At 60.7% G+C, this 56,546-nt stretch carries 54 protein-coding genes and 1 tRNA gene; 15 read left to right on the top strand and 40 right to left on the bottom strand.

What is annotated here, in order from left to right; genetic code table 11:
• Positions 1 to 15: 15 nt before the first annotated feature.
• The 10 genes from M2360_RS18570 to M2360_RS18525 form a co-directional block, all read right to left on the bottom strand.
• Positions 16 to 1,128 (bottom strand): pyridoxal phosphate-dependent aminotransferase, encoded by a 1,113-nt coding sequence (locus tag M2360_RS18570; RefSeq protein ID WP_280776744.1) that lies wholly within the window; start codon positions 1,126 to 1,128, stop codon positions 16 to 18.
• A 36-nt stretch (positions 1,129 to 1,164) separates the two neighbouring features.
• On the bottom strand, positions 1,165 to 1,557 hold the full coding sequence (locus M2360_RS18565; RefSeq protein ID WP_280776743.1) for a PilZ domain-containing protein: 393 nt from the start codon (positions 1,555 to 1,557) through the stop codon (positions 1,165 to 1,167).
• Positions 1,558 to 1,764: 207 nt separating this feature from the next.
• Positions 1,765 to 2,136, bottom strand: coding sequence for a hypothetical protein (locus tag M2360_RS18560; RefSeq protein WP_280776742.1), 372 nt, complete (start codon positions 2,134 to 2,136; stop codon positions 1,765 to 1,767).
• A 151-nt stretch (positions 2,137 to 2,287) separates the two neighbouring features.
• Positions 2,288 to 2,689, bottom strand: coding sequence for a type II toxin-antitoxin system VapC family toxin (locus M2360_RS18555; protein ID WP_280776741.1), 402 nt, complete (start codon positions 2,687 to 2,689; stop codon positions 2,288 to 2,290).
• Positions 2,689 to 2,925 carry a type II toxin-antitoxin system prevent-host-death family antitoxin gene (locus M2360_RS18550; RefSeq protein ID WP_280776740.1) on the bottom strand — a complete coding sequence of 79 codons (237 nt, stop codon included), beginning with the start codon at positions 2,923 to 2,925 and terminating at the stop codon, positions 2,689 to 2,691. The genes M2360_RS18555 and M2360_RS18550 overlap by 1 nt, the downstream gene beginning before the upstream one ends.
• 49 nt (positions 2,926 to 2,974) lie before the next feature.
• The gene (gene iolB, locus M2360_RS18545; protein WP_280776739.1) at positions 2,975 to 3,772 is read right to left on the bottom strand and encodes a 5-deoxy-glucuronate isomerase; all 798 of its coding nucleotides are present in this window, start codon (positions 3,770 to 3,772) and stop codon (positions 2,975 to 2,977) included.
• 36 nt (positions 3,773 to 3,808) lie between these two features.
• Positions 3,809 to 4,726 carry a myo-inosose-2 dehydratase gene (gene iolE, locus M2360_RS18540; RefSeq protein ID WP_280776738.1) on the bottom strand — a complete coding sequence of 306 codons (918 nt, stop codon included), beginning with the start codon at positions 4,724 to 4,726 and terminating at the stop codon, positions 3,809 to 3,811.
• Positions 4,727 to 4,817: 91 nt separating this feature from the next.
• Positions 4,818 to 6,665 carry a 3D-(3,5/4)-trihydroxycyclohexane-1,2-dione acylhydrolase (decyclizing) gene (gene iolD / locus M2360_RS18535; protein ID WP_280776737.1) on the bottom strand — a complete coding sequence of 616 codons (1,848 nt, stop codon included), beginning with the start codon at positions 6,663 to 6,665 and terminating at the stop codon, positions 4,818 to 4,820.
• Positions 6,666 to 6,744: 79 nt separating this feature from the next.
• Positions 6,745 to 8,661, bottom strand: a complete 1,917-nt coding sequence (gene iolC, locus M2360_RS18530; protein WP_280776736.1) for a 5-dehydro-2-deoxygluconokinase — start codon at positions 8,659 to 8,661, stop codon at positions 6,745 to 6,747.
• Positions 8,662 to 8,736: 75 nt separating this feature from the next.
• Positions 8,737 to 9,606 carry a MurR/RpiR family transcriptional regulator gene (locus M2360_RS18525; RefSeq protein WP_280776735.1) on the bottom strand — a complete coding sequence of 290 codons (870 nt, stop codon included), beginning with the start codon at positions 9,604 to 9,606 and terminating at the stop codon, positions 8,737 to 8,739.
• Between the two features lie 167 nt (positions 9,607 to 9,773).
• Between M2360_RS18525 and M2360_RS18520 the strand changes: the two genes are divergently transcribed.
• Positions 9,774 to 13,217 carry a caspase family protein gene (locus tag M2360_RS18520; RefSeq protein WP_280776734.1) on the top strand — a complete coding sequence of 1,148 codons (3,444 nt, stop codon included), beginning with the start codon at positions 9,774 to 9,776 and terminating at the stop codon, positions 13,215 to 13,217.
• 84 nt (positions 13,218 to 13,301) lie between these two features.
• On the opposite strand, the gene M2360_RS18515 is transcribed toward M2360_RS18520, so the two are convergent.
• Positions 13,302 to 14,297: a calcium-binding protein gene (locus M2360_RS18515; protein WP_280776733.1), complete on the bottom strand. Its 996-nt coding sequence runs from the start codon at positions 14,295 to 14,297 to the stop codon at positions 13,302 to 13,304.
• Positions 14,298 to 14,619: 322 nt separating this feature from the next.
• Here M2360_RS18515 and M2360_RS18510 point away from each other — a divergent pair, with 322 nt between their 5' ends.
• The 6 genes from M2360_RS18510 to M2360_RS18485 all read left to right on the top strand — a co-directional run bounded on the left by M2360_RS18510 (position 14,620) and on the right by M2360_RS18485 (position 21,818).
• On the top strand, positions 14,620 to 15,123 hold the full coding sequence (locus M2360_RS18510; RefSeq protein ID WP_280776872.1) for an MgtC/SapB family protein: 504 nt from the start codon (positions 14,620 to 14,622) through the stop codon (positions 15,121 to 15,123).
• A gap of 65 nt (positions 15,124 to 15,188) precedes the next feature.
• Positions 15,189 to 15,473, top strand: a complete 285-nt coding sequence (locus tag M2360_RS18505) for a DUF1778 domain-containing protein (RefSeq protein WP_280776732.1) — start codon at positions 15,189 to 15,191, stop codon at positions 15,471 to 15,473.
• Entirely contained in the window at positions 15,470 to 15,973 is a 504-nt protein-coding gene (locus M2360_RS18500; RefSeq protein ID WP_280776731.1) for a GNAT family N-acetyltransferase, read from the top strand. The genes M2360_RS18505 and M2360_RS18500 overlap by 4 nt, the downstream gene beginning before the upstream one ends.
• 142 nt (positions 15,974 to 16,115) lie before the next feature.
• Positions 16,116 to 17,039, top strand: a complete 924-nt coding sequence (locus M2360_RS18495; protein ID WP_280776730.1) for a hypothetical protein — start codon at positions 16,116 to 16,118, stop codon at positions 17,037 to 17,039.
• Complete coding sequence (locus M2360_RS18490; RefSeq protein WP_280776871.1) at positions 16,924 to 18,486, top strand: DNA polymerase Y family protein; 1,563 nt, start codon at positions 16,924 to 16,926, stop codon at positions 18,484 to 18,486. The genes M2360_RS18495 and M2360_RS18490 overlap by 116 nt, the downstream gene beginning before the upstream one ends.
• Complete coding sequence (locus M2360_RS18485) at positions 18,486 to 21,818, top strand: error-prone DNA polymerase (RefSeq protein WP_280776729.1); 3,333 nt, start codon at positions 18,486 to 18,488, stop codon at positions 21,816 to 21,818. Before M2360_RS18490 ends, M2360_RS18485 begins: the two co-directional genes overlap by 1 nt.
• Positions 21,819 to 21,896: 78 nt before the next feature.
• Here M2360_RS18485 and M2360_RS18480 read toward each other — a convergent pair whose 3' ends face one another.
• Complete coding sequence (locus M2360_RS18480; RefSeq protein WP_280776728.1) at positions 21,897 to 23,123, bottom strand: hypothetical protein; 1,227 nt, start codon at positions 23,121 to 23,123, stop codon at positions 21,897 to 21,899.
• Positions 23,124 to 23,379: 256 nt separating this feature from the next.
• Here M2360_RS18480 and M2360_RS18475 point away from each other — a divergent pair, with 256 nt between their 5' ends.
• Positions 23,380 to 24,459 (top strand): GlxA family transcriptional regulator, encoded by a 1,080-nt coding sequence (locus M2360_RS18475; RefSeq protein ID WP_280776727.1) that lies wholly within the window; start codon positions 23,380 to 23,382, stop codon positions 24,457 to 24,459.
• Between the two features lie 19 nt (positions 24,460 to 24,478).
• Positions 24,479 to 24,901, top strand: coding sequence for an OB-fold nucleic acid binding domain-containing protein (locus M2360_RS18470; protein WP_280776726.1), 423 nt, complete (start codon positions 24,479 to 24,481; stop codon positions 24,899 to 24,901).
• Positions 24,902 to 25,098: 197 nt separating this feature from the next.
• On the opposite strand, the gene M2360_RS18465 is transcribed toward M2360_RS18470, so the two are convergent.
• Positions 25,099 to 26,796, bottom strand: a complete 1,698-nt coding sequence (locus M2360_RS18465) for an ATP-binding protein (RefSeq protein ID WP_280776725.1) — start codon at positions 26,794 to 26,796, stop codon at positions 25,099 to 25,101.
• Between the two features lie 438 nt (positions 26,797 to 27,234).
• Here M2360_RS18465 and M2360_RS18460 point away from each other — a divergent pair, with 438 nt between their 5' ends.
• Genes M2360_RS18460 through M2360_RS18450 form a run of 3 tightly spaced genes read left to right on the top strand, consistent with a single transcriptional unit; the run spans position 27,235 to position 29,772 of the window.
• Positions 27,235 to 28,644, top strand: coding sequence for a cytochrome ubiquinol oxidase subunit I (locus tag M2360_RS18460; protein WP_280776724.1), 1,410 nt, complete (start codon positions 27,235 to 27,237; stop codon positions 28,642 to 28,644).
• Positions 28,634 to 29,638 carry a cytochrome d ubiquinol oxidase subunit II gene (gene cydB, locus M2360_RS18455; protein WP_280776723.1) on the top strand — a complete coding sequence of 335 codons (1,005 nt, stop codon included), beginning with the start codon at positions 28,634 to 28,636 and terminating at the stop codon, positions 29,636 to 29,638. Before M2360_RS18460 ends, cydB begins: the two co-directional genes overlap by 11 nt.
• On the top strand, positions 29,638 to 29,772 hold the full coding sequence (locus tag M2360_RS18450; RefSeq protein WP_280776722.1) for a hypothetical protein: 135 nt from the start codon (positions 29,638 to 29,640) through the stop codon (positions 29,770 to 29,772). The genes cydB and M2360_RS18450 overlap by 1 nt, the downstream gene beginning before the upstream one ends.
• Here the strand turns inward: M2360_RS18450 and M2360_RS18445 are convergent, their stop codons facing one another.
• The 5 genes from M2360_RS18445 to M2360_RS18425 form a co-directional block, all read right to left on the bottom strand.
• On the bottom strand, positions 29,773 to 30,147 hold the full coding sequence (locus M2360_RS18445; RefSeq protein ID WP_280776721.1) for a hypothetical protein: 375 nt from the start codon (positions 30,145 to 30,147) through the stop codon (positions 29,773 to 29,775). It lies immediately after the preceding gene.
• A 63-nt stretch (positions 30,148 to 30,210) separates the two neighbouring features.
• Positions 30,211 to 31,677: a protein adenylyltransferase SelO family protein gene (locus tag M2360_RS18440; RefSeq protein WP_280776720.1), complete on the bottom strand. Its 1,467-nt coding sequence runs from the start codon at positions 31,675 to 31,677 to the stop codon at positions 30,211 to 30,213.
• Between the two features lie 79 nt (positions 31,678 to 31,756).
• Complete coding sequence (locus M2360_RS18435; protein WP_280776870.1) at positions 31,757 to 32,863, bottom strand: calcium:proton antiporter; 1,107 nt, start codon at positions 32,861 to 32,863, stop codon at positions 31,757 to 31,759.
• A gap of 107 nt (positions 32,864 to 32,970) precedes the next feature.
• On the bottom strand, positions 32,971 to 34,779 hold the full coding sequence (locus tag M2360_RS18430; protein WP_280776719.1) for an EAL domain-containing protein: 1,809 nt from the start codon (positions 34,777 to 34,779) through the stop codon (positions 32,971 to 32,973).
• 266 nt (positions 34,780 to 35,045) lie between these two features.
• A complete protein-coding gene (locus M2360_RS18425; protein WP_280776718.1) occupies positions 35,046 to 36,125 on the bottom strand; it encodes an AI-2E family transporter in 1,080 nt (359 codons plus the stop codon).
• 474 nt (positions 36,126 to 36,599) lie between these two features.
• On the opposite strand from M2360_RS18425, the gene M2360_RS18420 reads away from it, so the two are divergent.
• Positions 36,600 to 37,775 carry an AIPR family protein gene (locus tag M2360_RS18420; protein ID WP_280776717.1) on the top strand — a complete coding sequence of 392 codons (1,176 nt, stop codon included), beginning with the start codon at positions 36,600 to 36,602 and terminating at the stop codon, positions 37,773 to 37,775.
• 78 nt (positions 37,776 to 37,853) lie between these two features.
• Here M2360_RS18420 and M2360_RS18415 read toward each other — a convergent pair whose 3' ends face one another.
• The 6 genes from M2360_RS18415 to M2360_RS18390 form a co-directional block, all read right to left on the bottom strand.
• On the bottom strand, positions 37,854 to 38,069 hold the full coding sequence (locus M2360_RS18415; protein WP_280776716.1) for a hypothetical protein: 216 nt from the start codon (positions 38,067 to 38,069) through the stop codon (positions 37,854 to 37,856).
• A 13-nt stretch (positions 38,070 to 38,082) separates the two neighbouring features.
• Positions 38,083 to 38,331 (bottom strand): hypothetical protein, encoded by a 249-nt coding sequence (locus tag M2360_RS18410; RefSeq protein WP_280776715.1) that lies wholly within the window; start codon positions 38,329 to 38,331, stop codon positions 38,083 to 38,085.
• Between the two features lies 1 nt (position 38,332).
• A complete protein-coding gene (locus tag M2360_RS18405; protein ID WP_280776714.1) occupies positions 38,333 to 38,566 on the bottom strand; it encodes a hypothetical protein in 234 nt (77 codons plus the stop codon).
• Complete coding sequence (locus M2360_RS18400; RefSeq protein WP_280776713.1) at positions 38,566 to 38,859, bottom strand: hypothetical protein; 294 nt, start codon at positions 38,857 to 38,859, stop codon at positions 38,566 to 38,568. The genes M2360_RS18405 and M2360_RS18400 overlap by 1 nt, the downstream gene beginning before the upstream one ends.
• Positions 38,860 to 38,967: 108 nt before the next feature.
• The gene (locus tag M2360_RS18395) at positions 38,968 to 39,477 is read right to left on the bottom strand and encodes a hypothetical protein (RefSeq protein ID WP_280776712.1); all 510 of its coding nucleotides are present in this window, start codon (positions 39,475 to 39,477) and stop codon (positions 38,968 to 38,970) included.
• A gap of 125 nt (positions 39,478 to 39,602) precedes the next feature.
• Positions 39,603 to 39,773, bottom strand: a complete 171-nt coding sequence (locus M2360_RS18390; RefSeq protein ID WP_280776711.1) for a hypothetical protein — start codon at positions 39,771 to 39,773, stop codon at positions 39,603 to 39,605.
• A gap of 518 nt (positions 39,774 to 40,291) precedes the next feature.
• Between M2360_RS18390 and M2360_RS18385 the strand changes: the two genes are divergently transcribed.
• On the top strand, positions 40,292 to 40,582 hold the full coding sequence (locus M2360_RS18385; RefSeq protein WP_280776710.1) for a hypothetical protein: 291 nt from the start codon (positions 40,292 to 40,294) through the stop codon (positions 40,580 to 40,582).
• A gap of 894 nt (positions 40,583 to 41,476) precedes the next feature.
• On the opposite strand, the gene M2360_RS18380 is transcribed toward M2360_RS18385, so the two are convergent.
• The 16 genes from M2360_RS18380 to M2360_RS18305 all read right to left on the bottom strand — a co-directional run bounded on the left by M2360_RS18380 (position 41,477) and on the right by M2360_RS18305 (position 54,663).
• Positions 41,477 to 44,176, bottom strand: coding sequence for a hypothetical protein (locus tag M2360_RS18380; RefSeq protein ID WP_280776709.1), 2,700 nt, complete (start codon positions 44,174 to 44,176; stop codon positions 41,477 to 41,479).
• Positions 44,177 to 44,185: 9 nt separating this feature from the next.
• The gene (locus M2360_RS18375) at positions 44,186 to 45,805 is read right to left on the bottom strand and encodes a terminase TerL endonuclease subunit (protein ID WP_280776708.1); all 1,620 of its coding nucleotides are present in this window, start codon (positions 45,803 to 45,805) and stop codon (positions 44,186 to 44,188) included.
• Positions 45,805 to 46,194: a P27 family phage terminase small subunit gene (locus M2360_RS18370; protein WP_280776707.1), complete on the bottom strand. Its 390-nt coding sequence runs from the start codon at positions 46,192 to 46,194 to the stop codon at positions 45,805 to 45,807. The genes M2360_RS18375 and M2360_RS18370 overlap by 1 nt, the downstream gene beginning before the upstream one ends.
• Positions 46,191 to 46,505: a head-tail adaptor protein gene (locus M2360_RS18365; protein WP_280776706.1), complete on the bottom strand. Its 315-nt coding sequence runs from the start codon at positions 46,503 to 46,505 to the stop codon at positions 46,191 to 46,193. Before M2360_RS18365 ends, M2360_RS18370 begins: the two co-directional genes overlap by 4 nt.
• Positions 46,505 to 46,918 (bottom strand): DUF3168 domain-containing protein, encoded by a 414-nt coding sequence (locus tag M2360_RS18360; protein WP_280776705.1) that lies wholly within the window; start codon positions 46,916 to 46,918, stop codon positions 46,505 to 46,507. The genes M2360_RS18365 and M2360_RS18360 overlap by 1 nt, the downstream gene beginning before the upstream one ends.
• On the bottom strand, positions 46,911 to 47,342 hold the full coding sequence (locus M2360_RS18355; RefSeq protein WP_280776704.1) for an HK97-gp10 family putative phage morphogenesis protein: 432 nt from the start codon (positions 47,340 to 47,342) through the stop codon (positions 46,911 to 46,913). The genes M2360_RS18360 and M2360_RS18355 overlap by 8 nt, the downstream gene beginning before the upstream one ends.
• On the bottom strand, positions 47,329 to 47,670 hold the full coding sequence (locus M2360_RS18350; RefSeq protein WP_280776703.1) for a head-tail connector protein: 342 nt from the start codon (positions 47,668 to 47,670) through the stop codon (positions 47,329 to 47,331). Before M2360_RS18350 ends, M2360_RS18355 begins: the two co-directional genes overlap by 14 nt.
• Complete coding sequence (locus M2360_RS18345; RefSeq protein ID WP_280776702.1) at positions 47,667 to 48,518, bottom strand: hypothetical protein; 852 nt, start codon at positions 48,516 to 48,518, stop codon at positions 47,667 to 47,669. The genes M2360_RS18350 and M2360_RS18345 overlap by 4 nt, the downstream gene beginning before the upstream one ends.
• Positions 48,515 to 48,865 carry an HNH endonuclease signature motif containing protein gene (locus M2360_RS18340; protein WP_348529566.1) on the bottom strand — a complete coding sequence of 117 codons (351 nt, stop codon included), beginning with the start codon at positions 48,863 to 48,865 and terminating at the stop codon, positions 48,515 to 48,517. Before M2360_RS18340 ends, M2360_RS18345 begins: the two co-directional genes overlap by 4 nt.
• Positions 48,865 to 49,344: a phage tail assembly chaperone gene (locus tag M2360_RS18335; protein WP_280776701.1), complete on the bottom strand. Its 480-nt coding sequence runs from the start codon at positions 49,342 to 49,344 to the stop codon at positions 48,865 to 48,867. Before M2360_RS18335 ends, M2360_RS18340 begins: the two co-directional genes overlap by 1 nt.
• An 83-nt stretch (positions 49,345 to 49,427) precedes the next feature.
• On the bottom strand, positions 49,428 to 50,987 hold the full coding sequence (locus tag M2360_RS18330) for a phage major capsid protein (protein WP_280776700.1): 1,560 nt from the start codon (positions 50,985 to 50,987) through the stop codon (positions 49,428 to 49,430).
• A complete protein-coding gene (locus tag M2360_RS18325) occupies positions 50,984 to 51,379 on the bottom strand; it encodes a gene transfer agent family protein (RefSeq protein WP_280776699.1) in 396 nt (131 codons plus the stop codon). Before M2360_RS18325 ends, M2360_RS18330 begins: the two co-directional genes overlap by 4 nt.
• Complete coding sequence (locus M2360_RS18320) at positions 51,376 to 51,522, bottom strand: hypothetical protein (RefSeq protein WP_280776698.1); 147 nt, start codon at positions 51,520 to 51,522, stop codon at positions 51,376 to 51,378. The genes M2360_RS18325 and M2360_RS18320 overlap by 4 nt, the downstream gene beginning before the upstream one ends.
• Positions 51,519 to 52,739, bottom strand: a complete 1,221-nt coding sequence (locus M2360_RS18315; protein WP_280776866.1) for a phage portal protein — start codon at positions 52,737 to 52,739, stop codon at positions 51,519 to 51,521. The genes M2360_RS18320 and M2360_RS18315 overlap by 4 nt, the downstream gene beginning before the upstream one ends.
• 101 nt (positions 52,740 to 52,840) lie before the next feature.
• Positions 52,841 to 54,472 (bottom strand): site-specific integrase, encoded by a 1,632-nt coding sequence (locus M2360_RS18310; RefSeq protein ID WP_280776697.1) that lies wholly within the window; start codon positions 54,470 to 54,472, stop codon positions 52,841 to 52,843.
• A gap of 101 nt (positions 54,473 to 54,573) precedes the next feature.
• Positions 54,574 to 54,663: transfer RNA gene (locus tag M2360_RS18305), tRNA-Ser, on the bottom strand.
• A gap of 595 nt (positions 54,664 to 55,258) precedes the next feature.
• Here M2360_RS18305 and M2360_RS18300 point away from each other — a divergent pair.
• Positions 55,259 to 56,377, top strand: coding sequence for a porin (locus M2360_RS18300; protein WP_280776696.1), 1,119 nt, complete (start codon positions 55,259 to 55,261; stop codon positions 56,375 to 56,377).
• Positions 56,378 to 56,546 lie beyond the last annotated feature (169 nt).

Raw genomic sequence — 56,546 nt, 5'->3', positions numbered from 1 at the left:
TCTTTGCCTTTCTTATCAGCCGATTTTCTTGAGCACTTTCGGCAGCGCCTGTTCAAAGAGATCGAGATCGGCATCAGGTCCGACGCTGACGCGGATGCAACGGTTGAGCGGGGCGACACCGGGCATGCGGATGAACACGCCTTCTTCCATCAAACCATCGACAATAGCGCGGGCATAGGCGCCGTCGCTCAGGCAGTCGATCGCAACGAAATTGGTCGCGGAGGGCAGGGGAGAAAGCCCATTGGCCCGGGCGATCGCGCCGATCCGCGCTCTTGCCCCGGCGATCTTCGCCAGCGTTTCGGCGAGATAGTCCCGATCCGCGAGCGCGGCGATCGCGCCTGACACGCCAACCCTGTTCATGCCGAAGTGATTGCGGATCTTGTCGAAGGCTTGCGCCGTGCCGCGCGCGGCGATGACATAGCCGATGCGGGCGCCTGCCAATCCATAGGCTTTGGAAAATGTGCGCGTGCGGATCACGTTCTGACGGTCGAGCAGGGCGTTGTTGGCCGGCATCACGCCGTCGGGCGCGGTTTCGCCATAGGCCTCGTCGAGGATCAGCAGCGTCTGCTCGGGAATGGCGCGGGCGAAGGCGAGGACGGCCTCGGCATCGTGCCAGCTGCCCATGGGATTGTCGGGATTGGCGAAATAGACCAGCGACGCTTTCTCGCGCTTCACCGCCTCGAGAAGACCGTCGAGATCCTCCTTGTCGTCTTTGTAGGGCGCCGTGACCAACCGGCCGCCATAACCGTTCACATGATAGTTGAAGGTCGGATAGCCGCCGAGCGAGGTGACGACGGGCATGCCCTTTTCGATGGTCATCCGCACGATCTCGCCGAGCAGCCCGTCAATGCCTTCTCCGACATTGATCTCGTGACGGTCCACCCCGAGATGGTTGGCGAGTGCGTCGCGCAGCGCGAAGTTTTCGGGGTCCGAATATTTCCAGCTTTCTTCGATCGCCGCCGCCATCGCCGCCTTGACGCGCGGCGAGGGCCCAAATCCGTTTTCATTGGCGCCGATCCGCGCCTTGACGAGGAGATTTCGGTTTCGTTCGATCGCCTCCGGCCCCACAAATGGAATGGAGGCCGGAAGGTCGCGAACAAGCGGCGTGAAATGTTCGAAGGTCGACATGCGTTTAGGGTTCCCGATTCAGTCTCGGGAGGCACCCTATTGAAAACGGACGCGTCCGGGAAGATTGTCGCCGGCCATGAAGTCGCCGCGCACGATCTTCGACAGCAGGCCTTCCGGCAGGAGCTTGATGAAGCGCACGCCGACGCGTCCGTCGAGCCGATGGATTTCGGCGCAACCAATGCGGACCGCCAGTCCGGCGAATGAGAGATAGTAATGATCGGGAAGGCCGATCGTCGTGAACATCTGCAGGCAAGCGCCGCCGCGTGAAATGTCCACCACCTGACAGGATCGCGGGGATAGCCCCGCCAGTCCGGGAAGGACCGAATAGACCACGCCGGGTCTGTTGACGACAAACCGTTCGAATTTCTTAGCTTCCAGGCCCTGCTCTACATGAACAGTGCTGATCGTCGCTTCTGCGCCTACAGCCATGGACACACTCCTTGTTTCCATGACCCACAATCCCCTTCAAATGTTTAATCCGCCTCAAGGGGGGTATTAGAATTTTAACGATTCCAGCTTTTGGCGATGGCTGCTGTACGGTTTCGGGAGCGTTGGGCGAAAATGCAACGAATTTACGTCGTCCAGAACGACAAAGGGCCGCACGAGGCGGCCCAGCGAAAAGCATGTCGGAATCGCTCAGATTGCTTCGAGTTCTTCGAGCGAGGCTGCCCCGACGAGCGTCTGCAGATAGCCGGCGTCGAGGAACATGTTGAACTTGATCATCATGCGATCTTTTTCGCGGCGCACCAACGTCGAGCCGATTTCCTCCGACGATCCCATGATCACCAGGAAGAAGTTGCGCGGCAGGTCGATATAGGGGCTGAAATTCAAAAGCGCGCCGCCGCAGGAGATGCTCTCGATCAAGGTGTTGTATTTCTTCTTGATCTGCAGATGCGGCGCTACGGGAATAATGGTGCCCGGCCGGTCGATCTTATGCATCTTGAAGCTGCGCTTCGGATTCTGGATCATCAGCACATCATTGAAATTCTTGAATTCCCGGAGCTGCATGGTCATCCTCCTTTCTGGTTGAAGACGACACTAGCACCGGCAGGTTGACCGAGGTTCAAACGGATCGCTACAATTTTACCGAAACGCGTGATTTTCAAGACAACTGGGCCATTGCGGGACAGGTTCCAAGTCCATGATGGTTGACAAGACTTTACCACACCCGCCCCGGCCAGGCTGGCCGCCCAGAAAGTCCGTCGAATGCGCTGTCGGCGGACAGGATGGGCAGTCCCATCTCCAGCGCCGTCGCGGCGAGCATGCGATCGAACGGGTCGCGGTGATCCCAATCGAGCAGACCGGCGCTTCGAGCAATGCTGGGATTGAGGTCAATAATCCGTCCGCCCTGATTGACGGCAAGCTCCGAGAGACGGTCGGTGAACGGCTCCATCTCAGGCCATTTTCCGATTCGAACTTTCTGGCAGATTTCGTAGACGGAAATCGCGCTGACATAAATAATATCAGCGTCCAGAATAATAGCTGCGATATTGCCCGGTAACCGCCGATCCAGATTGATGGTCCATGCCCACACATGGGTATCCAGCAGGTAAGACGCCATCAACCGCCTTCCCAGAGCCTCAACTCTTCTTCGCTCATTGGCTCAAGAAAGTCCGGCGCGTCGCCTTTGAGCTGATCTTTGAGAATGCCCAGCTGGAACTTCCGCTTCTTCGGCCAAGGCACGATCGTCGCGACCGGCCTGTCGCCGTCCGCGATGGTCACATCCTGTCCCGTCTCTGCCGCCTCTTCGATGAGGCGGGCGAGGTCGGTCTGCGCCTGTTCGATCGTCACCTTCATGTCCGGTCTCCTTGCCCATAAAGATGAGCCAAGGAGGCGGAATGTCAAGTCAGGTGGCGAGCAGCCATTCATGCTCCTTGGCGTTGTGGAGTTTCCACACCCGCTTCGGACCCGCCATGACGTTGAGATAATAGAGGTCATAGCCGTGGATGGTGGCGCAGGGGTGATACCCTTTCGGCACCAGCGTCACATCGCCATTTTCCACCGCCATGGCTTCGTCAAGCGAGCGGTCGTCGGTATAGACGCGCTGGAAAGCGAAGCCCTGGGGCGGGTTGAGGCGGTGGTAATAGGTTTCCTCGAGAAAGCTCTCGTTTGGCAGGTCGTCCTGGTCGTGCTTGTGCGACGGATAGGACGAGGTGTTGCCCGAGGGCGTGATCACTTCCACCACCAGAAGCGAGGCGGCTGCACCGTCGTCCTCCGGCATGATATTGGTGACATGGCGGACATTGGAGCCCTTGCCTCGGGTGAATTGCGAATGCACGCCCGGGGCGATGAGTTTGGTCTTGAACCCTTCGCCGCCCGGCGCCGTGCAGACGGCAAGCTCGAGATCGGTGGTGGCCGTCACTGACCAGGAGGAGTCCTTCTGCACATAAAGCGCATGCGGCGCGCCGTCGAATACGCTCATGCGTTCGCCGATCTCGCCGAACTCTTCGCCCGAGGCGGACGCCTTGCCCTTGCCGGTCAACCAGACGAGGCAGGCCTCGCGGTCGCCGGTTTGCTCTGTGACGGTTTCGCCCGCCTTCAGCCGGTAGACCGAAAAGCCGACATAGGTCCAGCCCGCGCTTTCGGGCGTCACATCATGGATGAGGCCGTGGCTTGCCTTGGGTTTCACCAGCAGTTTAGGCATGGTCATAACTCCTGTCTGTCAGATCGGGCGAGGGGCTCAGCCTTTTGGAAAGCCTTCGGTTTCCACCGTATAGCCGGCCGCCGTCATCACGCGCATCAGTTCCGCATGACCAATCTCGGCCATTTTCTGCGGCGGCGCGTTCTTCGGATCCTGCTCGGCTTCGACCACGAACCAGCCCTCATAGCCATAATCGGCAAAGCGCTGGACGATCGCACCGAAATCGAGCGAGCCGTCGCCCGGCACGGTGAAGGCGCCGAGCGCCACCGCGTCAAGAAAGGACTGCTTCGAACGGTCAAGGCTGTCGACGACAGAGCGGCGGATATCCTTCACATGCACATGGGTGATGCGGGCATGGTGATGGTCGATGGCGCGCAGCACGTCGCCGCCGGCAAAGGCCAGATGGCCGGCGTCGAGCAGCAGCGGAATGCCTTCGCCCGAATTCTTCATGAAGGCGTCGAGTTCCGGCTCCGTCTCGACCACGGCCGCCATATGGTGATGGTAGGACAGAGGCATACCCTGTTCCGCGCACCATTCGCCGAATTCGGTCACCTTGCGGGCATAGACCTTCATCTCGTCATCAGATAGGCGCGGCTTGGTCGCCAGCGGCTTGGAGCGGTCGCCTTGGATCGACAGGCCGACTTCGCCATAGACGATGCAAGGCGCGTTGACGGCCTTGAATAGCTCGATCATCGGCGCGATGCGGTCCTTGTTCGCCGAGAGATCCTCGATGGTCAGCGTGCCGGAAAACCAGCCGCCGCACAGCGTGACGTCCGCGGCGCGCAGGATCGGCAGCATGACATCGGGATCATCCGGGAAACGGCGGCCCTTTTCCATGCCGGTGAAGCCGGCGGTGCGCGACTGGCGCAGGCATTCCTCAAGCGACACGTCGTCGCTGAGATCCGGAAGGTCGTCATTCCACCAGGCGATGGGCGACATGCCGAGTTTGGCTTTCATCATGGTCTCCTCAGAGTATCCAGGAAGTCTGGCTTCCGGGAAAACATTGACATGCAGCGAGGCGCTCATCGCGCCTCGTCAATTTATCCGGTCAGCCGATCTGCTGGGCGGCGAGCGCCTTGACATAGGCCTCATGCGCTGCGTTGACGCTTTCGCGCGGGCTGACTTCCGGCACGGCGACATCCCACCAGTGGCCGCCTTCCTGCGTGGTGATCAATGGATCGGTGTCGATCACGATCAGCGTGGTGCGGTCATTGGCCTTGGTCTGTTCAAGCGCCTGTTCAAGCTCGGCGATCGAGGCGACCTTCAGCGCAATGGCGCCCATGGCCTCGGCATGCTTGGCGAAATCGATCTCCGGCATCACCTCGTGATAGGAGTCCTTGAGCAGATTGTTGAAGTTCGCGCCGCCTGTGCCCATCTGCAGCCGGTTGATACAGCCATAGCCCCGGTTGTCGAGCAAAACGACGGTGATCTTCTTGCCGATCATCACCGAGGTCGCCAGTTCCTGGTTGAGCATCATATAGGAGCCGTCGCCGACCATGACCACGACATCGGCGTCGGGCCGCGCCATCTTCACGCCCAGACCGCCGGCGATCTCATAGCCCATGCAGGAGAAGCCATATTCCATATGGTAGCTGCCGGGGCTGGTGGCGGGCCACAGTTTGTGCAATTCGCCGGGCAGGCCGCCCGCAGCGCAGAGCAGCACCGAGTTGTCATTGGCGCGATTGCGCGCAACGGCGCCGATCACTTGGGCATCCGAGGGCAGGGCGTTGGTGGGCGCCATGGCCTTGTTCGCCGCCTGCATCCACTCTGCCTTCAGGCTTTCAGCCTTTGTCTTGACATCAGCCGGCGCAGACCAGCCGGAAAGTGCGGCGGTGATGGCTGTGAGCGCAACCTTGGCGTCGGCCACCAGCGGCAGCGCATTGTGCTTGGCGGCGTCGAAGCTGGCTGTGTTGATGCCAAGGAAACGCACGCCGTCACCCTTGAACAGCGCCCAGGAGCCGGTGGTGAAATCCTGCATGCGCGTGCCCACCGCAATCACCAGATCGGCGGCTTCGGCCAGCGCGTTGGAGGCGGACGTACCGGTCACGCCAACAGAGCCCATCGACAGAGGATGGCGCTCATCGATCGATGACTTGCCGGCCTGGGTGACGGTCACGGGAATGCCGGTCTTCTCGGCGAAAGCCTTGAGCTCTTCTGTGGCGCGCGAATAGAGCACGCCGCCGCCGGCGATGATCACCGGAGACCTGGCGGATTTGATCGCAGCGATGGCGGCGGCCAGTTCATCCGTGTCCGGCTGCGGCCGGCGGAAGCTCCAGACCTTCTCGGCAAAGAAGCTTTCGGGATAATCGAAGGCTTCAGCCTGCACATCCTGGCAGAGCGAGAGCGTCACCGGGCCGCAATCGACCGGATCGGTCAGCACCTGCATGGCGCGCTTCAGCGCCGGCATGATCTGTTCCGGGCGGGTAATCCGGTCGAAATAGCGCGACAGCGGGCGGAAGGCGTCATTGGCCGTCAGCGTGCCGTCGCCGAAATTCTCGATCTGCTGCAGCACAGGATCGGGCGCGCGATTGGCGAACACGTCGCCGGGCAGGAACAGAACCGGCAGGCGGTTGACATGGGCCACGCCGGCGGCGGTTACCATATTGAGCGCGCCGGGGCCGATCGAGGTGGTGCAGGCCATGAAGCGCTGGCGGAAGCTTGCCTTGGCATAGGCGACGGCGGCATGCGCCATGCCCTGTTCATTATGGGCTCGATAGGTCGGAAGCGCTTCGCGCACCTGGTAGAGCGCTTCGCCCATGCCCGCGACATTGCCATGGCCGAAAATCGCCCAGACGCCGCCGAAGATCGGCAGGGTCTCGCCGTCGATGACGGTCTTTTGCGCCTTCATGAAATGCACGAGGGCCTGCGCCATCGTCAGCCGGATCGTCTTGCCCATATCTTCCTCCCGCAGTCCTTGTCGTTCTATCGGTGTTAAGCCTCAAGCCCAAGCCATGTTGGCAATGTGCGACAACAGGTCAGAGCCCGCGCGTGCGCAGCCAGGCCTTGGTGAGTTCGCCAAAGCGCGCCGCCATATCGGCAATCGCCTCTTCGTCCGTCATGCGTCCGCCCAGCCACTGGTTGGCGGCATGGGCGAAAATGGTGCGGCCGACGGCAAAGCCCTTGACCATCGGGGCCACCCGCGTCGCTGCGAAAGCCTTTTCGAGATCGGCGGCCGGAGCCTCTAGGCCGAGCAGCACGATGCCCCGGCAATAGGCGTCATTTTCGGCAATCACCGCCTCGATATTCTTCCAGGCCGTCGCCGAATGCTGCGGCTCGAGCTTCCACCAGTCTGGGCGGATACCGAGCGCATAAAGCTCGGTCATGGCGCGGGAAATCGTCGTGTCGTCGAGCGGGCCATGCTTGCCGGCGATGATTTCCACCAGAAGCTCGCGGCCCACTTTGCGGGCGGCGTCATAGAGCGCGCGCAGCTTCTGCTGCTGCTCCTTCTTCAAAGCCTCGGGATCATCGGGATGATAGAAGCACAGGCATTTGATGCAATGGTCGACAGGCCATTCCACCAGCTGCGAGCCGATGTCTTGGGAGAATTCAAACCGCAGGGGACGCGAGCCCGGCAGTTCCACCGGCCGGCCGATCCAGGAGAAATCCTTCTTGGCGGCGTCGAAGAAAGCCTCGCGGCCGAAACGCTCGTCGATCAGCATGCCGTACCCTTCGCGGCCCTGGCTGACGCGCGCGGCGGCAGCGACGGCGAGGCGCTTGAAGGCGTTGATCTTGGCATGCGGCGCATTATGCTGGTCGGCAATGTCGGTGAGCTGCGAGCGATGGTCGATGGCGAGCGCCATCAAAAGCGGGATCTCCTTGCGCCGCGTCGTGGCCCAATGGATATGGCTGATATCTTCGTCCTTGCGCAGCGCCTTGAATTTTGAGCCGTTCTTGAGGAAATAGCTGAGTTCTTCCCAGGTGGGATATTCGGGCGCGCAGAGCAGGCGCGACACGGCGAAAGCGCCGCAGGCATTGGCCCAGGTGGCCGAGGTCTTGTGGCTCTCGCCCTTCAGCCAGCCGCGCAAGAAGCCCGACATGAAGGCGTCGCCGGCGCCGAGCACATTATAGACCTCGATCGGGAAACCCTGGCCGACAATGCCGTCTTCGAGATCGTCGCTGATCGGGCCATCATAGACTACGCAACCCATGGCGCCGCGCTTGAGCACGATGGTGGCGGGGCTGAGCGCGCGGATTGCTTTGAGCGAGGCGAGCACGCTGTCGGCGCCCGAGGCGATCATGATTTCTTCTTCCGTGCCGACGATCAGGTCGCAATCCGGCAGCACCGATTTCATCAGCGATGACACGCGGTCGGATTTCACATAGCGCTCGAAACCTTCGGCATGGCCGGCAAGACCCCAGAGATTGGGGCGGTAGTCGATGTCGAAAATCACCTTGCCGCCATTGGCCTTGGCGATGCGGATCGCCTTGCGCTGCGCGGCCTCGGTGTTGGGCTTGGAGAAATGCGTGCCGGAGACGAGAACAGCGCGCGAGGAGGCGACGAAAGCTTCGTCGATATCGTCTTCGCAAAGCGCCATATCGGCGCAATCGGTGCGCACGAAGATCATCGGCGACACGCCTTCGGATTCCACCGACAGCAGCACCAGCGCCGTCAGCCGATCCTTGTCGGCCACGATGCCGTCGGTCGCCACGCCTTCGCGCTCAAGCTGTTCACGGATGAAGCGCCCCATCTGCTCGTCGCCGACCCGGGTGATCAGCGCCGATTTCAGCCCGAGACGGGCGGAGCCGACGGAAATATTGGTCGGGCAGCCGCCGACCGATTTGGCGAAGGAGGCGATATCCTCCAGCCGCGAGCCGGATTGCTGGCCGTAGAGATCGACGGAAGACCGCCCAATGGTGATCACGTCCAACGTCTTGGCATCCGTAGCAGCCATGTCTCTCTCCCGCTTCCATGGTCCAATTTCGCTGCATTTGAAACAACGATTTCAAATGAAAGTCAAATGGAATTTCTATTCCGTTTTGGAATATCCATCCCTTTCGCGTTCCATCCGCCGCCTCTTCTCCGCCACCGCCACCGGCAGCGCCATGGCCAGCGCCATCGAGGCAGACAGCGAGCGAAAACCGGCGAAATCCGATTCCACCACTTCAAACCAGCAGGCGGAAAAGGCCGCCAGCGGAGAAAACACCGAGTCGGTGACGGAAATGATGGGGGTCCCGCGCTCGGCGAACGATTGCGCTTGGGCGATCGTATCGGCGGCATAGGGCGAGAAACTCACGGCGAACGCCGCGTCGCGCGGTCCGGCGAAACGCGCCATCTCGGCCTCGACGCCATTGGGCGTGGCGACCATCACATAGCGGATGCCGAGCTTGCCGAAGGCATAGGCCATATGCGCAGTGAGCGGATAGGAGCGGCGTTTGGCGATGAGATAGATGGTTTCGGCCCGCGCCAGTATGTCGGTGGCCAGCGCCAGCCGGTCGGGTTCGACGCTTGCGGCAAAACGGTTGATCGATTGACTTGCGGCGTTGAGAAAGCCGCCCAGCACTTCGGCTTCGGCCACCTGGGCATTGTTCTGCTCGAGAATGTTGAGCCGCTCCTCATAGGACAGCGTCTTTTCCTTGAGCCGCTCGCGAAAGATCCGCTGCAGATCGGAGAAGCCGCCATAGCCGAGATGATGGGCGAGCCGCACCAGCGTCGAGGGCTGCACGATGGCTGCGGCTGCAATGCTCGCGGCCGTGCCGAAGGCGATCTCGTCGGGATTGGCAAGGCAATAGGCGGCGATCTGCGCAAGCCGCTTGGGCATGTCGCCCTTGCGCTCGATCATCACATTGCGCAGCGCTTCGAAATCCCGTGGGGGCGGAGCCTTGCCTGCCTCGTCCATACATCATCCTGTCGTTTCACCAAATGCGAATAATGGAATGAATATTCTGTTTCAGCGATGGCGTCGATGACGGCTGCCGCGAAATGAAGAGAAAAAACCAAACTTGGTGCATTGAAAGCGGGCCGCTCATTCGTAATAGTCCCGGCGGCGGTTGCAAGGGGACGAAAATGGCGGGGTTTCGGGCGAGGGGCTGGTGGTTTTACGGGCTGTGTCTGGCCGTCTTTCTGATTGCGACAGAAGGACCGGCGGAAGCCGCCCGGCGCGTCGCGCTTCTGATCGGCAACCAGAATTATGAGCAGACGACGCCGCTGCGCAATCCCGCCAATGACGTCGAGCTGATGCGCAACACGCTGACAGAAGCCGGTTTCGACGATGTCATGGTGGTCAAGGACGTTGATCTCGCCGCCATGCGCAAGGCGCTCAGGACTTTCGAGAACAAGGCTGAAGGGGCTGAGGTCGCAGTCCTCTATTATTCCGGCCACGGCATGGAGATGAACGGCGAGAACTATCTCATCCCCATCGACGCCGTGCTCGCCTCCGACAAGGATGTCGAAGATGAGGCGCTGTCGCTGTCGCGCGCCGAACGCTCGCTCAACGGCGCGACGCGGCTGAAGCTGATGATCCTCGACGCCTGCCGCAACAATCCCTTTCTTGAGACGATGACGCGCTCGGTCGGTTCGCGTGCTGTGTCGCGCGGTCTTGCCCGCGTCGAGCCGCAAAGCGTCGACACGCTGGTCGCCTACGCCTCGCGCGCCGGCACCGTGGCGCTGGATGGCGCGGGCGGCAACAGTCCGTTCGCCGAAGCCCTGGCGCGCTACATCACCCAGCCCGGCGTCGATATTCGCATTGCGCTTGGCCAGGTGCGTGACGCGGTGATGAAAGCCACCGATCGCCAGCAGGAGCCCTTCGTTTATGGCTCGCTCGGCGGCGCGCAGATCTTCCTGTCGATCAAACAGATCGACATCACCATCAATACCGGTCCGGTTCAGGACACGGAGAGCATCGAGACGGCCTCGGCCGCCGCCGACTGGCAGAACATCAAGGATCTCGCCGACAAGGAATTGCTGGAGGCCTTCATCTCCAAGCATGGCGGCGATCCCGTCTATCGCATGCTGGCGGAGAAGAAGATCAAGCAATTGCAGGCGACCCAGGCCAAGACCGAGGCCGCCGCCGATCAGATCGCCTGGGAGGCGCTGAAAGGATCGACCGATCCCGCAGCGCTCAAGCGCTTTGTCGAACGCTATCCTCAAAGCCCGTTCCGGCGCGAGGCGGAAGCCGCGCTTGCCGCGCTCTCACCGTCTGCGGTTGCCTCGGCTGCCGACACGCTGTCGGCGTCGGAGCGTGATTGCCAATTGCTGGCCGGCGAGTTGCAGGGCGTCAGCGGTTTTGCCGGCGTCTATCTCGACCGCATCGACGCCAAGCGGGCGCTGACGGCCTGCGCTCAAGCCGTCAATGAAAAACCGTCGTCAGGCCTTTATATCAATCTGCTCGGCCGCGCTTATGAAGCCGACAAGAATTTCGTCGAAGCGGCGAAGCGTTATCGCGAGGCGGCCGATCTCGGCGACATGTTCGGCCTCGCCAATCTCGGCTGGCTCGAGATCAACGGCTCCGTCGCCGACGCCGATCCGGCCAAGGGCCTCGAAGCCTTCGAGACCGCTGCCCGCGCCGGCAATCATTTCGCCCAGGCCTCGCTCGGCCAAGTCTATCGCGACGGGATTGCCGGGCAGGCGCAGGATTACGCCAAATCCTTCGACTGGTATCGCCAGGCGGCCGACAAGGGCAACGCCTATGCGCTTGGCAATCTCGGCTGGTTCTATCGCGAAGGCGTGACGGTGTCGCAGGATTACGCTCGTTCTGTCGATTACTACCGGCGTGGCGCGGAAGCAGGCGACATGGCCTCGATCGCCGCCCTGGGTTACGCGGCGCAAAACGGTATCGGCATGGCTCGCGATGATGAGGAAGCGCGCTTATGGTATGAGAAGGGCGCCAATGCCGGCGACGCCTATTCCATGGCCTCGCTCGGTTTTCTCTATGACACCGGCGCCGGCGTGAAGCAGGATTATGTCGAGGCGCGCTACTGGTATGAAAAGGCCGCCAATGAAGGCAGCGCCTATGCCATGGGGAATCTCGCCCGTCTCTATGACCAGGGGCTTGGCACGGCGGTGGATCCCGACGAGGCGGTGCGCTGGGCGATCGCCGCCGTCTCGCGCGGCGACAGCGCCAAGATCGGCGAACTCAAGACCTCGCCCGACAGTTTTTCTCCGCTGTTCCGAAAAGGCTTTCAGGAGGCCTTGAAAGAGCAGGGCGTGTTCACGGGCGCAGCGGACGGCGAGTTCGGCGAAGACACGTTGAAGGCGATCGATGACCTCGCCGCCGGCAAAACCGCAGCGGACACACAGGAGGCTGCGAGCGAAGAGACCAAGCAAGACGTGAGCCCCAACGCCAGCGAGCAGCAGAACAGCGCAACGGGCAAGCTCGGCAATCTGATGCAGAGCGCGCGTGCGGAAACCGACGCCGAGGCCTCAGGCGACCCATCGGCCGAGGCTGCGTCTCTCTCCGCCAAATGTTATGACCTTGCGGGAGAGCCGGGATCCAAGCCGAATTTCGGCGGCGTCGACTTGGCCGAAATCGATGTCGACGCCGCGACCGACGCCTGCAGCCGCGCCGTCGCCACGTCGCCCGACGATTCCATGCTGCTCAACATGCTTGGTCGCGCCCATGACGCGGGCGAGGATTACGCCGCCGCCCGTGAGGCCTATGACAAGGCCGCCGGCATGGGCAACGCCTTCGCCGCCGTCAACCGCGCCGAATTGTCTATTTTGGGCAAGGGGGAGGATCAGGACGTCGACAAGGGACTGGAGATGTTGAAGGCCGCCGCCGCCGAAGGCAATTCCGCCGCCCAGGCCTCGCTCGGCTGGCTCTATCGCGAGGGCTATGGCTCGGTGGCGCAGAACTACCGAACCGCTGTCGAATGGTACCGTAAAGCCGCCGCGCAGGACAATCCCGACGCGCTCTCCGCCATGGGCTGGCTTTATCGCGAAGGATTGGGTGTGGCGCGCAACGAGAAGGAATCGCTGCGCGCCTATCGCCGCGCCGCCGAACTGGGCGAAATCAATGCGATCGGTTCGCTCGGTTATGCGCTTCAGAATGGCGTCGGAACCGACGCCGATATCGCGGAAGCCAAGCGCTGGTACGAAGCCGGCGCCGAGCGTGGCGACGCCTATTGCATGGGTTCGCTCGCCTGGCTTTATGAAGCGGGCGAGGGCGTCGAACAGGATTATAAGCTTGCGGCTGAGTGGTATGAAAAGGCCGCCGAGGCCGGCAGCTCCTACGCCCAGGGCAATCTCTCGCGTCTCTACGACCAGGGTCTCGGCGTCGACAAGGACGCTGACCGGGCGGTCGAACTCGCCGTCGCCAGTATTTCGGCGGGCGAAGCGGATTTCATTCGCGACGTGAAGGCCGGCGCCACTGATTTTTCCGTCGATTTTCGGCGCGGCCTGCAGAAAGAGCTGAAGTCGCGCGGGCTTTATTCCGGTCCCGTCGACGGCGTGTTCGGCGGCACGACTGCGCGGGCGGTGGACAAATTGGCGGCCAGCGCACCGGAGCAGTGACGTTTTCCTAGAGTCTTTCGACACGAAAACGCCCGCCGATGTGGCGGGCGTCTCTTGTTGGCGATGGCGCCAAGTCGACTGAGGTCAGAGAATGAAGTCGCTGGCGCGCAGCGACGCCATGTTTTCGACTTCGATCGAGAAATCGGCGCGGCCATCGCCATTGACGTCGCCGCGGATGATGCCGCCGGAATAACGCAACTCGCCGGCCGTGTCGGAGAAGGCGGAATTGCCGATGAAATCAAAGGCGTTGTCCGCACTGCTGGACTTGACGGCGTCGATATCTGCGAGGTCGATCTGGTCCTCCTGCGAGCGGCTGAAATCGGTGATCACGTCGCGGCTGGAGCTGTTGGGGCTTTCGGACGTCGACTGGAAGATGAAAAAGTCCGAGCCGTCATTGCCTGTCAGCCGGTCGAGGCCCTTGCCGCCATAGAGATCGTCATTGCCCGAGCCGCCATAGAGCTTGTCATTGCCGTCAAGACCCTTGAGGATGTCGTCGCCATTCTGGCCCCACAGGTTGTTGACGCCGGAATCGCCGATCAGCGTGTCCTTGTAATTGGTGCCCTTGGCGTTTTCGATCGAATACAGAACCTCTTCCGTGCCGTCGCCCGAGGTGGCGTATTCCTGGGAAAGGTCGACCAGGATGCCGGCGCCGGCCAGATCGGGATCATCGTTCTGGCGGGAATAGTCGACCGTATCGGTTCCCGAGCCGCCGGAAATCAGATTGTAGAAGCCGATCGAATAGAAAGTGTCGTTGCCGGTCTCGCCATAATAGTCGGAACGCCAGGTCGAAATCCTGAAAGTGTCGGCGCCATTGCCGCCCCAGACGCGGTCATAAAGGTCGCTGTCGCTCGAAAAGCCAATGCCGACATAAGTGTCGTTTCCATCGCCGAGGTCAACGTCATTGCCCCATTCGATGGTGCTGTGGACATAATCGTTGCCGGCGCCGGCTTCGACATCGGTGTTGTTGGCCTTCAGGTGGATGCTGTCATTGCCTGCATATGTGTAGATCGCGTCATAGGGACGATTGGCGCTCTGGCTGACGTCGTCGCGACCGTTGTCGCCGTAATAAATATAGGCCATATTTCTGTCCTTCCTTGTAATCCCGTCTCCGTTTCCATGCTGGAAGCGTGAGAAATTTCATCTGGAGATCCGGATTTCTCCCTTTATCCCCGTATGAGGGTTTTGTAATGGCGCCGGACTGAACCGCCTCTGAAAAGCGTGTTAATCCGGCGTTCATCTTGGCGAGGCCCTGCCGTCGCCTATAAGTCACGGTGGCGGTGGTTGTTCCATCGAGCTTGCGATGGTCCCCCACGAGCACCAATAGGCGACACGGAACGGTTTGAAGGCGAATTTGGACCTGGGCGTGACGGAACGAAATCCGTTTTCGGGTTTTTTATGGGCCATGGACCAGATCGTCGCCGACATGTTTCCGCCCACCCAGATCGCCTATCCGGTGATCTTCGCCCGTTTTCTCGGCGCCATCGTCTTTGGCGCGGTGATCGGGTTGGAGCGCGAGCGTAAGGAGCGGCCGGCCGGCTTGAAGACCCATATCATGGTGTCTCTCGCCGCCTCGCTCTTCGCCATCATCTCCATCGAAAGCGTGCATATGCCTGGCCTCGACCAGGAGGCGGTGCGCATCGATCCCTTGCGCGTGGTCGAGGCGGTGACCGCCGGCGTCGCCTTTCTCGCCGCCGGCACGATCGTGCTCAGCAAGGGCGAGGTGAAGGGGCTGACGACCGGCGCCAGCCTCTGGCTCTCGGGCGCCATCGGGCTCGCGCTCGGCTTCGGCCATTGGATGATCGGCCTGTTTGTCACTCTCGCCGCCTTCTTCGTGCTCTATGTCATTGGCCGGCTGGAGCATGGCCATCGGCAGATTGAGGCCGAAGGCGGGGACGGGCGATCGTAACGAGACCCGCGTCTTGATGTGTCCGGCAAAACGCCGTACACTCTGAGTCAACTGAAAGGTGCGCCATGACCTCTTCCACCAAACGCGCCCGACGCATCGAAGCCCGGCTTCATCCCGATACATTGACGTTGGTGAAACGGGCAGCTGAAATTCAAGGCCGCTCCCTCAGCGATTTCGTTGTTGCCGCAGCCGAGACGGCGGCCATGCGCGTCATCGAAGACCAGCATCTTCTCGTGTTGGCCGTGGAAGACCAGATGCGTTTCGCCGAACTGCTGATCAATCCTCCCGAACCGTCTGCAACGCTTGATCGGGCGCGGGCGGCGCATGAGCGTCTGATCGTCTCCTCATGACAGAGCCGCGCTTCTCCATCGAGGCGCTGGCGCTATCGGAGGAGAGAGCGTCCTTCTCATGCGGCGTTGAGGTTCTCGACCGCTATTTTCGCTCTTATGTCACGCAGGACATAAAACGCCGGGTCACGGCTTGCTTCGTCGCCAAAGATCTGGCGGAGGGGCGCACCGCAGGTTTTTACACGCTCGCCGCCTCCAGCGTGCCGCTTCCCGATTTGCCTGACCATCTTGCGAGAAAATTGCCACGCTATCCTCTGGTTCCCGTAGCAAGGATCGGCAGGCTGGCCGTCGACCTACACTATCGTGGCCAGCAATTGGGCGCGGCCTTGCTCTGGGACGCGATCATGCGGGCAAGCCGTTCGGAACTGATGGTCTATGGTCTGGTGGTTGACGCCAAGGATGAACGGGCGGAAGCCTTTTATCGTCATTTCGGCTTTGCGAGCCTGCCCACGCTTCGGCGCTGTCTGGTTCTGCCTTTGGCGCGATCCATTCCAACGGTCTGACCGGTCTTGATCGTTTCTTCCAAATATCAATTTAGTCTAGGAAAATAATCTCTCCTTGTCTGAAGCCTAGGACCGTTGACTCTCGTCCCATTTTCTGGATTCAATAGGAACATAACAAGAACAAAAACGAGGATGCAACGCCATGGCGGAGCCGGCTTTGGCGCGCGAGGACCTGTGCGCCCTGCGAAGCGAGATCGAACGACTGGAAAGCGCCGATGTCTCGACTCTGGGACGGATGGCGCGCGGCCAGGCTTGGGATCGGGCGGCCACAGCCGCCGTTCACGAGAGAGTGGAAACCGGTGCCGAACCCTTCGACACAGCGCTCGGCGGCGGGCTGGCGCGGGCGGCGCTGCATGAGATCCGCACCGAGGCGACCGCCGACAATGGCGCGGCCAGCGGCTTTGCGCTGGCGCTGTCGCGGCTGGCGCTGGGGCGCGGGCCGGGCCTCATTCTCTGGATCGCCGATCCCATGGGCGCGCGCGAAAGCGGAAGGCTCTATGCGCCCGGCCTTATGTCGCATGGCCTGCCGTCCGCAGGCCTGCTGCATGCCGCGCCGCGCAAGCTCAAGGATGCGCTGATGGTGGCCGAAGCCGCGCTCACCGTCTCCTCCTTCGCCGCCGTCGTCTTCGAAGTCTATGGCAATCCCGCCCGCTTCGGCCTCACCGAAAGCCGCCGCATCAGCCTGCGCGCCAAGGCGCACAAAAAGCCGGTCTTCCTGCTGCGCGAGCGGGGCGGGGAGGAGGCCTCCAGCGCCGAAAGCCGGCTGCTCGTGCGCCCCGCGCCGTCTTCGCCTGTGCGCATGCCCAGTGGCCGGACCTATGAGGCCGGGCTCGGCCGGCCCGTTTTCCATGTGACGCTCGAAAAGAGCCGCAATCCCCTGTCGCCCGACTTTTACCTGGAGTGGAACGCCGATGACTGTCTCTTTCGCGCAATCGAGCCCGGCCGGATCGCTGTTCGGCCCGCAGACCGGCCAGCGGATCCTGGCGCTCTGGTTTCCCTGCCTGGCGACCGATCGGCTCGCCCGGATCAGATGGGGCAGGTTGTGGCGTTCTCACGGGCGTCCTGAGCATCCGCCCGTCGTCTGCGCAGCGCTGCAGCGCAACGCCGTGCGACTGACGGCGGTGGATGAAGAGGCGCGCCTGATGGGGCTGAAGCCCGGCCAGGGCGCGGCCGAGGCGCGCGCTATGATCCCCGATCTCGACGTGGTTGAGGCCGATCCCGCCGCCGACCGCGCGCTGATCGAGGCGGTGGCCGACTGGTGCGACCGCTATACGCCGCTGGTGGCGCTGGACGGCGCCGATGGCCTGTTTCTCGACATCACCGGCTCGTCGCATCTGTTCGGCGGCGAAAAAGCGCTGCTCGACGATCTGCTGTCGCGGCTCTTCCATATGGGCTTCGAGGCGCGGGCGGCGATCTCGTCAGCGCCCGGCCTGTCCTCGGCGCTCTGCCGTTACAGCCGCCGCGACATCGTCATGCCTGAGGCCATGGAGGAGGCGCTGGCGCCCTTGCCGGTCAGGGCGCTGCGCCTGCCGGAGGAGACGGTGGCGCTGCTCATCAAGGCCGGGCTGAAACAGGCGACGGATCTCATCGGCCAGCCGCGCGCGCCGCTCGCCCGCCGTTTTGGTCCGCGGTTGCTGCTCAGGCTCGATCAGGCGCTCGGGCTTGAGGAGGAGCCGATCTCGCCGCGCCGGCCGGTGGCGGCGCTGTCGGCGGAGCGGCGTCTCGCTGAGCCGATCGGCGACGAGGACGCCATTCTCGCTATGCTCCGCCATCTCGGCGACAGTCTCAAAAGCCTGTTCGAAGCGCGCGGCGAGGGCGGCAAGCTATTCGAATTGCTGCTGTTTCGCGTCGATGGTCGCGTCTTCCCCATCCGCGCCGGCGCGGCCCTGCCCATTCGCGACCCCGCCCGCATCGCCGCCCTGTTTCGCGCCCGGCTGGCTGCCGCCCAGGACGATCTCGACGCCGGCTATGGCTTCGAGACACTGCGGCTCAATGTGCTGACGTCTGCGCCGTTTGATCAGGCGCAGCCGGATTTCGACGGCCGTGGCCGCACGGATGACAGTCTCACGGAGTTTATCGACCAGATGGCCGCCCGCTTCGGCCCCGATCTCATCACGCGGCCCGCGCTGTTTGAAAGCCATATGCCCGAACGCGCCGGCCGCTTCATGCCGGCGCTCGCTGTGGAGGAGAGGCCGGCCTCCGTCTGGCCCACTGATCGGCCCGCGCGTCCCCTGCGCATGCTGACCTATCCCGAGCCGGTGGAGACGACGGCGGAAGTGCCGGATGGGCCGCCGAAAACCTTCCGCTGGCGCAAGAGCTTCTTCCGCGTCGCCCGCGCCGAGGGGCCTGAACGCATCGCGCCGGAATGGTGGATCGACGGCGAGACCGCGCCGTCGCGCGATTATTTCCGCATCGAGGACGAGGCGGGCCGCCGCTACTGGCTTTATCGCGAGGGCCTCTATGAGCGCGACAATCACGATCCGCGCTGGTTCATCCAGGGAGTCTTCGCCTGATGATCCGCTTCTGCGAACTCGGCCTTCGCAGCAATTTTTCCTTTCTGGAAGGGGCTTCCCATCCGGAGGAAATCGCCGTAGCCGCCTCCCGGCTGGGCCTGTCGGGCATCGGCTTGGCCGACCGCAACACGGTGGCGGGCGTGGTGCGGCTGCATCTCGCGGCCAGGGAGGCGAGCCTGCCCTATCACCCCGGCGCGCGCCTGTCCTTCGCCGACGCCACCCCCGACATTCTCGCCTATCCGCGCGATCGCCGCGCCTGGGGCAGGCTTTGCCGGTTGCTGAGCCTCGGCAACCAGCGCGGCGGCAAGGCCAATTGCCTGCTGCACGAGGCCGATCTCCTCGACTGGGGCGAGGGGATGATGCTCGCGGTCATGCCGGGCCTCACCGATTTCGAGCGCCTGCCGGATCTGCTCGCCCGCCTGCGCGAGGCTTTCGCCGATCATGTCCATCTCGGGCTGACGCCGCGTTACGACGGCTTCGACCGCCGCCATCACCATGCGCTCGCCGATATCGCCCGCCAGACCGGCGCGAAACTCCTGGCCACCAATGACGCGCTGATGCATGAGGCGGACCGGCGGTCGCTCGCCGATGTCGTCACCGCCATTCGCGAGCATGTCACGGTGCAGGCCGCCGGCTTCCGGCTCGCCGCCCATGCCGAGCGCCATCTGAAATCGCCGGCTGAAATCGCCCGGCTGCTGCGCCGCCATCCCGAAGCGATCGCCAACGCCAACGCCTTTTTCGACGCGCTCACGTTTTCGCTCGACGAGTTGAAATATCAATATCCCGACGAGGCCGTGCCGGGCGAGACGCCCGAAGAGACGCTGCGGCGGCTGGCCTATGAGGGCGCCGCCCAGCGCTATCCGGATGGCGTGTCCGACAAGGTGCGCGGCCAGATCGAATATGAGCTGAAGCTGATCCGTGAACTCGAATATGAGCCTTATTTTCTCACCGTCTGGGACATTGTCCGTTTCGCCCGCTCGCAAGGCATTCTCTGCCAGGGGCGGGGATCTGCGGCCAATTCCACCGTCTGCTTCTGCATCGGCATCACCGAGGTCGACCCGGCGCTGACCGATCTTCTGTTCGAGCGCTTCATTTCGCCCGAACGACGCGAGCCGCCCGATATCGATGTCGATTTCGAGCATGAGCGGCGCGAGGAGGTGATCCAGTATATCTACGGCAAATATGGCCGCGACCATGCCGGCATCGCCGCCACCGTCACCAGCTATCGCGCCCGCTCCGCCGGCCGCGAGACGGCCAAGGCGTTTGGCCTGTCGGAAGACCAGCAATCAGCGCTGTCGGGCGCGGTCTGGGGCTGGTCGTCATCAGCGCTTGACGAGCGCGAGGCGCGCGCCGCCGGCCTCGACACATCTGATCCGACCACCCGCCGCGTGCTGGATTACGCCTCGGTGCTGATGGGCTTTCCTCGCCATCTCTCCCAGCATGTCGGCGGCTTCGTCATCACCCGCGACCGGCTGGACGAGGTGGTCCCCGTCACCCCCACCGCCATGGAGGGCCGTTCGCAGGTGGAGTGGGACAAGGACGATCTCGATGCGCTGGGAATCCTCAAGATCGACATTCTCGCTCTGGGCATGCTCACCTGCATCGCCAAGGCCTTCGGCCTGATCAAGCGCCATTACCAGGGGGAGCTGACGCTCGCTTCGATCCCCAAGGAGCGCTACGAGGTCTATGACATGATCTGCCGCGCCGATACGCTCGGCGTGTTCCAGATCGAGAGCCGGGCGCAGATGAGCATGCTGCCGAGGCTGCGCCCGCAAACCTTCTACGATCTCGTCATCGAAGTGGCGATCGTCCGGCCCGGCCCGATCCAGGGCGATATGGTCCATCCCTATCTGCGCCGCCGTCAGGGCAAGGAGCCGGTCGCCTATCCCAGCAAGGAGTTGGAAGACGTGCTCGGCCGCACGCTCGGCGTGCCGCTGTTTCAGGAACAGGCGATGAAGATCGCCATTGTCGCCGCCGGCTTCACCCCGTCCGAAGCCGACAAGCTCCGCCGCGCCATGGCCACCTTCCGCCGCGTCGGCACCATCCACACATTCCAGAAGAAGATGGTCGAGGGCATGGTCGCGCGCGGCTATCAGGCCGATTTCGCCGAGCGCTGCTTCAAGCAGATCGAGGGTTTTGGCGAATATGGCTTTCCCGAAAGCCATGCTGCGTCCTTCGCGCTCCTGGTCTACGCCTCCTGCTGGCTGAAGGCGCGGCATCCGGATGTGTTTTGCGCCGCCATCCTCAATTCCCAGCCGATGGGCTTTTATGCGCCGGCGCAGCTGGTGCGCGACGCCCGCGAACATGGGGTGGAGGTGCGCGAGCCCGATGTGAACCATTCCGGCTGGGCGAGCGATCTCGAGCCGCAGGCCTTCGATCTCGCCCGCATCCATCCGCGCCACCGCTCCATGGCCGGCGTCATCCGCACGCGCTTCGCCGTCCGGCTCGGCTTTCACCAGGTCAAGGGGCTGGCGGAGGCCGATATGGTCAGGCTGGTCGAGCGGCGGGGCGAGGGTTATGCGTCGGTGCGCGATCTCTGGCTGCGCTCAGGCCTGAGCCGCGCCGTGATCGAAAGACTGGCGGATGCCGATTGCTTCCGCTCACTGGGGCTCGACCGCCGCGCCGCGCTCTGGGCCGTCCGCGCGCTGGATGAAAAGAGCGCGGCCGAACGCCTGCCGCTGTTCGAGAACAAGGGCGCCGATCTTCTCGAACACGAGCAGCCGGTGCGCCTGCCCAAAATGGCCGAGGGCGAGCATGTCATCCATGATTACCGCACCCAGTCGCTGTCGCTGAAGGCGCATCCCGTCTCCTTCCTGAGACAAGATTTCGAACGCCTCGGCCTGCTCAGATCCATGGATCTCGATCATGTCAGGAATGGCGTGCGCGTCGGCGTGGCGGGCCTGGTGCTGGTGCGACAGCGGCCGGGCTCGGCCAAAGGCGTGATCTTCATGACCATCGAGGACGAGACGGGCGTCGCCAACGCCATTGTCTGGCCAAAGGTATTCGAAGCCTACCGGCCTATCGTCATGGGCGCGCGGCTGGTGGCTGTGCGCGGCCGCCTGCAAAAGGCCGACGGCGTCATCCATGTCGTGGCCGAAAGCGTGGAAAACCTCACCGACCATCTCGCCAAGCTCTCGGACGACGGACGCCTGATCGAAAGCCTCGCCAATGCCGACGAGGTCCGCCGCCCCGTGCCCGAAAGCCGCACACGCGCCAAGCCGGGCGCCGCCGTGACCGCGCTGTTCAAGGAAATGCCGGAGCTGAAGGAGGATTTAAAGCGGCAGGCGGAACTGGCGCGCAAAGTGATGCCGTCGGGGCGGAATTTTCATTGAGGCGACAACGGCAGGCGCTTTCGCGCCTGCCGGTTTGGCGACAGCATCCGGGCAAGAGGACGCCGCCGCCGCGGGGTCTCAGAAAATGAAATCGGACGCGTCCAACTGCGCTTTGGTGAGATTGGCGATGAACAGCGTATCGCCGTCATTGGAAATCAGTGCGCCGCCCTTCTCGAATGTCAGATGACCTGATTTCAATGCTTTGAAGCTCTCGAAGTTGGAGCAGCCGGACAGGTCGATCTTGTCTGCGCCATTCTTGAAGTCGGTGACCGTGTCATCGCCGAAACTGTCGGAGAACACGAATATGTCCGCGCCGCCTTTGCCGGTCAGCGTATCGTCGCCCTGAAGGCCGGACAGGCGGTTTCGGCCGCTGTTTCCGGAAATGGCGTTGTCGGTGTTGTCGCCCGCGCCATTGATGTTCTTGCTTCCCAGCAGATTGAGTTTCTCCACGCCATAGGCGGTGTTGAGCGCATAGCTGACGCTTGCATAGACCGTGTCGACGTCGTCATCAGGAGCGTTCGTGTATTCCACGACGGCAATTTTCTGGCTGTTGACATAGAATTTATCGTCGCCGTCCCCGCCCGACACCACGCCGGCAAAGGCGCCGCCGCGCGTGTCGAACACGTCATCGCCCTCATAAAGACGGATCTCTCCCGACATCTTGCCGTGATTGATCAGCGTCTCGTTGCCGGCGTCGCCGCTGAAGGACAGCGTTGTGCCGGTCAGCGAGCCATTGTTGATGGTTTTTGAGTCCAGTCCGGCGTCGTTCTGTCGGCTGAAACCGTATTTGCCCGAAATCACGCTTGTGTCGCCGAGCGAGATCGTCGTGGCGACATTGGTCAGTAGGACGGCAGTCATATCCGCCTTGATCACGCCATCATTGTGGAAGTCGACATTGTTGCCGCTCCAGATCACGCCCGCATAGCTCGATTTGATCGTGCCGGTATTGTTGATCTCGTAATGACCGGCGCCCAGCGAGATCTGGCCGTTCAGCAGGCCGTCATTGTTGATCGTCTGGTTATCGCCCTGGAGCGAAATGCTGACCGAACCCTTGACGACGCCGGTGCTGGCCACGGTCACCACATCGCCCGCGCCGCCCAGATAGAGGCCGCCGCCCGTCTGCTGGGCGCTCGTCACCACACCCTTGATGATAAAGGAGTTGTTCTCATAGCCGCTGGATTCATAGATGCCGTAAAAGCCGCTGCCCGCCGACACCGTCACGCCCTTGGCGACGGTCCATTGCGCGCCGGATTCGGCGATGTCGACCTGGTTGGCGATATTGCTGTTGAGCGCGTATTTCTTCATGACAATCCCACGGTCTTCAGGCGCAGCCGAGTTCGGTGCGAACACTGTCGCCCACGCCGCTTTGCCGTTCACCTGATGTTATGTTGCTGAAAAGCTTAGGCCCGAGCGGTTCCGACTGGAAGCGGCTCACAGTCGCCGACAGGCAGTTTGGCGGGATCGTTGCGAAGATTGGCAGGATCGCGCGCAAACAGTCTTGTGACTTTCGCCGGATGGTCAAATCGTGTCTAACCGGATCCAGGACCGCGCAGGAGACATCATGAAGCAGCATCCAAAGCACTCCGTCGCCATGCTGCTCTATCCGGGCGTGTCGGCCAGCGATGTCGCGGGGCCGATGGAATGCTTCGGGCTCGCCAATTACATCTCGGGCAACGGCATCTATACGCTGAGCACATTTTCATCCGACGGCGCGCCGGTGGAGGCGGCGGGCTCCTGGCTGACGCTGCAGCCGAACCACAGTTTCGACAGTTTGCCCGAGAATGTCGACACGCTGCTGATCCCCGGCGGCCCCGCCGCCTTCGCCCTGTCGCAAGACAGCGAGATCATCGCCTGGCTGCGCCGCCGGGCGGAAAAGGCGGCGAGGGTCGGCTCGATCTGCAACGGCGCTTTCGTGCTGGCGGCGCTCGGCGCAGCAGATCAGGGCAAGCTCGCCACCCACTGGCTGTTCACCGATCAGCTGGCGCGGCTGCATCCCGATGTCGATGTCGACCACGACGCCATCTATGTGCGCAGCGGCAAGGTCTGGTCCTCGGGCGGCATGACCTCGGGCATGGATCTGGCGCTGGCGCTGATCGAGGAGGATTGCGGACGCACCCTCGCCATGGAAGTCGCCCGCCACATGGTGCTCTATCTCCGTCGCTCCGGCGGTCAGTCGCAATTCAGCATGCATCTCAAGGCGCAGTTTTCCGACCTGCCGGCCATCAGCCGGCTGCAGCAATGGATCATCGACAATCCGCAATCCGACCTGCGCGTCGAAACGCTGGCGGCGCGCGCTGCGATGAGCTCGCGCAGCCTGCTACGCGTCTTCAAGGAGCAGACCGGCCTGACGCTGGGTAAATTTGTCGCCGAAACGCGGCTTCGCCATGCCTGCAGCCTGCTCGAAGACACCGATCGCGAGCAGAAGGAAGTCGCAAGCCTGTCGGGGCTGGGAAGCGAAACCAATCTCCGCAAAGTGTTCATGACCCGGCTGGGCATCACCCCCAGCCAATACCGCCAGCGCTTCCGCGCCACGGACAACACGCCCGCGGGCCCCGAAACCTCTGGCCATATCGGCTATGACGACGCCTGGCTCTATCGCACCGAAGTGAAGGATTTCCAGCGGTCGCTGAAGAGGCGGTAGGTGTGAAGGAGCGGGCGTTTTGGCGGGACGCGCGAGCTCGGCCAAGGGCGTGATCTTCATGACCATCGAGGACGAGACGGGCGTGGCCAACGCCATCGTCTGGCCAAAAGTCTTCGAAGCCTACCGGCCCATCGTCATGGGCGCGCGGCTGGTCGCCGTGCGCGGCCGCCTGCAAAAGGCCGATGGCGTCATCCATATCGTGGCCGAAAGCGTGGAAAACCTCAACGACCATCTCGCCAAACTCGCAGACGACGGACGCCTGATCGAAAGCCTCGCCAACGCCGACGAAGTCCGCCGCCCCGTCCTCGAAAGCCGCACCCGCGCCAAACCTGGCGCCGCCGTGACCGCGCTGTTCAAGGACATGCCGGAGCTGAAGGAGGATTTAAAGCGGCAGGCGGAGATGGCGCGGAAGGTGAGGCCGTTGGGGCGGAATTTTCATTGAGGGGAACGTCGATGATGTCCTTTTATACGCGATGTCAGTGGACGGATTATTCTCCGTGCAGTCATTACATCTCGAGGATGGTGGCGCAAAATATGCCGATCCTTCATGTCGCAAGAAAGATCGCCCACGCCGAAATCATGTGGCTTAAAAAAAACGCCTCGCGGACCCATGTCGCATACGAAAAGCGCCTCACAAGGTCATTTCAAAATGCTAACAATCGTCTGTCGAAGATCTGAACAAATAGGAATACCTTCTGCCGGCTTACCCAGATTCGCGCGGAGTCCGATCTTTCGCCCTAGCCCATGTTCCGGCAACACCGTCAGACATGATTTTGCCAAAAGGGTCAAAAATTTCTTACCCTTTATTGTCGCGGGACTATACCCCCCAAGCGCCTCCCAACGTGCGATTGGATTGCGATCGGGATCTGCTTGTAATTTATTGACTGCCTCGTTGTAGCCGCTGGAGAAGTACTGCATGCACTCGCCTTGGTCGAAGCTCGCAAGTGCATCATCAAATATCTCTTTCGCCACGTCAGCTGTTACATCCAATACCTTGGCAACATGTTCAATTTTGCAAAAATGGCTTTCAATGTCCGAGCCCTCAGTAAACCAGACTGGAACATTTTTTGCAGTGTAATCTTTCAGTGCTGACCAGGCTGCTGCATCAGCATCGGACATGAAGTCTCTGTCCCTATGGATAAGGATTTTGATCCTCATTTTATTCATAAGCGTCACCGCCTTAGGGCCGTTGGGCAAGCTATCTTTGCCAAAGGTGGGCCAAATCGCGCATTTTTGCGCGAGTGTCGGCCACTGATTTAGAATATTCTGTAACTTTTCAGTATTTCCATCCTCTGTAAAAATAATGAGCTCCTTGTCTAAAATACTCCATCCCATTCTTTGTCGAACTACATCCCCATTGGCTTTTGCTGAACCATTTTCTAGCCAGTGGATGCAAGAATCTTCAGAGAGGGCGCGGACTAAATGTGGGGAATGGGTGGAAATAACGATCTGAGTGCCAGGAAAATTTTTAGATGCTAACTCTAAAGCTTTGATAAGGCGTTGTTGCCTTCCCGGATGTAGATGCGCGTCCGGCTCATCAATCAGCAATAACTTCGGTCTAAAATATAAGAGATAAGCAAAAATTTGCACAACCTGAAGGAAGCCAGTGCCAGCCATGTCAATTGACTTCCAGGCAACAGTGTGGCTCTGCCCTTGAACCTTCATATCGGACGTTAGAAACTTCAGGTCGATGTTTCGGTCACGCAACCGATCAAATTTTATCCAGAATGTTGTCTCTGGCAACACCAGTGATACCCACTTTGATAGTTCGTCCAACTGTTGGTGCTGTTGCCCCGTTCCTTCACCACCCACGGCATATGCAAGGACTATTTGACGAAGAACTGAACCGCCCTCTCCGGATGCAGCCTTCCGGTGCATGATAGGGACTGCCAATATGGTTTCTTCTTCCGCCGCCCCGGCTATTCCTGGAATGTAGGCGGTACTAGGCTTATCGTTGGCCGTTAATTCTAGTGCCATTGATCCTTGTATTGAGATATTGACGCCCGCATTGTTGCGCGCGGCACTAATAGAAATCGAGGTTTCTTTGTCTTCATCCGAAATTAGAGTGACCGAGATTTTACGACCCGTAGAGCTGTTCTGAAGTTTGAGCTTGTGCGCGAGGTCAAGAAAATCCTTGCTTGGAACGTAATCCATTTGTTCAAGTGTTACTTTTCCAGCATCAGCTAATGTTGCGCACCTTATAGCCCAGTGTATTGCTTTCAAGAATGAAGACTTTCCGGAGCCGTTCTCACCCACCAAGACAGTCACAGGGGCTAGCTCCAGCTTTAGAGCTGCATCAATTCGCTGAAAATTTTGAACGCGGATTGCTTTAATCATTTGCTCACCTCTGTTGTCTGTAAACCTTTAAGTAAGGTAACGATTCGTTGGCAGCTCCCGGAAACGAAATCCACAATTTTTGCGAGAAATTGCTACTCTTTCAAACCGTTTTATATCGAGACATTGCAATTTTATGTAATTATTTCGGATGAATAGCAACCTAAGGGCGCTCACGCTAACCTCGGTCATTGCTGCCGGCGTTTCTCCCTATGCGGCGAGGGCCGCATTTGATCGCCGCGCTGTCTGAATAGTGGCTGATATCGAATCCGAGGTAATCCCCCCGGAACAATCCCCACTCCCTCCGGTTCCGCCTGCGGCGACACACCGCGTGGCGTCTTGTCCAATTGAGAAAAGTCAGCCGCACATCCAGATGTCTTGACGCCAGCGTAATATGAATGCGCCCGTCTTGAGGGGCGCGACAAAAAGGGAGTTGGCGCCATGTTTGACCAATTCGACGCGGTTCTTCTCGCGCGCATGCAATTCGCCTTCACCGTGTCCTTCCACATCATCTTCCCGGCCTTTTCGATCGGACTGGCGAGTTATCTCGCCGTGCTCGAAGGCCTGTGGCTGTGGAAGAAGGACCGGGTCTATCTCGAACTCTTCGATTTCTGGAAGACCATCTTCGCCATCGCCTTCGCCATGGGCGTGGTCTCGGGCATTGTCATGTCCTACCAGTTCGGCACCAACTGGTCGGTGTTCTCAGACAAGGCCGGCCCGGTGATTGGTCCCTTGATGGGCTATGAGGTGCTGACCGCCTTCTTCCTTGAGGCGGGCTTTCTCGGCGTCATGCTGTTTGGCCGCAACAAGGTCGGGCCGGGGCTGCATTTCTTCGCCACGCTGATGGTGGCGGTGGGCACGCTGATCTCGGCCACCTGGATTCTGGCGGTGAATTCCTGGATGCAGACGCCGCAGGGCTTCGCCATCAATGACGAGGGCCAGTTCATCCCGACCGACTGGTGGGCCATCGTCTTCAATCCGTCCTTCCCCTACCGGCTCACCCATATGGTGCTCGCCGCCTATCTCACCACGGCGCTGGTGGTCGGCGCGGTCGGCGCTTGGCATCTGCTCCGGCGGCATGCGCCGATCCGCTCGCGCAAAATGCTGTCCATGGCCATGGGCATGATCACCGTGGTCGCGCCTTTGCAGATCCTCGCCGGCGATGCCCATGGGCTGAACACGCTGGAGCATCAGCCGGCCAAGGTCATGGCCATGGAAGGCCATTTCGAAAGCCATCCCGAGGGCGCGCCGCTGATCCTGTTCGGCCTGCCCAATCAGGATGAGCAGCGGGTCGACTACGCCGTCCAGATCCCCAAACTGTCGAGCCTGATCCTCAAGCATGATCTCAATGCGCCGCTTGCCGGCTTGGACACGATCCCGCGCGATCGCCAGCCGCCGGTGGCGGTGGTGTTCTGGTCGTTCCGGGTGATGGTGGCGCTCGGCTTCGCCATGCTGGGGCTGGCCTTGTTCAGCCTGTGGCGTCGCTGGAAGGGCGATTTCGCCACCCACCGCTGGTTCCTGCGCTATGCGCTGGCCATGGGTCCCATGGGCTTCGTCGCCGTGCTCGCCGGCTGGGTCACCACTGAAGTCGGTCGCCAGCCCTATACGGTCTATGGCCATCTTCTCACCGCTCAATCGCATTCGCCGATCGCCGCGCCGGCGGTGGCGGCGTCGCTGATCGCTTTCATCGTGGTCTATTTCTTCGTCTTCGGCGCCGGCGTCTTCTACATCCTCCGGCTGATGCATCGTCTGCCGCGCGATCCCATGCCGGATCTCGGCGGCGGGCCGATCCGTTCCGCCGGCATCCATCCCGGCCCGGCGCAGATGAAGGAGAACGCCCATGCTCATTGATTATCCGTTCATCTGGGCCGCCATCATCGCCTTTGCCGTGCTCGCCTATGTGATCCTTGATGGCTTCGATCTCGGCATCGGCATCCTCTATCCGCTGTTTCCGGAGAAGCACGACAAGGATGTGATGATGAACTCGGTCGCCCCGGTCTGGGATGGCAACGAGACCTGGCTGGTGCTGGGGGGAGGCGGCCTTCTCGCCGTCTTCCCGCTCGCCTACGCCACCATCCTGCCGGCGCTCTATATGCCGATCATTCTGATGCTCTTGGGGCTGATCTTCCGCGGCGTCGCCTTCGAGTTCCGTTGGCGCACCCATCGCTGGCAGGGCTTCTGGAACAAGGCTTTCTTCGCCGGTTCCTTCACGGCGGCGCTCTGCCAGGGCATTGCGCTCGGCGCGCTGGTGCAGGGCATCCGCATCGAAAACCGCGCTTATGCCGGCGGCTGGTGGGATTGGCTGACGCCGTTCTCCATCGCCACCGGCATCGCCGTGGTCATCGGTTACGCGCTGCTCGGCTCCACCTGGCTGGTGATGAAGACGCAGGGCGAACTCGGCGTCAAAGCCCGGCGGCTGGCCTCTCTCTCGGCGGTCGCCACGCTCGTCGCCATGGGCGCCGTCAGCCTGTGGACGCCGTTCCTCAGCGACGTCTATCTCAGCCGCTGGTTCGCATGGCCGACCGCCATCTTCAGCGTCATCGTGCCGGTGCTGGTGGCGGGTTGCTTCGCGCTGATGCTCTACGGGCTGAAGGCGCATCGCGACACGCTGCCGTTTCTGGCGGCGCTCGGCCTGTTCATCCTCGGCTATGCCGGCATCGGCATCTCCTTCTATCCCTATATCGTGCCGCCTTCGCTGACGATCTGGGATGCGGCGGCGCCGGATTCGAGCCTCGCCTTCCTGCTGGTCGGCGCGCTGGTGCTGGTGCCGATGATCCTCTGCTACACCGCCTATTCCTATTGGGTGTTCCGCGGTAAGGTGGATCCGGAAGAAGGATATCACTGATGGGTGACCGAGTGGAAAACAAGGACGGAGGCGCTTCCGCGGGGAAGCGCCTCCTCTGGTTCGTCGGCCTCTGGGTCGCCGGCGTCGCCGCCGTCAGCGTGGTGGGTCTGGCGATCAGGGCAATCCTGCTCTGATCAGGCGGCCTTGGATTTCGGCCCGCTGCCCGATACGGTGCTGCTGGTGGCCGAAACCGGATCGCTGGCCGGGAAAGACCCTTCCAAGCCTTCCTGCAGCTGGTCTTCGAGTTCGCCGGTGTCGCCGGCCTGACGCGCCGATCGCCGCTGGGAAGCTGGGATGTCGGTCACGTCGCGCAGCTGGCTCGCGTCCATGCCGACAATATCGGCCATCAGCTGGCGGGCGCGGGTTTCGGCATTCAGCCGGTTCAAGTCCGCGTCATCGCCCTTCGGCATGAAAACCGAAATGATGTCGCCGCCCGGGCTGACGAATTCGACCGTAAAGCCCTGCTTGCCGCCCCGTTCGGGAATGACCTGCGATTCGACATTGTCCATGTGAAAACCTCCTGTTCGGTTCGTCACATCAACGTTGGGCAGTGCAGGGAAGTTCCCGTCAGTTCAGGTGCCGCAGAAGGTGCGGAGCACCCGCTCATCGGGCTCGGCCGGCAGTTCATAGCGCGCGGCAACATCGGCGCGCTGCACATAGGGCTCAGCCAGCACCGCATGCAGCCTCTCGAAGGGGCCAAAATCCTCCCGCTCCGTCGCCGCCACGATGGCCTCCTCGATCAGGTGGTTGCGGGGAATATAGACGGGATTGACCGCCCGCATCGCCGCGGCGCGCTCTGCAGCCGTGATCTCCTCGCCCTCATGACGCTGCCGCCACTCTTTTAACCAAGCTGTGACAGGATCCGGATCGACGAAGAGCGAGAGCAAGGGGCCGTCATTGCCCTCGGCGGCATCCGCCAGCAGGCGGAAGCCGCGGGTGAAATCCACTTCCCCGGCCTGCAGCAGATCGAGGAAACCCTGGATCAGCGGCTCGTCGCCGTCGCGCTCGGTCGTTAAACCCAGCTTGCGCCTCAGCCCCGTCACCCAATGGCCGGTGAAGAGCGGGCCGAAGCGCTGCACCTCCGCATTGGCCATTTCGACGGCGGCGTCGAGCTCATCGGCGAGCAGCGGCAGCAGCGTCTCGGCCAGCCTTGCGAGGTTCCACTGGGCGATGCCGGCCTGATTGTGATAGGCGTAGCGGCCGTTCCGGTCGATGGAGCTGAACACGGTGGCCGGGTCATAGGCTTCCATGAAGGCGCAGGGGCCGAAATCGATCGTTTCGCCTGAAATCGAGGAATTGTCGGTGTTCATCACCCCATGGATGAAGCCGATCTGCATCCAGCGCGCCACCAGCGCGCTCTGCCGCTCGGCGACGCGCCGGAGCAATCCGAGATAGGGATTGGCTTCGCTGGCGAGATCGGGATAGAGCCGCTCGATCACATAATCGGCCAGCGCCCTGACGCCGTCCGTGTCGCCGCGCGCGGCGAAAAACTGGAAGGTGCCGACCCGCACATGGCTTTTCGCCACCCGCGTCAGCACGGCGCCGGGCAGCGACGTCTCGCGATAGACCTGATCGCCGGTGGCGACAGCCGCCAGCGCCCGCGTCGTCGGCAGTCCCAGCGCATGCATGGCTTCGCTGACGATATATTCGCGGATGACAGGGCCGAGTGCGGCCCGGCCATCGCCGCCGCGCGAATAGGGCGTGCGGCCCGCGCCCTTGAGCTGGATGTCGCGCCTGACGCCGTCACGGTCCACAGTCTCGCCGAGAAGGATCGCGCGGCCGTCGCCGAGCTGGGGCGAGAAGCCGCCGAATTGATGGCCGGCATAGGCCATGGCGATCGGGATCGATCCATCCGGCACCTGATTGCCGGAAAACACCGCCGCCGCCGTCCCGTCATCGACCGCTACCCAGGAGGGGCCGAGTTCGCGGGCGAGATCGCGGTTATAGGCGATCAGCCGCGGGCTCGGCGCGCCGGAGGGATGAACCCGGGCGTAAAACCGGTCGGGCAGGGCGGCATAGGTGTTGACGAAATCGAGCATGGGACGGCTTTCAAGTCTCGGGAACTGACAGAACACAAATGGGCGCGCGATGTTTCCGGCGCAAGCGCTTTCCTGTCCCTTACAGCCCCAGCATGGTCAGCATCACGAAGGCGCCGAACAGCACGAAATGCGTCATGCCCTCAATGGCGTTGGTCTCGCCGTCATTGAGATTGATGGCGGCGGCGATCAGCGTGATCGTCACCATCACCGTCTGCACAGGCGTCATCGCCATGGTGAGCGGCTGGCCGTTGAACAGCGCGATCGCCTCCATGACGGGGACGGTGAGAATGACCGTGGAGAGCGAGGCGCCCATGGCAATGTTGACCACCGCCTGCATGCGGTTGCGCAAGGCCGCCCGAAGCGCGGTCAGGATCTCCGGCGCAGCCGAAATCGCCGCAACCAGCACCGCCATCAGCGCCGGCGGCGCGCCCGTGCCCTCGAGCCCGTGATCGAGGAAGGCGGACATGACCTCTGCGAGCCCGCCGATCAGCACGACGCCGAGAATGATCACGCCGATGGAAAACGCCATCGGCACGCCTTCGTCCTCATGCCCGTCTTCCTCTTCGTGCGGCTGCGCCTGTTTGCGGTCCGACGATGTGTAGGCGTAGCTGAAGAAATAGGAGTGCTGGCCGACCTGCATGCGCAGAAAAAGCGCATAGAGCGTCACCATCGCGAAGATGGTGAAGGCCGAATAATAATGCCATTTGGCCGCCGGGATAAATTCCGGCACCACCATGGAAATGCCCATGGCGGTCAGGATCATCACGCTATAGGTGCGGCCGGAATCATTGTTGTAGGGCTGCTCGCCGAAGCGAAGGCCGCCCAGCAGCGCGGCGAGACCGAGAATGCCGTTGATATCCAGCATGACCGCCGAATAGATCGTGTCCCGGACAAGCGTCGTCGACTCCGAATCGAGCATCAGGATGGCGAGAATGATCACCTCGACCGCCACCGCCGACAGCGTCAGGATCATCGTGCCATAGGGATCGCCAACGCGGATGGCGAGATGTTCGGCATGTTTGGCGACGCGCACCGAGGCCATGACGATCGCCGCCACGATGGCCGCCGCCGCCATGAGGCTCGCCGCCTGACCGAGACCGAGAATCCAACTCTCGCCGGAGAAGGCCAAAACACCGGCAACCAACGGCAGACTGAGGATAAATTCTTCTCTGACGAACGCTTTCATCATGCTCCTCGCAATCGGATAGATCCGGCGCCGGCGTCCGCCCTTGGGCGGAGCGCGAGCTTAGCCTGATGCGTAACCTCCAAAACGAGGAATTGTCGCGCGAAATTCTAGGCGCTGCGTTGAAAAATCGACAGGTCGACGGCCTTGTCGCGGATCATGTCCGTCACCACGCCGAACGGCGCGGCCCGTGCATAAAGATATCCCTGTCCGACATTGCAGCCGATCCGGCAGCATTCTGTCGCCTGTTCGGCAGTTTCGACGCCTTCGGCGATAACAGTCAGACCCAGTCTCTGGGCGATTTGGACGATGCCCTCCATGATGATGCGACTTGGTCCGGGCTCGGTCACGCCGCGGGTGAAGGATTTATCGATTTTGATCGCATCGATGGGAATGGTCATCAGATGCGTGAGAGACGCAAAGCCGGTCCCGAAGTCATCGAGCGCGACCTTTATGCCCTGGCTCCGCAGGCGACCGATCTCGTCGGCGATCGCTCGGTCGCGCTGATCGAGATAAACGGATTCCGTCACCTCGATCATCAGCCGGTCTCGCGGGACTCCCTGGCGCGCGAATGTCTCGTCCAGGCCCTCGCGCAGATTGCCGTTGTGGAAGTCGGCGCTCGATACATTGACACCGACATGGAAGCCGCCGAGCCCCATCGCGCTCCACCGCGCCATGTCGCCGGCGACCTTGTCAAGCATGACCCGCGTCAACTTTGCGGCGACGCGCGCATCTTTCGTGGCCTCGTGAAAAGCTGCGGCCGGCGTGACCGAGCCGTCAGGATTGCGCATGCGGCACAATGCCTCCAGTCCAATGACGGCGCCAGTTCGCATGTTGATGATCGGTTGGTAGAACGCCTCGATGCGTTGCTCCGACAGGGCGAGCGTCACTTCGCGAATGGCGCGGTAACGCTCGCTGATCGCCGTTCCCATCCCGTCCTGATAGGTGACGAAGCCGCCCCGCGCCCGCTCCTTGGCATGGTAGAGCGCGAGGTCGGCGCTTTGCCGGATAGCTTCGGATGATTGGCCCGGCTGGATTACCGCGCCGCCCATGGTGGCCGAGGGATGCACCACGTTTCCGGCGCAGTCGCAAGGCGCTTCCATGGCCTGGCCGATGGCGCGGGCCGCGCTCTGAAGGCTTCCGTCGCCGTCGAGCGGGGCGATCAACGCGAATTCGTCGCCCCCGAGACGGAACAGTCGGTCGCCATCGACAATGGGCGTGATGCGCGAGGCCACCGCGCAGATCAGGGCGTCGCCCGCCCCATGCCCGAACGTGTCGTTGACGAGTTTGAGATTGTCGAGATCGACCAGGATCAATCCCCAGTCCAGATCGCCTTGGGCGAGAATCTCATCGAAGCGCGAATTGAAACAGGCCCGGTTGGGCAGGCCTGTCAGGGAATCGGTGAAGGCCAGACGTTGGCGCTCCCGCACGCGCGCCTCGCGCTCCAAGGCGATTGCCGTGAGATGCGTGCTGGCGGCGACGATTTTTGTCTCGAACTCGGTCGGTCCGCGCGTTTCGCTGAAATAGAAGCCGAATGTGCCGATCACCACGCCTTGGCTGATGATCGGCGTGGACCAGCAGGCTCGAAGACCGAGCGGCAGCGGCAACGACTTGTAGTCTTCCCAGAGCGGATCATTGGCGATGTCGGTGACGATCACCGGTTTGCCGAGAAAAGCCGCCGTGCCGCAGGAGCCGACTTTGGGGCCGATCGCCAATCCCTCAAGCGCGTCGCAGTAATAGGCCGGCAGGGAGGGCGCGGATAGCGGGTGCAGGCGCCCTTGCGCATCCACTTCCAGGACCGAGCATACAATATCTGGAATGATGTCTTCGACCATCGAGCAGAGCCTATCGAGCGTGGGCTTGAGCGGCTCCCCGATCGCGATCAATTCCAGGATTGTGTTTTGTAGCGATTGCAGCATGGCGGTTTCCGAAAAATCCTGGGAAACTATGAGGCGCGGTCGCTAAAAGGCCCTTAAGAAAATCCGGGAAAGCTAATGTAACCGCTTTTTTGGCGTTTGATTCGGCAGGTTTGTGACGATAACGGATGAAGTGCGGCGTGTGGTTCGGCCAATCGTTGTCTCGACGGAGCGATGCCGGGTACTTTTCGGCTCCGGCGCCGAAAGCGCATCCACCTGGGCGTTTCCATCAATCATTTGCGCTCGCGAAGAAAAGAGCAAGGCCGCAATCAGGGGTTTGACGCCTTGCGCGCCGCGCCGTAAGTCGGCATCGACGCGCCGGATTCGTCCCTGTCTCTCGCCCTGCTATCGGACATTGCGTCTTCACGTTCCAGATATCGCTTCACATAAAGCTCGAGCGCCAGCGTCTTGGCGAGGGCGGCGAATGGCGTGGCGATGGCCAGGCCGATCAGTCCAAACAGCGCTCCGAACAGGATCTGCGTGGAAATCACGAAAGCCGGCTGCAACTTCACTCTTTGCCTCTGAATGAGCGGCGTCACCACATAACTCTCCAATGTCTGGACGCCGGCATAAATCGCGATGACCAGCAGCGCCTTGTTCATGCCGTCCGGCAGGGCGATCAACACGCCCGGAATGGCGGCGAGCACCGGGCCGATATTCGGAATGAAGGCGAGAATGGCGGCGATGAGCCCAAGCAGCAAAGCCAGCGGCATATCGATAATCCACAAGCCGAGACCGGTCAGCAGCCCGATCAGCGCCATGGCGATCAACTGGCCCACGATCCAGTCGCGCAGCGAAGCCACTGATTTGGCCAGAACCTCCTCGGCCTCGAGCCGGATCGACGGCGCGAACAGCAGGATGATCCCTTTCTTGTAGCGCGTCGGATCAAAAGCGCCGTAAAGACCGATGAACAGGATGATCACGAAATCCCCGAGCGCTCCGAATGTCGACGACAACACCCCGGTGGTGACATTGGTCGCGGCGGGCCAGCGAATCGCTTCGGAAAAATCACGATTGAGCAATCGTTGCCCCCAGCCGAACCCGTCGATCCATTCCTTCAGTTTGGCCAGCCCCTTGGGCAGCGCTTTTGTAATGGCGGTGATCTGCTCCGATATCGCCGGAGCAGCGGCCATGACGGCGAGAACCACGAAACTCGCCAGCAAAACGAGAAAAAACACCAAGCCATAGACCGGCTTGACGCGCGCGGCTTCCGCCAACCCATCGCCGCAGGCGCGAAAAAGGATCGCGAGAAGAATGCCAGCGAACACCAGAAACATCGCACTCGGCGCAAGAACCGTCAGAACGGCCAGGCCGACTCCGAAAATCACAAGAGAGGCCCGCTTTTCCATCCCCGTTCAAACTCCCAGCGCGCCACAGGACCGTAATGACGGCCTAACGCCATTGGGCGGCCCAGGTTCCTGACGAGCACGGCCAGCACAAGAGTTCGCGGCTTATGGCCGCAAATCACTGTGTCAAAGATGTTGGGGAATTGGGTAGATCGACAGCCATGAAATGGCGGAGAAGATGGGAAACGGGGGTTCCAAAAAATAGCCAATGAAATCAGTTAATTGATAGCAGATTTGTGTGCTGTTTTGTAGCAGAGATTGTCTGTGGATAACTCTCCATCGTCAGACATAGCGCTAGAAAAATGTGACAAACCGCCGGCTTTAGGCAACCATCATCATTTGGGGAAAACGCCTCAAGAAAGGCCGAAGGCCCTTGACAGGCCGAGAAGGTATATGCAGCATCCACGCATCGGCTCGCATGGATCATCCAGGTGGATGCGTCTTTAAAGTTGCGGCCGGTGGAAAAGGAAGCAAAAAATGGCTACGAGCCTCAAAGGCGCGACGATTTCGTTCGCGTATCATACCTGCCGTAATATTAGTTCTCCCGAAGATGAGCACGAAGATCGTAAGGTCTATGCTGGCTACGCACCGAGTTCATCTGTTCTCCAATTGGATGACAACGAGAACGTTCGCGAATATCTTGTCGATGCAAAGGGCAAGCAGAAACGATCGCCAACGCTTGTGCACCAGGCAATCCGCAAGACCCTCGTAGACACGCCCGATCTGTTCAGCATCCTAAACGGTGGCATGGTGATTGTGGCGTCTCATGCCGCAGTCGATGACAAAAACAAGCGAATGCAGCTTACCGATGCGAGCATCATAAACGGTTCGCAGACTCAGGGCGAATTGCAGCGCTTCTTCGATCAGAATTCCAACAATCCCGATTTTGAACCTAGCATCCGTTATGAGATCATAGTCACCAACGATCCTGACTTGGTCGCAGATATCTCGATTGCCCGAAATTTCCAGAACGACGTTCGGGCGATCTCGATAGCTGGTCGCAAGGGCCAGTTGGACGAGCTGGAAACCTCGGTCCGCCGTCATGTCCCGAACGCCAAGCTGCGCAAACGTGAAACCGATCTGATTACGAACGACGAGGAAGGATACCTCGACACAGAAAAGCTGATCCAGGTCACTTTCGCTCTAATGCCCGTGGATGTTTTGAAGCGCGTCGTTACGTCTGCCGATGGCGCGGATGGCGTTAACAAAGCCTTTACCTACAGCAAGAAGACCAAGTGCCTGAAGCTGTTCCAGCGGGTCGAGGAAATGGTTCAATCCGAAGTGCTGGATTGTTTTCTGGATCTGGCCGGCCCCGCATGGAATCTCTACGAGCGGTGGAAGGGGCACCAGGGCTTCAAGGGAACCCGTCTGCGGTCCATCGAACGAGAGGCTAGGGCGATAGTTCAAGTGCCCGATGGCATTATATTTCCTATCCTTGCAGCTCACTCGGCGTTCGTGCGCGAGGACAAGAATGGAACGTGGTCGCTCGATGTTCCGTCATCTTTCACCGACAAAGAACTCATCGAAGCGGCGGCGCAAGTCTATCAAGAGATTGCGAACAGCAACCCTCAGACGATGGGTAAAAATAAAGCCTGCTACACGTCTCTACTTCGAATCACTTCGATCTACGCCAAGCTAAGAGGACGTGTCTGAGCCTCCGGGCCATACGGCCGGAGCATTGCAGCGTTACAACAGTTCGAGCCCGCCGATCTTCACCGGCGGGCTTGGTTGTCAGATCGAATGAAGGTCGCGCCAATCCCGCTCACTGATCGGAACGACATGGTGTCGGGAACTTGTCGCGGCGAACGCGGCCTCATCAATGCTATTGAAGTGACGCGCGTTCGCCCAGGTCGTCACATATTCGAAGTGCTCCCAATGCTGGCGGGCGGCAACAAGATAACCGGCGCGGCCCGCCGCCGAGCTTGGACTGTGCAGAGCGTATGTCATCAAACTTGATCGACTACGCTGCGCGGCTGAGCGCTTTCACGCGGACGCGCGGCTTCTGGTCCTGAGATCCGAGAAGCTTGCTGATTTCGGTCATCCGAGCGCCGATCTCGCCGACTTCCTCGCCTGTGCAATCCCCCAAGCGCTTGCCATTGGGAAGGATCATGTCGAGAAGGGTGCCGTTCGCGGCGTGGTGCTCAATGGTTGCGGCGAACCGCTGAACTTTAGAAAGTTCGCGTTCGATCGACTGTTTAAGATTGGTCATGTTACGCGGCTCCCCATGCGCCGGGTTGCACGGTGCCGCGTTCCCGAAGATTATTGATCAAACTGCCAATCACCACGTTGCCGGGATCGTCCAAATAGAGCCTACCTGTGCTTTCAGGTCGTGCGTCACCACGGCCATAGACATGCATCATCGCGTGGTTGGTGAAGGCGTGGAAGGTGAATTCCTCGCCGTTGATGGTGCGCGTGACGGTGCGGAGAAACTTGCCCTTAGCCATTATGCAGCCTCCTGCGAGACAACCTGAAACGGCTTGTCTGTCGCCGGTCGATAAACATCGACGGTCTGATAATTGAAGCCGGCGAAGCCGTGATGCACGGCAATCATCAAGCCGGCCGGCGAGTTCGCGAAAACTTCAACATAGAAATCTTCGGCCTCGTAGAGGGCGTCTGCCGTAACGCTGTTGTCACCCTTGCACTCAAAGAGGTCATAGAGGAAGCCGTTAAACTGCTTCCGGCTCATGCGTTCGGCGCACTTCTCATTCGAGCGCGTTGCGATAGATGGTGTAGTCATGATATTGTCCTTGTGCTGCGCCCCTCGGGGCGTTGAATGTTGATTGGTAGTCGGCATTCTATGCCTATCGGGCGGTTGGCCCCGTCCCGATAGGCGCTCTTGAAAGGGCTATTCGCCCTTGACCTTCCATTGTGGAAGGGTCCACCGGACTGACTTCGAAAGTTCGTCGCGGTATCTGGTCAGCTTGGCGATATCCGCCAGCGCTTGTTTCTTGATGGCCGGGTTGGTGAGATCGGCCGCTTCGATTTCAGCGATGCGTGCTGCGATCTCTTCCGTTTTGTAGGCGTTGACAATTTCTGCCAATGCAACGGCAGCGTCCAAGAGGCAGCCGATTGTCAATTCAGCGCGACCCAAAGAGCCCTTGAAAGCCGCGTAGTCTTCCGCAAATTCTTCCGGGTCGATCTGATCAGTCTTAGGCTTGGGTCCGCTGTCATCATCAAATGTCAGCCAGTCAACTCCCATCACGTCAAATGGGATATCCACGCCAGTGGTGTCCTGCCAATCATAATACTCGTTAAACGGGCGGCGGAACACAGGGTTTGCGGCGTCGGCCTTCCGGCTGTCCTCCTTCTTTTTCCTTTGCCGATACTCACGCTGATAGTCCGCAGAAGTCTTCATAAGTCACCATCCTTATCTCTGCTTTTTAATATCATGAAAACGTTAGATGGCTGTCTTCTATGCGGCATGTATTAATCTATAAGCGACGTTTTGCAGATTTTGGCCTTGAAACCAGATGCTGGCGATCACTCCTCATCGTCCGAACGGCTGCTCTCCGGCCAAATGCCAAGGTGCTCGCCGAGCGCCAAGACAACGTCGTCCCGGATACGGTCTTTCAGGATTCCGCCGAGGAAGCTGTCGAGGATCGAATCGACATACCGGGAATGGTCTTCGTCGTTCATGTAGATCGCAGTCATGTGTTCGCCTTTCGTGGTTGCGGCACAAGATCTGAATCATTTGGGAGTCGGCGTCAAGAGATATTAAACATAAATATCAATGGGTTAGATCAGTCAATATTGACTGATCACTCTCGGGCTTGTCCGCTGTTGCGTGAAGCGACGGCGTGGGATAAACTATTGCGGACGCGCAAGAGTGCTGGCAGCAAGGACACAACAATGTCTTCTCGCAGGCACAGGCGAAAAAACGGGCGCGCAAAGATCAATACTAAATCCCGCCGGTCCTCCAATCCTCTTGAACTCCTCAAGTTGTTTTTCGATATCCTGCGTATTGTGTGCCGGATATGGGACTTGTGGGAATGGCTGAGCTCGCTCGTAACGACTTGGCGGCTATAAGTCGGCGAGCAAGTCCTTGATCTCTGAATTCGTCCGCAATCAATAGCAGTTCGAGATGTAGTCCGACCAAGATTTGGATTGACGGTTTATGTCGGTCCATGCGTTTTGACGGTTTAGAGCGTTTTGCCGTAGGAGGTAACAGCGTGCGTCATTATGAAAGTGGCCATTGGCTGACGGGAATGTTCATATTTCTGTGCGGGTGGGGCATAATACTATACCAGATCTATCGATTTTTACGTTATGGCCTGTGGTGGTCTCTCTCTTTTCTCGATTTTGTAGGAGCGGTTTACAACAAGAAACAGTCAATGCAGGATTGGGTCGCCAGTCCGGAGACATGGCAGGGTTTGCACTATGTGTTTTCGGTAACGCCCCTATCCTTGGTTGCTATTGTTGTTGGCTACTTAATTCTGTTGATGGCGCATTTTGATCCTTGAGCGGTAAGCGAAGAAGCAGAGTGCAAGCGCTCGCTTCGCTCGCCTCCGCGCCCTTTGGGCTTGGCCGCCCTTCACTCGCTTCGCTCATTCCGGTCGGTCGTCTATGGTTGCTCGCCGGGAAGTGTGTTTGACTCTTCCTTCATACTACCACCGGGAATAGGTCTATCCCCCGCCTGATAGAACACATGCAAGAGACAGTGTTTCAGTCTCGTGAGTCTATCAGGCGGGGGATTGTCTGTTGACACCGTTCAACAGGTAGGTAAAGAACAAAGGCTGTCAGGCCGGCGAGGAGGCTTCCATTGCCCTCGCATTAGTTCCGAATCCAATCTTTCGATTAAGCGGTTACACCTCTCGGTGCGCGCCACATGCTGCATATCACTCAACAGCCATGTGACCGGACGTTGTGACCATGCACAGAGCGTCCGTCTTTTGACAGTCTTCGCAGCGCTGTCGTTCTGTTCGCTTCTGGCAAGCTCATAGCGCCGGTCTAGAGTCCCTTTTTAGCGCCGTATCGTTCAAGGCCAGTATCGCACTTCCGGTCTGACAACCAAGAAATGTAAGCAAAAGCCTTGACTGATTGAGAGTAAAAACTTATCTTACTTTCATCGTTCAAGGCGAAAGGGCTGGCCGGCTTCCAAAAAAAATCAGGCCGGCCCTTTTTTTGCCGGTGAGGTCGATTATAGACCCGTGCTTTTTATGGTGCAACAACTCATTTCGTTTAGTAATCATGTGAAAATAAATCACTGAACACTAATTCATGTCGATTCTATATTGTTGACTATGCGGAATGATCGTAGAATATACGCACAACCAAAGGCGAGGAATTCCCTTGCTTCTCCGGTCGTATTGATCAGAACGCCTGCAAGGAAAGCCCCGCCTTGCAGGCGTTTTGCATTATCGCCTGTTCCCCAAGAGGTTGCCGACGCGCATCTGTTTCCGAAGCTCATCGACCACGACGCCGCGCATGGTGCCTTCCATCTCTTTCCGAACACGCTTGGCGAGGTCGGTGTTCTGTTCCGGTGTTCCGCCGTTGGCGTTGACAGTGATGGGCGCATTGATGCTGACGTTCTGCGCCGCGCCGCCGTTGCCGGATGAACTTGAGCCGCCGGTGAACCTGTCCATCTGATAAGGCGGATTGCTGCCGACATAGCCGCCCGATGCGAAGCCCTTGAGCGCCGAGCGGTGTGCGGCCTCAAGGTTGCCGACGCCGATGCGGCGGACAGCTTGGGCGCTCATGACGAATTCGCCGCGATGCACGACGCCGGCCGGCTGATACTTTCCGCCGTCGCCGGTATAGCCGCCGCCGCTGAAGCCGAACAGCGCGCCGAAGATGCCAGCGCCGCCGCCGAACAATCCGCCGAGCGGACCCTTGCCAAGCAATGCGGCCTGAAGCGTGGCGTCCACAAGGTTGCTGAGAAGGTTTTGCAGCGCGCCGTTCAATGTCTGTGTGCCGGTCAGCAAGCCGGAAAGCGACGACGTGAAGCTCTCGGCGAAATACGTCTGTGCGCTCCGCAAGCCTTCGGTCGATGTCGCGACCTGTTGATTTTGGGCGTTGAGCTGGCCCGTCATGGCGATCTTCTCGCGAAGTTTGGCGATTTCCTGATCGGACAACGTGACGCCGTCGCGCTTCAACTGCGCAAGGCGGTCGTAAAGCTCAAGCTCTGTCCGCTTGGAGTTCTCCGACATGCCGGCGAGGGACTGTTCGAAGCGGGCGCGGCTCAAGCCCTCTTCTATCGCCTGATTGAGGTTGCGGCGGGCGTCGGTCTGGCGCTGCAAAAGTTCGGTCTGGCGTTCCTGTGCTGGCGACGGGTCAAGCTGCTGTTGTCCGGTCGGTGTGCCGGCGTAGGCGTTGCGGATGGTGGAATCATCCACGCGGCGCAAACCTTCCCACTCATTGCGAAGCGCCGTCGGGTCATTGCCGCGCCGACGCAAGAGGGCGCGCGCAAGCTCGTCCTGTGTCGCCTGATCGAAGAGCCGATCGCCGGAGAGACCAAGTTCGTCGCGCAAGCTGTCGAGGGTGCGGCCGGTGATCTGGTAGCGGCCCACAGCGGACGAATTGAACGTGTTGGCAGGATGCGCCAGCATTTGCCGCTGAAGCTCTCGCACCTGATCAAGGGTCATGCCGGTGAGGTTTTGCGCGCCGCCTGTGTATGCGCCATAGCCGAGCGTCTCGTTATAGCCGCGCCCTCTGTCGTTGCCTTCGGCCGCGCCGATCAAGTCGAGAATATTGTCGTGCTGACCATAGGTCGCGACCGATCGGGCGCGGTTGGCGAGGTCCGTCGCCTGCATGAGTTCGCCCATAGAGCGGGCGTTGCGCGCGGCGTTCACGTATGCGGTGTTCAGGGCGTCGGACTGTGCCAGCGCGTCGAGGTCCGCCTTCAGGCCGGGAACCATGGCCTTCAGTTCAGCCAGGGCGGCTTTAAAGTTGCTCGCCGCCGTGGCGTTCCGGTCGAAGGCCGGCGAAAGCTGTTCGCTGGAATCCTTGACGCCGTCGAGCGCCGGGCGGGTGTCCTGAAGCGCCTGCTGCACTTCGCGGATGCGCGCATCCACGTCGCGAAGGTTGGCCTTGACGCTCTCGTCAAAGCCGAGCGAGCGAGCAACCGGCGACATGCCGTCAAGCTCTGCCATGAGTTCGGCGCGGCGCTTCAGAAGGTCATTGAGTTCGGAAAGCTCTTGGCGCTGATCATAGTCGCGGCGGGCATTGTCCAGCGCGCCGGGTGCAAGTCGGGTGCCGTCGAGCCATTTATCAGCGCCGACGCTTGCGCCTGCGTCGCGGATGGCCTGTGCAATCGAGGCGGCGACGTTCGCGCCGTCGATGGCTGCGGCCTTGGCCCGAACGGTAAAGTTCGACCACATGGTTTCCCATTCGGCGTTGATGCGCTTGGCGGCTTCGATCTGTTCCTTGCTGAAGGTCGCCGCCTCACTGCGGAGCTTCTGGATTTGCTCGACGGACAAGCCGAGCGTCTTCGCAAGCTCTTCCGCGCCGGTTCCGCCGAACAGTTCGTCGAGGGCGCGCGTCTGGCCCGCCTGATCAAGCTCCTTGATCTTGCCGATCAACTCGTCGAGGAAGGCGTTCGGCTCGCGAAGCTTGCGGCCAACCTCTTCAGCGGAATAACCGAAGCGAGTGAACCATTCCGCGCCGCCGCCTTTGCCGTTTCGGGCGAATTCATCGCCGCGAATGTTCAGTTCCTTCAGGGCGTCAGTCACGCCGTCAACGCTGGCGCCGGTCGCCTTGGCGACATGGCTCCATTGCTGCCAAACCTTCGTCGAGACGCCAGCCTTGCGGGCCTCGCGATCGACTTCGGCGACGGAATCGGTGATCTGATTAAGGGCGATCAACAACGCGCCAGCGCCAGCAACCGCCGCGCTGCTTCGGCTGAAGGCTGCGAAGCCGTTCTCGATGGTCTTGCCGATGCGGTCATATGACCGCGAATAGGTGTCTTCGATCTTTCGCGCCGATTGCCGGGCGCGGTTTTCCATGTCGGTCGCGCCGCGTTTCTGGATTGCGTTCGCTTTGGCAATGCCCTTTTCGAGCTTGTCGATACGGGCTTCGATGTCGACCACAAGGCCGGGAAGTGCTGCTTCATTCGCCACTGGAATTCCTCAAAATGTAAAAATACCCTCGCCGTCGGGGTCGTTGTATCGGGATCGGTTGTCTTCACCGGACACGGCGCGCGAAACCGCAAGCGCGGACGCGATAGCGCCGTCGATATGGTTGCTGTGCGAGGTGCCCTTGTGCATCGTGGTCAACTCGCCGGCATTGGTCGCGCGCTTGACCACGACGCTTTCGAAGTGGTTGCGAAGGATCGGGTGCGCGGCGTGCCGGATGCGCCGGCCGTTGACGATGCGCTCAAGATCGCAAATCGGCCCGTGCATCGTTGACGGGCGCTGCGGGATCTGAAGAACATTGATGCCGGCTTCCATGAGCTTCGACATGATCGGGCCGGCGAGGGCAGGGTCGAACGCGACTTCGCGAACGTCGTAGGTGCCGCAAAGGTCGATAATCTTGTCGGCGATCACGTCCGGTTCGATCACAGGCCCGTCGATCACGTTCAAGAATCTTTCGTCGCGCCAACGTGGATATGGGACTTGCTCAAGGCGCGCTTTCTCGCCCAAGCCTTCGGACGGAAGGAAAAACCACGGATGCACGGAAACGCGGCCATCGTCATGCGCCCATGCGGCGACGATCGCGGTCAAGTCACCGGAGCGTGACAAATCCACGCCGAGCCAGCACGGAACCTCTTCGAGGTCGGCTAGGTCGAAGTGCGGATCATGGCCGGCGTCATAGACGGACATATCGAAGAGGGGATCGCGGGACGCGGCCATCCACACATTGAGGTGGAATTGCTGGAAAGCGAAGCGTTCGGCCGGCCGGTGCTGCGCTTCGGTCGCCATGGTGCGCAAACCGTCGAGGTCGGGGAAGCCATGTTTCAGGCCGGGATTGACCTTCTGCCAAACGCTTTCATCCTGCCAGTCGTCATCGGATTCAGCTTCGAAGATGATGGGCAGGAATTCCGGGTTTACGATTTCGCCGGTCGCGACACGCCGCGCGTAGCTGTATTGGTCGTAGCCGAGGTTTTCGTTACCACGGCCGGCCGTGGTCGCAATCACCATGAGCGAGCCGGGACGTTTGCCCATGCCGGAGCGAATGGCTTCCCAAAGGTCGCGGCCCTGCCAAGCGTGGATTTCGTCGACAAGAACAAACGTCGGCGTCTTGCCGTGCTGCGCTCTGCCGTCGCTGGAAACAGCCTGCAATGAACTGCCGTTCGCCGGGAAGACGATCTTCTTTGCCGAGTTGTGTGCGTCGTAAATCTTGGTCGCGGCGGCGAGGCGCGCATCCATGCGGACGATGTTCGCCGCTTCGGTGAAGCCGATGCCGGCCTGTTCGCGATCGGACGCGGCAAAGATGACTTGGCCGGCCGGAACGGACTCGGGGCCGAACAAGTGCAAGAGCGCCAGCGCCGCGGCGAGGCTGGTCTTACGGTTGCCGCGGGGAAGCATGAGGAAGACTGTCTTGACGATACGCCGCTCGTCCGGGTGCCGTGGCCCATAAATGCGGCGAACGATGCGCTCAAGCCAAGGGTAAAGCTGGAAGGCACTCTTCGGCGCGGTGCTCGCCGGGTGCTTCAGGCGGCGCAAGAATTTCACGGCCCGTTCGCCGAAGCCGAGCGGGTCGTCGATCTCGCTGCCGTCATAGATCCAAGCCGGGAACGCACTCGCCATCACGTCACCGAAAGCGGGTTGTCGTCGTCATCGTCGGCCGGCGCGTTGCTGCCGATACGGGCGCGCGAAGTCGGCGTAAGACCGTATTCGGCCGCAAGCTGGCGCGCTGTCTGCATGTAGCGGATTTGCAGGCCGGCGAGCTTCAGGTCGGGAATGGGCATGGTCGCCATAAGTTCGGCGATCTGGTTCGAAGCGCCGATCGCCATGCAATAATTCTCGATGCCGGCGAGGTTGCTTTTCGTAATGATGCGGCGGGCGATCACGTCCGGCATGATGCGCTTCCACTCGGCGCGCGCGTGCTCGTTCATGCGCTTCGGCGCAAGCGGCGCTTTGGTGAGTGCATCACTATCCGGCGACAAGGTCGGCTTGATGCCGCGAAGATGCGTCATTCGCTGGCCTCGCCTGTGATTTCGAGACCGTCGCGAACGCCGAGATCGAGGATGCTCTTCACATTGAAGGCGCGGCCCAAGAAACGGATGCGATCGGCCGTGGTCAGGCCGGTGAAATATTTCGTGCGGAAGGTGACGCGATCGGTTCCAGCCTCGCCAAAGCCGGTCGCCGCCTCGTCGATCGACTGGCGCGCGACTTCGGCGCGAACGGTGCCGACTGTCGCCCAGGTGCTTTCGGAATAGCCGGCCGCGTTGATGGTCGAGACTTCGCGCTCGATGAAGATCACGCGATTTCGTTTGCCGCTCTGCATCAAATCACCCACCGAATGAGGGCTTCGACGGACAGGACGCCGTGACCATATGCCGGGTCGGGGTCGCGCGGATAAACGCAGCCGGTGACTTCGAAATGATCGCACAAGCCGCCTTGGATGGTCATGGGCATGTCGAGCGCCTGTGTCACCGCGAAGGCGATTTCCTTGGCGCGCTGTTCGCCTTCGTTGAGCGTCCAAACATGCAAGTCGAGATACACCCACGCGGCGCGCTGTGCCGCGTAGTCATGGCCGTGCAAGATGGTTTGGCCGCCGCTCATGATGATGGTCGGCGTCTTGTCGGGCCGGGTGCTGCCAGAGCGGATATGATCGGCCGGGACAAGCGCTGTCACGGCCGGCGAGGCGATCAGGGCGGCGCGAATGGCTGTCTGAAGTGCAAGGGTCGGCTCAAGCATTCTTCGCCGCCTTCTTGATTGCGGACGTGATCGCGGCCTTGAGGCGGCGATCGACGCGGGTTCGCGCCAAGCGCCAGCTAGGACGAACGAACGGCTGTGCTTCCATCTTCACGGTCCCGAATTCGAGCATGTGACCATACCGCGCGTCTGAATCGCCGACGGTGACGAGCACCTGATTAGGGCCGGCCGTGCGCTTGCCGCCGTTGGCCGCATAGGGCGGCGTCGTCTCGCCGGGGCCGGTGACGGTGATCGACTCTTTGAGGTTGCCGGTGTCTTCGGGAACCAAGGCGCGCATGTTCCGCGCGACTTCCTCGCCGCTGCGCATGAGCGCCGGGCGAAGGGCTTCCAAGATCGCGGCCGGGATAGCGTTCAAGCGCTGCTCAAGGTCGCGGGATTGTTCGGTGAGTGACTTACGATCGGACAAGGCCAGTCACCTCAACACGATACGGACGAAGCAAATCGGCGACGCCATAGGGGATTTCGCTGCCGCTTGTGCCGACAAGGACGGCTTCGCGGTTGGCGTAGAAGTGCGCGGCAAGCTGCAAGATGGCCTGTTTGATGTCGATCGGAACCGGCGTGAAGTCGGACAGGGGCTTGCCGAGCATTGCAGCGGCGCGGGCTTCGGCGGCTTCGATGTAGTGCTGAAGCAACTCGTCGGTGCCGCTGGCGAGGTTGCCGAGCGCGCCGGGATCGATCAATTCGTCGCTGCCAATGTGCGCTTTGAAGAGCGCAAGGCTGATGATGCTGGTCATTCTTGGGTCGTCTTTCCTGAAAAACTTATTTTGGGCGTCTCTTGCGCGTGACTCCCGCCGCCGGTCCCTAAGCACTCGGAAAAGTCGTCAACCACCCCCGGTGCGTCGTTGTTGGCCTGTGCGCCTTCATTGGCCTGTCCGTTGTCATTGGACGGTCGACGATGTCCGCCGCGCGGGTTCGGTCCGCCCATGGCGATTGCGGCTTCGATGCCAAGGCGCGTGACGCGACCACAGAATGACGTGTAAGCAATGCCGAGGCGCTTTGCCCATTCGCGCCGGGGAAGCGTCAGGTCGTCGGCGGTGAGCGGACTGGCCTTGTAGGGCGTGTGCTGACCGGGTGTGATTTTGCTACCCATGGCGATGGCGGACTGAAGGCCGTATTTCTTCACGCGCGTGTCGAAGGTGCCCAAAGCGATGCCGAGGCGTTTGGCCCATTGATGCCGCGTGAGCTTCAGGCCATTGCATTCGTGGATCTTGGCAGGCTTGCCGGTGCGCTTGCGACGGTGCTTCAGACAGAAGGCGATTGCGGCTTCCATCGATCCATGTTCGCGCGCATGGCGGAAGAGGGTGTCGGGTTCGATGCCGAGCCGGTGCGCCCATTGTGGCGCGCTGAGGGATTGCTTGCCGAAGGTGAAGAGCGTGACGGGTGAACGGTTGGTGTTGGTCGGTGCGTGGTGCTTGTCGAGCGCCATGGCGTTGCCTTCTTCGCCGAAGGCAAAGGTCAGGAACTGGCGACGGCGTTCTTCCTGCTTCCGTCTGGAATAGGCGAGTGCGCGGGCAAGGGCTTGCTTGCTGTCTTGGCGGAATTCTTCGGCGTCGATCTGGCGAGCGCGTTCGGCCTTGCTCATCGGCTGCGCTCCTGCTTCTGCTTCACGCTGCTATGGCAAGGCGTGCAAAGGGGCTGCCAGTTGGCTCTTGTCCAGAACAGGCGCATGTCACCGCGATGCGGCTTGATATGATCGACAACGTTGGCCGGTGTGATACGGCCCATAGCTGCGCACAGGCGGCAATGGGGATGCGCGGCGAGGTATTCACGCCGGGCTTTGTCCCATTCGCTTGTGTAGCCGCGTTGACGGGCTGAAGGACGGCGAGCGTCATGGCGAGCTTTGCGTTCGCGGTCCTGCTTTTGCTGACAGGCGCAACGGATGCCGGCCGGGACGATGTTGCCGCACTGGCACAGGCGAGGCGGGCGCATTATGCGGCCTCGCCTGAGAGGTCGCGGAGAGTCGCAAGGCCTTCTTTGATCTCTGCTTCGGAAGGAAGGTTGCGCGGATCATCGGCGCTGCCACGCATTTTATCATAGCCTTTCCAAGCATGACGGATCTCGGCGGGCGTTGCGGCCCAGGTATCGGCCGGCGACCATTGCAGGACGCCAGCCGCAAACTCAAAGAGTTCGGTGAGGTGATCTGTGAGCACGAAAGGCTTGGATGACGGCGCGGCCTGTTCGGGCGCGTCGTCTGTCCAGCCGATCGAATGCTTCACGAATTCAACGATGGCCGGCGTAAAATCCTGAATCAGGCACAGGCCATTTCGTTCGGTCTTGGCCGCGATCAATTCACAGGTTCGGGTGGTGTCATCGCATCCAATCGCGATGAGATGCGAGATTGCGCCAAGGTGACATTCGTCGAGATTTTGCCGGAGTTCGTCGAGGCTGTATTGCTGCGCGATGAGCAAGCCGGCCCGCAAAGACGGACGCAGACGGACGGTGATGTCACCGGCCGAGATCTGAATCGGGTTGAATGCGAGCCGGGAAGACATTAGGCGGCGACCTTCAGCTTGATGAAGCGGTCGGCGTGAGACACGTCGCCACCTGTGCGCTTGTAAGCCGTGAACTTCACCTGTCCGGTGCCGGAGAGGGTGTAAGGGTCGCGAAGGATCGAAAGGCCGATGCGATCGACGATGCGATAACCGGAGAGGTCGCCGAACAGGATCGGGAACGCGTTGGCGGCAACGTCGGGCATGTCGATCGCTTCGACGATCGGACGGCCGAGCAAGGTTGCCGGTGCGCCGGTCGTGATCGGATCGAGCATGATGAAGCGGCCGGTGCCGTCCTTCAGGGTGCGAAGCGCGCCGAGCGTCTTGCGGTTCATGATCCAAACGCCGTTCTGTGCGATGACAGACGGGACCGAATGGAACATGCCGATGATGGTCGCGGCCGGGTCGGTGCCGAGGGTGGCGGCGTTGCCGGTCTTCACTTCGGTGATGCCGGATGCGGTGAGAAGGCCCTTCGGCTTGCCGACGCCATCGCCATTCGTGAATGCAGCGCCTTCGGCCTTGGCGAAGCTCTCGCCGAAGTCGGCGACAAGTTCGGCCTCAAGGCCATAGGCGTTATCTTCGAGAAGCTGGCGCGAGACCGGGACGAAGGTGGACATTTCGTAAGGCGTGAACGTCGCCTGTTCGAAGGTCATGCCGGATTCGGTGCGTGCGCCGATTTCCGAGACCCAGGTCGCCGCCGAGCCGGTGAGCTTGCGCGGATACTTGACTTCGGAAGCCGAAATCGTCGTGACCTTGGCATACTGGCGGATCGGCGAGAATTCGACGATCTTCTTCAGGATCTCGTCGCCGAAGGCTTCCGGTGCGAGATAGCCGCCGTTTGCATCGACGGACACGGTCAGGGCCTTCTGCAGTTCGGGCGAGATACGTTCAACGCCATGGCGAAGGAAGCCTTCGAAGGCCTTCTTGATCTCGCCGTTCTCGTTGTCGCCGGCCGGCTGATTGTTGTTCGCGCCGCGAAGGCGGTTCGACTTGGCTTCGACGGCGTCGAGGCGGGCCTTCACGGCCTTGAATTCTTCGACGCTGATCACCGGATCGCTTTTGGTTTCCGGTTCGTTCTTCATTTCTTCGGTGTGCATTTTGGGTTCCTCAATTAGAGATTTAACGACGGTGACGCGCGCGCCGGGATGAACCGGACGGCGGCACAGGCTGATTTCGTTGACGGTGATTGACTTGAAGACACGGCCACCTTCGGGACGCTCTTCGAAGCCGTTGTGTCGGAAGCCGATCGACAAGCCGGTGATGGTGCCGAGCTTCAGGGCGCGGTGTGCATCGCGGGCGGGGCTGACGCCTTCCAGAAACAAGCGGCCTTTGACTTCAAGCCCCTTGTCGGTCTCGGCGAAGGATTCCCAAACGCCGATTGCTCCCTTGCCTTGCTCATGTTCCATGAGCATGGGCATGGTGTTGGCATAGCCGAAGGCTCCCTTTTCGATCACGTCGCCGACGCTGTCAGGCGCGCCAAACGGCCAAGCAAGGCCGGTCACGGTGCCGGCGTCGTCGATAGAGATCTCGGCTTTGATTTCGAGGTTTTCGGTGTCGCTCATGCCGCTGCCTCATTGAGCGCTGCGGCAAGGTCGCCGGTAGTTGCGGCGTGACGCAAATCGTCCTCATTGATCCAGACGGCCGGCTCGACACGTTCCGGCGAGCCGTTCCAGCGGGCGTCGAGGATATCGAGCGCAAGCGGGACGATCTCGGCGAATGGTCGATCCTTCACATAGGTCTCGACAAGGGTGTGCGCCTTCTCAGGCGAGACGCCGCCGCCGATCAATCCAAGCCGGATGATCTGCGTCATGTCGGAAACGTGGAACTGCGAATTGACCATGCGGAGATAGAGCGCGCCGACGCCGACGCCGGTCAGTCGCTCAAGTTCGGTGGTCGTGGTGTCGCTGAGCGCGAAGGTATAGGTCGCGTCACCGAAAAAGGCGGTGTGCTTCACTTCGTGCGCACTCCGATGAAGCCGCCGTCGATGTAGCTTTGAAGAGCCGACTTCATGAGCGCCTGCGCAATCAATGCGTTCACTGCGTCATTATCGCCTGCGATCGTGATCGGCATGGGCTTGGAAATTTTAGGATTGGTCATGCGGATTCCTCCGGTTGTTCGGGATCGGTCGGCGAGGGTGCGGCCGGCGTCGTGGTGATATGAGGGTTTGCAAGGCTGTCGCCTTCAGGGTGCGCCGGCATGTTCAGCATGCTGCGAACTTCGTTGCCGGTGAGCGCGCCCATGCTGCGATACTGTCCGAGCGCAGTCGCCTTCTTGGCGAAGTCGGCGGTGAGAAGGTCGTCGGTGACGAATTCGATATAGAGGCGGTCGCGCTCTTCGGGCGTGAGAAGGCAACGCGCATAGGCCCAAGCCCATGCCGTAAGCCACGGCTCAAGGGTCATGGTGTAGAACTGGCGCGACATTTCTTCGGTGTTCGACCACGTGCCGCGCGTGAGTTCGAAGAGCATGGTCGGCGGGATGCCGAAGGCGCGGGCAACTTCGCGAATCTGTTCAAGGCGGTTCTCGGCGAACTGCGCATCGGCGAATGTGTTCGCCAACTGTTGCGCCGTCATCTTCTCGTCGAGGATGGCGACGCCGTTCGCGTTATCGCCGGAGTGCTGTTCGTGCCATGCGCTCATGAAGTTGCGCTTGCCTTCCGGTGTCATGAATTTGTCGGTCATGACCACGACGGACGGCCGGCCGCCGTTGGCGTAGTAGGTGGCGAGGTGCTTCTCGGCTGAGATAGCCAGGGCGATCGCTTCACGGTGAAGCTTGATCGGCGAGACGCCGCCGATCGGCTGAATATGCAGAATGTCCGGATACTCGAAACGGACTTGGCCGCGCTCTTCCGACACGATGTAGAAAGGTGTGCCGTCGTCTTCCTGTTTGAATTGAACCTTGGCCGGGTCGACGCGAAGCAGTTCGAGCGGCCGGCCGTCGCTGGCGCGGTTGACCACGGCGTAACCGTTGCCATGAAGCAGGGCGTCGATTGTGAGATCGACGCGAAGCTGTGCGGCGCTTGTCCAGCCGTTCGCCTCGCCGTGAATGAGCTTGAAGGCCGGGTGCTGGCGTTCGGTCTCTTTCGTGCCTGTCTTATAGAGTTTCGCAGGAAGATCGCCGATCTTTCCAGCGATCAACTTGACCGCGTGAGCAACGGCTGGAACCTTCATGGCGCTCGCGACGGTGACGCGAACATTAGAGACGGTCGGGATGACGTTGAAAATATCGAATGCTTCGGGGTCCGTCAGGATGACGGCCTTTTTCACTTCGGCGTTTCGACCGAAGAGTTTTCCGATATTGAGAAGTGAAGACGCCATATTTGCCAAGCCTGTTTATCAACTTGGCAACATTGTCCCATGGGTGATTCGGGGCGGTCAATCCCTTATTTGAAATAAATATTCCATATGGAATGAATATTTCATTTTCGGTCGAGGTAGCCCTTCACGCCGAAGTCGACACGGTCGATTCCATCGCTCATAGCCTGAACCATCGTGAGCGCTTGTTGGCTGATATAGATACCGCCGACTGACTGATCTTTGTGGCCGGTGATCAGGTCGGACACGTCGCGGTTGACGCCGTAGCGGGCGAGGGCGGTCTTCAATGAGTGCCGGAAGGAATGGAAAACCTTGCGAGAATCATTGATGCCGCATTCCTGCTTGTAGGTTCGAAGAAACCAACGATTGATTTTGCCCTCCGGCTCCCATGACGGAAACAGCTTCGTCTTGCCATCTTTGCGCAGCTTTTCGACGTGCTCGACGAATCCCAGGTCGATGAGGTCTTTGTGAACAGGCACGACGCGTTTCGACTGAACATTCTTGGACGCCTCAATAAGATCGATGACGAGAATCCCTTGTTCCTCGTAGATGTCGGCGAGCTTGACGCGCCGAATCTCGCTTGATGAGCGCGCGCCGGTATAGAGTGCCAGCAAGATGGCCCAATGCCGATCTTCGAAGGTCTTGGCTTCCTTGAAGAACGGGTTCGTAAAAATGGCCTTCAGGTCGTCGTTCGAGAACGGGACGCGCGTCGGCTCCTTGAAGCCCTTGCCGGTGTCGATCTTGATTCCTTTGGCCGGGTTGTCGCTCATGAGGTCATTCTTGACGGCCCAATTGAACACGTTGTTCAGGTGCATGAGCCATTTCCCGTTGATGGTCGCCGGGTTCAAGACCGGGTAAGGCTCCGAACGCTTGGCGTTCGCCTTTGCCGCCTGAACGATGGTCATGCCGGGGAAGCGCTGCTGACTGTTCGCCGGGGTCAGCTTGAGAGCGTCTTTATATGCCAGAATGTCGGCGCGCGTGATCTGCCGAATGCTGCGATCTTTGCCGACAAAACCCGAGAGCATGCGAATCGCGACTTCATGCTCTTTCTTCGTCTTGTCCGATCCACCCTGCCGCTCGCCGTGGAACTTTGTGAGCAATTGCGCCAAGGTGAGTCCGTCTTGCTTCTTCGCCGGCTGTTGCGCGATCGGCGGCAACGGCTCCGGATCGGGCTGCAGTAGCTCCGGGGTTCTGGCGTCGGGCGGATAGACTTCGCCCTTGTCGCGGCTCTGCGAGGCGGCCAAGGCGTCGAGGCGGACGCTTGCCAGCACCTTGAGAAGTTTGGCGCGCTTCGTCGGCGTCGAGGCGTCCGCCAAGCCGCGCGCGATGAGGTCGTCGGCTGCGTAGCCGATGAGGGCTTCAGCTTCTTCGCCTGTGATGATGCCAGCCGCGACTAACCGGAGCTTGTCGCCATAGATGCGGTCTTGATTGCGAAGCGTCTTGCGCGGCCCGGCGGCGCGTTCCATGAGATCAAATTCGAGTTCGGCGGCAAACGTGGCCTTTGCTGCGCTTGCGACCGTGGGCCGGGATGCCTCAAGGTGAGCGCGGGCTAAGTCGAGTTTGTCATGAAAGGCGGCGAGAACGGCATGTGAGCGCTTTTCAGCGATCTTCGGATCGGCGCCGAGAGGCTCTTCAAGCTGAGTCTTGCCGATGATGGCGCGCAGTTCTTCTGGCACCACGATACGGGCGCGCCACTGACCACGATAGAAATGGATGTTTTTGCCGAGCTTCTTCATGCCTTGCTGATCCGTTTTGTAGCAGATTTTGTAGCAAGGTTTGTAGCAGGAAGCCGAGAAGTGCAAGGTGTTGCGAGGATGTCAGGGCTTTGCGAAGGCAATGGCGGAGAAGATGGGATTCGAACCCACGATACCCTTCCGGGTATACTCCCTTAGCAGGGGAGCGCCTTCGACCACTCGGCCACCTCTCCGTTGAGGGCGTGGATACTCACAATGATGGGTGGGATCAAGCCGTATTCCGTCTTGTCTCACATTTTTTTCCCATTTCCGCGCGCATTATCCGTGGAGATGGCGAAACCGGACCGGCGACGCCGGGAATCGGCGCGGCGGCCACGGGCGTGATTCTGTCCCGAAACGGGTTGGCGCGCGCTCGGCGGGGCCGGGACGCCAGCGCGAATGAAGTCATGGCGATTGTGGCTCTATAGAGAGTGCGCCGAAGAAACCGGCCTTTCGGCGCCGGCAATAGGGCGCCAACCTGTGCGCCGCAGCCTGTGGAGGCTCCCCTATGTCACTGACTTTGTTAATGTTTGAGTAAGGTTCGTTAAAATCTTATGCATTTATGACGGTGGCGGAAGCGAATGTGTGTCTTTTCTGTAACAACCGAATTTGAACGCGAGTGATTAAACATCTGTCGGGGCGTTTCCCGATTGCGTCATCGGCGCCTGTGTCTATGATCACCCTCGAAGCGGCGGGGATGCCCGATGTCTTCTGAATGGGAGTGGGGCAGGGAACGCCTCAGGCGAAAGAACCCACACCCGAATGAAACATTTTGACTGGAGGTCAGAAATGAACATTAAGAGCCTTCTTCTCGGCTCCGCAGCTGCTCTGGCAGTTGTTTCCGGCGCTCAGGCTGCCGACGCTGTTGTCGCCGCCGAACCGGAACCCATGGAATATGTCAAGGTCTGCGACGCATACGGCACCGGCTACTTCTACATCCCCGGCACCGAAACCTGCCTCAAGATCGGCGGTCGCGTTCGTTTCGACCTGCAGGGTGCTAATTCCTACGCTCTGAACAGTGACAACGGCTGGCGTACGAAGTCCCGCGCCGAGATCTACATGGACTCCGCTTCGGACACCGAATACGGCCCGCTGAAGACGCAGTTCGTTGGTCGCCTTGACTTCAACGGCACCTACAACGACGGCGAAGGCACCAACACCAGCCTCGTCGCCGCCAACATCTCGATCGCCGGCTTCACCGTTGGTCTGACCGACTCGCTGTTCACGACGATGACCAACTACGCTGGCGACATCATCAACGACGACGTGGTCTCCTACGGCCAGTTCGAAGTGAACCAGATCAACTACGTCTACGACAACGGCGCTGGCCTCAAGGTCGGTCTCGGTCTCGAAGCTGACGATATTGAACGCGACGCTCGCCGCTTCGATCCGACCTTCGTGAAGGCCAACGGCGATGTTGGCGGTTGGGTTGACACGACTGTTGTTTCCAACGGTGAGGACTATATCCCGAACGTCACCGGTGGCATTGGCTACACCGCTGGTTCCTTCGGCGTTGCCGTGGTCGGCGGCTACGACGAGCGTCTCGATGAAGGTGCGATCAAGGGTCGCGTTGACGGCAACTTCGGCGCCTTCTCTGCCTTCGCGATGGCTGCATGGTCTTCTTCTGGCAACAAGACCAACAACTACGCACCGGGCGATGCTTCCGGCGCTGCTTGGGGTGACTGGGCTGCTTGGGCCGGCGTTGGCTACAAGGCCGCTGACAACCTCGGCTTCAACGCTCAGATCGCTGGCACCGACAACGACACGCTCGCTGTCGCCGCCAACGTCAAGTGGAACCCGGTTGCTGGTCTCCTGATCCAGCCGGAAGTCACCTACACGACCTTCGACAACAAGATTGCCGACGGCGACCAGTGGAACGGCATGCTCCGCTTCCAGCGCACGTTCTAATCCTTACGGGATTGGACTTTCAGGCTGATCGTAAGGTCGGTCTCGGAACCCTCGGCTCACGCCGGGGGTTTTTGTTATGAAGTAAATAAACCTCCACCTACGGTGGAGGACTGGACGAGTTCTACATAGTAGTTGAGAGACCTCTGGCTTGGACCGTTAGATTGTGCGG

The organism is Rhizobium sp. SG_E_25_P2 (assembly GCF_029892285.1).
In the GTDB taxonomy this organism is placed as follows: Bacteria; Pseudomonadota; Alphaproteobacteria; order Rhizobiales; family Rhizobiaceae; genus Rhizobium_E.
This window is presented reverse-complemented; position numbering and strand designations above follow the sequence as displayed.

Coding starts and splice junctions, on each gene's coding strand:
- M2360_RS18565 (WP_280776743.1), bottom strand. CDS start 1,557: ATGGCTGTAGGCGCAGAAGCGACGATCAGCACTGTTCATGTAGAGCAG.
- M2360_RS18410 (WP_280776715.1), bottom strand. CDS start 38,331: ATGACCAATCTTAAACAGTCGATCGAACGCGAACTTTCTAAAGTTCAG.
- M2360_RS18365 (WP_280776706.1), bottom strand. CDS start 46,505: ATGCAGAGCGGCAAACGAAATCGCGTGATCTTCATCGAGCGCGAAGTC.
- M2360_RS18440 (WP_280776720.1), bottom strand. CDS start 31,677: ATGCTCGATTTCGTCAACACCTATGCCGCCCTGCCCGACCGGTTTTAC.
- M2360_RS18525 (WP_280776735.1), bottom strand. CDS start 9,606: ATGGACGAGGCAGGCAAGGCTCCGCCCCCACGGGATTTCGAAGCGCTG.
- M2360_RS18400 (WP_280776713.1), bottom strand. CDS start 38,859: ATGACTACACCATCTATCGCAACGCGCTCGAATGAGAAGTGCGCCGAA.
- M2360_RS18395 (WP_280776712.1), bottom strand. CDS start 39,477: ATGAAGACTTCTGCGGACTATCAGCGTGAGTATCGGCAAAGGAAAAAG.
- M2360_RS18300 (WP_280776696.1), top strand. CDS start 55,259: ATGAACATTAAGAGCCTTCTTCTCGGCTCCGCAGCTGCTCTGGCAGTT.
- M2360_RS18495 (WP_280776730.1), top strand. CDS start 16,116: ATGGCGGAGCCGGCTTTGGCGCGCGAGGACCTGTGCGCCCTGCGAAGC.
- M2360_RS18570 (WP_280776744.1), bottom strand. CDS start 1,128: ATGTCGACCTTCGAACATTTCACGCCGCTTGTTCGCGACCTTCCGGCC.
- M2360_RS18375 (WP_280776708.1), bottom strand. CDS start 45,805: ATGGCGAGTGCGTTCCCGGCTTGGATCTATGACGGCAGCGAGATCGAC.
- M2360_RS18330 (WP_280776700.1), bottom strand. CDS start 50,987: ATGAGCGACACCGAAAACCTCGAAATCAAAGCCGAGATCTCTATCGAC.
- M2360_RS18520 (WP_280776734.1), top strand. CDS start 9,774: ATGGCGGGGTTTCGGGCGAGGGGCTGGTGGTTTTACGGGCTGTGTCTG.
- M2360_RS18560 (WP_280776742.1), bottom strand. CDS start 2,136: ATGCAGCTCCGGGAATTCAAGAATTTCAATGATGTGCTGATGATCCAG.
- M2360_RS18510 (WP_280776872.1), top strand. CDS start 14,620: ATGGACCAGATCGTCGCCGACATGTTTCCGCCCACCCAGATCGCCTAT.
- M2360_RS18485 (WP_280776729.1), top strand. CDS start 18,486: ATGATCCGCTTCTGCGAACTCGGCCTTCGCAGCAATTTTTCCTTTCTG.
- M2360_RS18370 (WP_280776707.1), bottom strand. CDS start 46,194: ATGACGCATCTTCGCGGCATCAAGCCGACCTTGTCGCCGGATAGTGAT.
- M2360_RS18320 (WP_280776698.1), bottom strand. CDS start 51,522: ATGACCAATCCTAAAATTTCCAAGCCCATGCCGATCACGATCGCAGGC.
- M2360_RS18340 (WP_348529566.1), bottom strand. CDS start 48,865: ATGCGCCCGCCTCGCCTGTGCCAGTGCGGCAACATCGTCCCGGCCGGC.
- M2360_RS18445 (WP_280776721.1), bottom strand. CDS start 30,147: ATGGACAATGTCGAATCGCAGGTCATTCCCGAACGGGGCGGCAAGCAG.
- M2360_RS18430 (WP_280776719.1), bottom strand. CDS start 34,779: ATGCTGCAATCGCTACAAAACACAATCCTGGAATTGATCGCGATCGGG.
- M2360_RS18435 (WP_280776870.1), bottom strand. CDS start 32,863: ATGAAAGCGTTCGTCAGAGAAGAATTTATCCTCAGTCTGCCGTTGGTT.
- M2360_RS18310 (WP_280776697.1), bottom strand. CDS start 54,472: ATGAAGAAGCTCGGCAAAAACATCCATTTCTATCGTGGTCAGTGGCGC.
- M2360_RS18360 (WP_280776705.1), bottom strand. CDS start 46,918: ATGCTTGAGCCGACCCTTGCACTTCAGACAGCCATTCGCGCCGCCCTG.
- iolC (WP_280776736.1), bottom strand. CDS start 8,661: ATGGCTGCTACGGATGCCAAGACGTTGGACGTGATCACCATTGGGCGG.
- M2360_RS18555 (WP_280776741.1), bottom strand. CDS start 2,689: ATGGCGTCTTACCTGCTGGATACCCATGTGTGGGCATGGACCATCAAT.
- M2360_RS18450 (WP_280776722.1), top strand. CDS start 29,638: ATGGGTGACCGAGTGGAAAACAAGGACGGAGGCGCTTCCGCGGGGAAG.
- M2360_RS18550 (WP_280776740.1), bottom strand. CDS start 2,925: ATGAAGGTGACGATCGAACAGGCGCAGACCGACCTCGCCCGCCTCATC.
- M2360_RS18480 (WP_280776728.1), bottom strand. CDS start 23,123: ATGAAGAAATACGCGCTCAACAGCAATATCGCCAACCAGGTCGACATC.
- M2360_RS18475 (WP_280776727.1), top strand. CDS start 23,380: ATGAAGCAGCATCCAAAGCACTCCGTCGCCATGCTGCTCTATCCGGGC.
- M2360_RS18415 (WP_280776716.1), bottom strand. CDS start 38,069: ATGACATACGCTCTGCACAGTCCAAGCTCGGCGGCGGGCCGCGCCGGT.
- M2360_RS18420 (WP_280776717.1), top strand. CDS start 36,600: ATGGCTACGAGCCTCAAAGGCGCGACGATTTCGTTCGCGTATCATACC.
- M2360_RS18345 (WP_280776702.1), bottom strand. CDS start 48,518: ATGAGCAAGGCCGAACGCGCTCGCCAGATCGACGCCGAAGAATTCCGC.
- M2360_RS18350 (WP_280776703.1), bottom strand. CDS start 47,670: ATGACCAGCATCATCAGCCTTGCGCTCTTCAAAGCGCACATTGGCAGC.
- M2360_RS18465 (WP_280776725.1), bottom strand. CDS start 26,796: ATGATTAAAGCAATCCGCGTTCAAAATTTTCAGCGAATTGATGCAGCT.
- M2360_RS18315 (WP_280776866.1), bottom strand. CDS start 52,739: ATGGCGTCTTCACTTCTCAATATCGGAAAACTCTTCGGTCGAAACGCC.
- M2360_RS18500 (WP_280776731.1), top strand. CDS start 15,470: ATGACAGAGCCGCGCTTCTCCATCGAGGCGCTGGCGCTATCGGAGGAG.
- M2360_RS18425 (WP_280776718.1), bottom strand. CDS start 36,125: ATGGAAAAGCGGGCCTCTCTTGTGATTTTCGGAGTCGGCCTGGCCGTT.
- cydB (WP_280776723.1), top strand. CDS start 28,634: ATGCTCATTGATTATCCGTTCATCTGGGCCGCCATCATCGCCTTTGCC.
- M2360_RS18515 (WP_280776733.1), bottom strand. CDS start 14,297: ATGGCCTATATTTATTACGGCGACAACGGTCGCGACGACGTCAGCCAG.
- M2360_RS18405 (WP_280776714.1), bottom strand. CDS start 38,566: ATGGCTAAGGGCAAGTTTCTCCGCACCGTCACGCGCACCATCAACGGC.
- iolE (WP_280776738.1), bottom strand. CDS start 4,726: ATGAAAGCCAAACTCGGCATGTCGCCCATCGCCTGGTGGAATGACGAC.
- iolB (WP_280776739.1), bottom strand. CDS start 3,772: ATGCCTAAACTGCTGGTGAAACCCAAGGCAAGCCACGGCCTCATCCAT.
- M2360_RS18460 (WP_280776724.1), top strand. CDS start 27,235: ATGTTTGACCAATTCGACGCGGTTCTTCTCGCGCGCATGCAATTCGCC.
- iolD (WP_280776737.1), bottom strand. CDS start 6,665: ATGGGCAAGACGATCCGGCTGACGATGGCGCAGGCCCTCGTGCATTTC.
- M2360_RS18390 (WP_280776711.1), bottom strand. CDS start 39,773: ATGACTGCGATCTACATGAACGACGAAGACCATTCCCGGTATGTCGAT.
- M2360_RS18505 (WP_280776732.1), top strand. CDS start 15,189: ATGACCTCTTCCACCAAACGCGCCCGACGCATCGAAGCCCGGCTTCAT.